Genomic DNA, 57,671 nt, shown 5'->3' with positions numbered 1-57,671 from the left:
GTTCCTCGGCAACGGCGACAGCATCGGTCTGCGATTGAGCCTCGGTCGCGTCAGATGAATCATGCTTTGCAGCTGACAGCGCGGCGGTGAGCATGGCAAGTCCTTCACCTCCTGTAGCCGCTGTCTTCGGCGCCGTCGACGGCTGCTCCATCATGATGCGCCGCCGAAGTGCACGGGCGTCGTGCAGATTCACGCGCGCCTGCTGGGCGATGGCTTGATCCATGTGCAAGCCGCTCAGTTCAACTGTTCGCGCGAACACAAGGTTCTCGCCCTCGGCGATGAGCACATTGGTTCCGCCATAGCCCAGATCGACATACAGCGTTGTGCGCGACAAGTCCTCAGCCCGGCGATTGATCCCCCAGAATGCGCGAATCGCAGCCTGAAACGGGCTGTGTACGCCCACGGGTTCCAGATGCGAGACCTTGATCGCCTGCATCAGGCGTCCGACCAGTTCGCGGCTGGCCGCCATGCAGATGACCTCGGACTTGCCGCCGCGATTGCCCTCATTGACGGTGACATGTCGGCATACCAGCGACTCATAGTCGCATCCGACCTGCGTGGGCAGCGTCGCGCGAAGCAGCGATTCAACGTCTACACCTTCGCTCAGTTGAAACTGCATGTGCTTGCAGAAGATCTGCCCGGATGGAATCATGAACACAGCCCGCTTGGTCGTGAACTTGCTCTTCTTGACCAGTTTGGGCAATGAGTCGATCTGAAAACGAAGGCGGGCAGCAGGATCGGCCAGTAACTCGTCTGGGACTTCGATCTGCGCCGCTGCGACCAGTCGCGGAGGCTCACCTGCGGCGATCTGGAGCAGTCGCAGCGCGCTGGCTCCGAAGTCGATCGCGACTGGCAACGCATGACTGTGGACCGCTTGCAGGGAACTCAGACTCTTCTTGCGCATAGCAAACACCTCTCCAGGTCCAGACAGGGAAGATGCATACTTCCCGGCCTTCAACCCATCGACGCGTTAGCCCGCACGATTTACCGATTCACCCAATCCCCCCGATTCGCTGCGCTCGCTGAACTGCACGACCGCACCAGACAGAACTGGGCGTCAGGTCCGATCATGTGCGCACGGCAAGTCAAACACCAACTGGGCGACAGACCCCAAGCGATCAAGGGCTGCCTGCATCTGCCAGACTTGCCGATCGCGGTCCCCGGTCGTGTTGCTGACGACGCGCACTTCAACAAAGGGAACGCCGAGGCGGAACGCGGCCAATCCCACAGCCGCACCTTCCATGGCTTCTGCCCGTGCGCTGAATTGGCGAACGATCGCGTTCGCTCGCGCGTCAGTCCCAGAACAGGTGGAAACTGTCGCAACAACTCCGACGCTGCAACCGCGCTCTGCGAGGAACTCGACCCAGGTCCTATGCCCATCAGCAGTATCGCTTTCGCCGATCTGTGCAAAACCCATCGCTGCACAGGTCTGATAACCGGTCGGCGTGTCAATACCCTCATCTGCTAGGACACTTGCGCTGGCAGCGATGACGTCGCCGAGTGCCAACCCCGATGTTGGGAGCGAGCCTGCAATTCCGATAGAGATGAATCCGCAGTGGCGTGCTGGATCGAACGCGGCAACAGTGCCCGCGGCGGCATTGGCTTTGCCTATTCCGGTCAGAACGGCGTCGCAATACTTACCGATTTTTTGGGCCTTCCAGAGCACAAACGGCATCTCAGGCCAGAGGGCACGCCATTCGATGTCGCTTGGGACTGCAATAAGGAGGGTGTTTGGAGTGTTTGGCATAACAAGGAACGCCGTTCAGCAGGGCGTGCGCCTATCAATCAGGCGTGAAAATGAATCAACTTTATCGCAGCGGAACGGTAGGAATCATGTGTCGGGCCGGGTCGCACGGGAGACTGATATGAACTCGATCCTTGCGCAGCGCATGAGCGGACTTTCCAGAAGGGGCGGCACACTCACGATGGTGGTGGTGTCGATCGTTCTTCTTGGTCTTGTCGTGGGCACTTGGATGCTGCTTGCTGGTGACGATGAAGCCAAGGGTGCCAGAGCATCGACCACGGAACTTGTGGCGGCAGAACGCGGGACGTTCGAGATCACAACTCTGGCTACGGGCGAACTTGAGGCCAAGAACCGCATCGAAATGCGAAGCCAGTTGCTCAAAATGGGGACAATCGTCGAGATCGTGCCCGAGGGTTCGATCGCTCGGGCTGGCGATGTGCTGGTCCGTCTGAACAGCGACACAATTGAAGATGACATTGTGACCGAGGAACTCGCGCTGGCGGAGGCGCAGGCCGAGCTGATGGCAGCCCAGACGGCTTTGGAAATTCAGCGCAGTGAAAACGAGTCGCGCCTGCGCAAGGCCGAACTCGAGATTGTCCTTGCCGACCTTTCACTCAAGCAATGGCTCTCGGGCGAGGTTGAGCGCACACGCAAGGATCAGCAACTCGCGATCGAGCAGGCGGAACGGCAGGTCGAACGCCTTGAAGCCAAGTTCATGCGAAGCGAGGAACTGCTCGAGCGCAAGTTCATCAGTCAGGATGAGCGCGACCTCGATCTGATCGCTTTCATCAACGCCAAGGCTGACCAGGAAAAGGCAATTCTTGCACAGCGCGTCTACGAGGAGTATCAGTATCCTCGCGACGAAAAGCAGAAGCAGTCGGATCTGGATGAAGCCATTGCTGAACTTGATCGCGTACGACAGGAAAACGAGATCAACATCACCTCGCGCCAGGCGACGGTCGCCAATCGTGAGCGACAGGTCGGTCGTCGTGAGCAGCGCTTGGCCGACTTACGTCAGCAGTTTGCTGCGTGTACGGTCGTTGCGCCATCGACGGGGCTGGTTGTGTACGGCTCAACAGTGCAGTCTGACAACTTTCGCATGTCCAACGAGGGGCCCTTGCAAGTCGGGCGCAATGTCGCACCCAACGACCTGCTGATTGTGCTTCCGGATGTGTCGGAGATGGTCGCACGCGTTCGGGTTCACGAGAGCCTGGCGGGTCGAGTTCGCCCAGGACAGTCGGCCACGATCCAGATCGACGCCATTGCGCAGCAGGTTTTCTCGGGTGTCGTGGCGAGCATTGGGGTGATGGCAGAGGGCGGGGGATGGCGCGATCCGAACCGCCGTGAGTACACCGTGCGTGTCGTGCTCAACCCCGGGCAGGATACAGATCTCTTAAAGCCGAGCATGCGCTGCGAAGCGCGCATCCAGCTCGGGCGCGTCGATGATGTTGTCAATGTTCCGATTCAGGCAGTGTTCATCGATGGTGCGGTGACGTATGTCTATATGAGTCGCGGGGTGAAGTTTACTCGCGTGCCGGTGATGATCGGTCGGCGCTCGGACACTCGAGCGGAGATCCTTTCGGGGCTTGATGCCGGGGCGCGGGTCCTGCTGCGCAGCCCGACTCCGGGCGAGGTGCTGATGGAGCCCTGGAGCGAATCGTCACTTCTCGCTGCGGGTTACACGATGGACGAAACCGGTTCGCCCGTGGCGCCCGTTCCGGCCCGCATGGGGGCCAACGGAGGCACGCCCGGCATGCCGCCGATGCCGCGTCGTGCACCAACGGATGGATCGAGTGCGAAACCCGCAAGTCAGGATGCTGCCAGCAAGGCGAGTACCGACTCGGCAGACGGGGCCAAGCCTGTTTCAGAAAGCGCTCAGAACACAGCAACACCGACCGAGGGTCAGGATTCACGCTGACCGGCGGTTGGTCTTGGCGATCGGGATCGAGCTTTGCGGTTCGCCATACAGTCGCCACACATGAACGCCGCGCGCTCGTGCACGGGCCGACGCACTCCACAACGCATCCTCGTGCCAATCGCTCGAGAGAAGCACATGCGAGCCGGGCTTGAGCGTATCCTGGTGGTCGATGGGCCGCCCGAATCGCTTCGAACCGTGCAGCGCGTCATCAACTATCCCGATGATCGAAATGCCGAGATCGGCCTGATGGTCGAGCAGCCATGCAGTGTGCGTGCCAGCACCCCAAAGGGAGATGGCATCAACGCCGCTGGCCTGCATAGACCGCGCCACTTCACGGACGCGAGAGCCTCGCGCGATGTCGAATGCCCGCGCGCTCGACGCTGGTGTGGTCCAGGCGGTCCAGAGCCACGCAAGCAAATCTGAACTCGTAGGCCCCTGCTCGCGCAAGCGCATTTCGAGTGCTCCTCGGGCTTCGGTGGCCTGACTCCGCCGGGCGATCTGCGCGATGATGGACTCCAGTGCCATCGCGTCGCCTTGTGCCAGTCCATTCCATGCCTGGGTCATGACTTTGGCTGCGAATTCGGCCTGCATCGGCGTCGCCCCGAAGGCGCCTTGTGCCTCCGATCGTGTCAGGGTGTACAACACCTCCGAGGTGGCGCACACACCGCTACGCGCGCCGCGGCCGCTGAGTCGCACCCACAACTCGTAGTCCTGGGCTCGCTCGAAGCGTTCGTCGTATCCGCCCAGTGCCAGCACGGCGTCACGCCGCAACATCATCGAACCGTGGGCAAATGGATTTGAAATCAGAAGCCTCCAGCGTGCTTCGGCCGGATCGGTCGGTGGCGTCATCACTCCATAGCGTTGGCCATCTGGACCGACAATCTCGTATGCCGTCCCGAGCGCAGCAAGCGACGGATTATCGATCATGCGTTCATATTGCTGTTCGATCCGCTGCGGGTGGCTCCAGTCATCGGCGTCCATGCGCGCAACCAACGTGTGTGAAGCCTGCCTCAGTCCGAGATTGATCGCCGCGGCAAGGCTGGCGTGTTCAAGTTCGAGGACTCGCGTGCGGCGATCACCAGCAGCAAGCTCGTGTGCTGCCTGGCGTGTTGCACGGTCAGAGCCATTGAGTACGAGAAGAACCTCAAGATTCTCGTGCGACTGTTCGCACATGCTCTCGAGCGCGCTCTGCAAGACCTCCGGCTCGACCTCTGAAACGGGCAGAACGACCGAAACGCCGTTGTCCTTGTCGCGAATCATCGAAAGACTCCTCATGCAGCGGACTTCAGGCTGATATCCAGGCAGGCGGGTTTGCGTGCCACGATCAGCAGCATGTGCCCGCACGCGCGACGCACAATCGAGGGCGGGTGATCTACAAGTCGGCCCATGTGTCGGCTGCCCGATCGCATTCGATCAAGCAAGCCCTTGCCGCCGATCGTGTCCTTGATTCCCTTGTACGCGTCATATCCGTCGCTGGCAACGATTTCGAGCCCGACCGCGCGCACCTCGGCCTCGATCTCTCTGCGCGAGAAAAAGTACTGATATAGAGCAAGATCAGTGGGGATTGTGCCTCGACCCAGCAGGCCGAAGCGCGCTCGACGGAGCATGTTGTAGTGGGGGACAGTGATCAGCGCAGTCGCACCCGGCATCAGGCATCGAGCAGCTTCGCGCAGGATCTGCCTTCGCGTTACGTCGTCAAAGTGTTCGACTACGCCCAGCGAGATATATCCCGCGAGCACCCCCGATGAATATGGCATCTCGCGCACATCTCCAACGCGATAGCGACCGGCAGGATCAATGGCCAGATTAGCCGCGATGACTTTGGGGGCGAAATCAAGACACTCAATGTCATACCCGGCAGCACGAATCGTGCGCGCTGTGTTTCCGTTGCCACATCCGGCTTCGACGATCAGCCCTTCGCGCGGCATGTACCGCTCGATCGCCCAGCGAAACCCGACATAGACACCCATGCCGGTCATCATCTGAGGCGGGTGCTGCTTCCAATGATCTTCCCAGTATTCCGGCGTGTCCGCGCCGCGGCAGTACATCTCGAGCCTGCCCCGGCGATGAATCATGACCGCACTGCTCATCGCGAATTCTCCGGCCAGGTGACGGCGGCGTACAGCGATGCGGGATGATTGCCCATGAGTTGATCGAGTTTCAGCGCGATTGATCGCAGGCCCATGTACAGATTGGGCCTCCGGTCACGACCATCGCGTCCGCGATGCATTGATCGTGTAATCATGGTGTGGTGCAGCATGGCTGAGGCCCATCCTCCAATGCGGTAGATTTCCGCTGCCGGGCAGAGACTCGCGACACACCCGGCGCTGTACTGCCTCCATCCGTGCGCCTCCCACAGGCGCAGCCCGTCTTCGGCAGGCACGACATGCAACTCGGCAGCTCCGGGCCCGGCTGCGAGACGAATGCGCTCGAGCGCCCCGGCGTCGTTCTCGAAGTGCTCCAGAGAGGTCATCGACAGCACAAGATCAAAAGGCTCTATATCAGTCAGGTCGATGCGATGCACATCCCCGACGATCAGTTCACGCGCAAATGCTGCGCATTGCATCCCCCCGAAACGCGGATGCTCGGCGTGATCCAGTCCGACATATCGCCCTCGCAGCCCCACGCGCTCAAGCAGCAACGCCGAGTAACCTGACCCACATCCGATATCGAGCACACGAATGGTCCGCTCGCCCCACGTGCGATGCATCCGCGTTGCAGCCCATTCAACAAAGCGATCCAGCGCGGCACGTGAAGGCGAGGCAAGGTCCGAGAAGCCATGCTTGAAGGCAGGTTGGGCACGGGTGCGGATTCGGGCTCTTTTTGATAGTGCCCGATTGAGGGTGTTGCGCTGCCTGTGATAGTGCAGATAGGCCTGTCTCTCGTCCGAAGACAGAGGCTGGTCCCCATTGAGGCGGGATGCGGAGATGGGGCTTGGTACGCCAAGCGTGGGTTGGGCAAGTTGGTGGGCCATGAACGCGATATCGAACCACTGCAATGACGGGCTTGACGATTTGTACACGAGACTTCAAATGACCGAAACCATCGCACATACTTTGTTGTTCACGATGTCTCGGGATATGTCCCTTTTCGAGTGGCAGCGGCAAGGCTTGCTCGAACGCGAGTGGGCACTCTACGACCGTCTTGCGCCCTACTACGAACGCATCGTCGTCGTGTCACATGGTGATAATCGCGATCAGAGCATCGCTCAGGCCCTGGGGCCAAAGGTTTCATGCATCGTCAATCGCGATGGACTCGACAGTTTGCGTTACGCGGCGAGCCTTCCCGAAAGGTTTGCACAACTTGGGCCCTTTGCAGATGTTGTCATCAAGACGAATCAGATGGACGATGCCGGGGCGGCCTGTGTGCTTGCGTCGTCCTTGCGACGCCAGCGCAAGCCTGTGACGCTGATTGCTCGCTGTGGCTATCTTCGGTCACAGTTTCTCGCTCATGAGTTCGGCCCGGGGTCATACCGAACTGTGAATGCCGGACTCATCGAACAGACGGTGATCGGAGCGGCCAATCTTGTCGTGGGCACAACGCAAACGATCGTTGATGACCTGTGCTGGCGCGATGGGCTGGACACTGATCATGTGCGTGTGATTCCCAACTTTGTGTTGGCGGACTATCCGATCATCGATGCTGAAGACCGCGACCCGAACCTGCTGCTGTATGTGGGGCAGCTGGTGGCGCGCAAGCGCGTCGACGCGTTGATCCGTGCGGTGGCTGATCTGCCGCCCGATCCGCCTCTGACTCTCGAAATCATCGGCGAAGGGCCGGAAGAGCAGGCCTTGCGCTCGCTCGCCATGGAACTGAACGCTCGCGTGATCTTCAAGCCTCGACTTGCGCATCGCGAGGTCCTGGCGCGCATGAGCAAGGCCTCTATGTATCTTCAGGCCAGTGCTCTTGAAGGTCATCCCAAGAGTGTGCTCGAAGCGATGAGCACCGGATGCGTGTGCATTGTCGCCGATGCGCCGGGGCTGGGGTGTGTGATCGAAAATGGTGTAACCGGTGTGCGTGTGCCTGGAGCGCCCGAGACATTTGCCTACGCGCTGGCCGGATTGCTCGAAGACACCAGCTGGCGACAACAGATCGGGGCGTGCGCTGCCGAGCAGGTTCGATCTCGATACGGTCTTGATCGCATCGCGGAACTCGAAATTGAAGCACATAAGGCCGCTTGCCGTCTTGCGTCGAACAGGTGCGATCTTGACCGTGGCGTTGTACGCTGGAACCCGCTTTTGCTGCATCAGGACCCGGAGCACATCGCCACCGCATGGCGGTCATCACTCAAAGAGATGCTCAGCCGCATTCCCGATCATCAGCGTCAATCTGTTGAAGACGCGATTGTCCGCTCAGTGTCCTCGCTGACATCCGCTGCCTGAAATGCCATGACTACGACTTCGAACACTCATCTTGCCGACCCGACGCGCTTCTGTCTGCCCAGGCAGTACGTTCAGCAGGCAGCCAATCTCACGGACGATGTCAACCGCGATGGCCAGGAGTACTGGGCGCCATGGCGCGTTGCGGCGAGCGGGAAGTTTCAGTATCACGTCTACCGTTGGGCAGCCAGCATCGTTCGTCGTGCCCGCCTCGACCGTGTACTTGATGTTGGCTGTGGAGTTGCAACTAAGCTTGCCGAGCTTCTGGCTCCAACGGGGGCTCACATCGTCGGGCTCGATCAAACTTCAGCCGTGCGCATGTGTCACGATCTGGAGCGTCCTGGCGAGTTTGTCGTCGTCGATCTCGAAAATCCGATCTACATGCCCGAACTGCCGTTCGACCTGGTCGTGTGTGCCGATGTGATCGAGCATCTCATGGATCCCGACCCGATGCTGGACCTGATTCAGCAATGTCTCGCGCCGGGGGGGCTGGTGATCTTCTCGACGCCCGATCGTTCGCGCGAACGAGGCCGCGACTGTTGCCGAAGTGAGAAGCCCGAGCACGTTCGCGAATGGGCAAGACGAGAGTTCATCGATTTCCTGCGCTCGCGCGGGTTCAGCGTGCACGCTTCGAGACTCTACCCGAAGGATGACGCTCCAATGCACACCGGTGCGATGTCCGAACTCGCCTACCGCCTGCGTCTCGCGCCGCGATCGGCGTTCGGGTGCCATGCAGTCCTGGCCAGTGTCGCCTAGGTCCGCAGCCTCGCGCCGATCACTCACTTGTTCGGCTGTGGCGTGGTGCGCAAGTACGGCTTGATCTCCTTGAACCCCTTGGGGAACAGCCGCTGTGCTTCATCATTGCTAACCGCCGGAACAATGATGCAATCTTCACCCTGCTTCCAGTTGGCCGGCGTCGCGACCTTGTAATTGGCGGTCAGTTGCAGCGAATCAATCACGCGCAGGATCTCGTCGAAGTTCCGCCCCGTGCTCGCCGGGTAGGTCAGCATCAGTTTGATCTTGCGGTCGGGCCCGATGATGAACACCGAGCGCACAGTCATGTTGTCGGCTGCTGCGGGCGGGATCATCGAGTACAGATTCGAGACTTCGCGTGTTTTATCCGCAATCAGCGGAAAGTTGAGAGCCGCGCCTTGCGTCTCCTGTATGTCACGACTCCACGCTTCATGATCCTTGAGCGCATCGACACTCAGCCCGAGCACTTTGACATTGCGACGATCAAACTCTGGCTTGAGCTTGGCCACAGCACCCAGCTCGGTCGTGCACACGGGCGTGAAGTCTGCCGGATGGCTGAACAGGATGCCCCAGGAATTGCCCAGATAGTCGTACAGCGTGAGCGGACCCTGCGTAGTTTCGACCGTGAAATTTGGCGCGACGCTTCCGATGTGCAAACTCATGGCTGCCTCCTTGTCTCTTGCCCGGATCTCGGGTGAGCAAGGGATTATTGGCGATCAAGCGGATCTCTGATCGTTTCAGTCGCGCCCGCAGGAATCAGGAGGCAACGCGTGTGCGGTTCTGCCAAGGCATGTCGTCGCGAGGCTGCGCTACGCCGAGAAATGGGCACAATTTCTCCCACCCTTCGCCCGCGCAGATGTCAATTTCAAGCAGGTCACTGTCGCGCCCCGCAAAGTATGATCGCACATTCTGCACATGCCGCCCGTATGCAACGATGTACGTCGCGCGATCGAATGCGCGTGAGCCATAGACAATCTCTCGAAGTTTTGCCTTGGGGCAGTCGGGCAGGGCCAGTTCGTGCTCGCGACGGCGGAGATGATCCTCGATACTTCGCACCCATGCGCCGATCGCGCGCGTCGTCAGGATGAATCGACTGCCCGGAAACACATGGTCCAGTTCGCGGAAGTACGCCGAAACGCTGATATCCGTCGCTGCGTCATACCCCGTCAGCACCTTCTCGAACTGCCGCGCATTCATGATCGCTGGATCAGGGTAATGCACACTGCGATAGCCAAGGGCCTCAAGGCACTCGTTGAGTGTGTGGGTGCCTGTCTTGCTCAGCCCGATTCCGAAGACCATCGGCTTGGTCATGAAGAGCCCTCCCGAATGTGTGCATCGGCATCTCGCATGCTTGTGCCACATCGTGCCGGCGGTCGCAGTGGCATGCGCAAAATCTGCGCTACGCGCACTTCAACTCGACTTGGAGACTCAGGCCACCAAATGCCGATCCATGATCCACATGCGACTTGCGGTTGTCAGCCAGATTCAGCCCGGATCCTTGCGTGCTCACGCTATCAACGTCATCAAGACAGCTGGCGGCTTCGCGCGACTGGGACACGATGTGCGCCTCTACACACTCGCTCCTGCGGCCGATGCTCACGGTGCCGATCCTGCCCGAACCTATCACGAGTCGCACGTGCACTGGGTGACCTGCCCAGGCGAGCCCGACGATGAATCATTCGGGCGATGGGCTGCCCGCACCATTCTCGCCGATCAATGCGACGCGGTCTATGGGCGCAACTTCTGGGCTCCGTTGCTCACGTCGGCCTGCGGGCTTCCGTCCATCGTCGAGACGCACGCGCATATTGGCGTCGAAAACGGCTTGCTCGATCAGACGCTCGCTGCCACGCGCGCGACTCCTGCCATGCGTGCCATCATCACCATCGCTCCGATCCTGCGCGACCATTTCATCGAGCGCGGCGCAGAGCCTGGCCGAGTCCATGTCGTGCCCGATGGCGTTGATCTCGAACTCTTCACACGCCACGCGCCCTCGCCATTTGAGAGTCCCGGCCCGAACATCGTCTACAGCGGTCACCTCTACGACTACAAGGGAATTCCGACAGTCATCGAAGCAGCCGCCCTGCTCCCGCGGGCGTCGTTTCACCTCGTCGGAGGCCTGCCCGAAGACATCGCCCGCCATCAGCGCACGATCACGTCGCGCGGACTGACAAACGTGCATTTGCATGGCCTGCTCGCGCACGCCCAGGTGCCGCCATTCGTCCAGCATGCCGATGTTCTGCTTCTGCCACCCTCGGCGCGCGAAGTCTCGAAAGACTGGACCAGCCCGGTCAAACTTGGTGAGTATCTCGCTTCGGGGCCGCCAATCGTGGCGTCGAGCATTCCTGCGCTGGTGCGTGCCGTGCCCGAAAGCATGTTCATCTGGTTCGAGCCCGATGACGCAACTTCGCTTGCCCGTGCGATTTCGCTGGCGCTCGAGTCTGCCTGCGACGCAACAGGTCGCGCCTCGCGACTCGCTCTGGCTCGCCGCCTGAGTTACACAGCCCGCGCATCGCGCATACTCGATGCGGGCCGACTGAGTCTTCGAGGTATGGCAGCATGAATCCCGTGTTGATCATTCTTCCGCAGGGCGCATCGATTGGCGGCGTAACCACATGGGCCATCACGCTTGCCAATGCTCTCGCAGCCGAGCGCCGTCCGGTTACGCTCCTCATTCATGGAGCCATCGATCACCACGCCAGCGTGCCGCTGAAACTGCACCCCGGCGTCAACGCAATTCATCGCCCCGATCTTCCTTCGCCTCAATCACTCGCTGGACAACTCAAGAGCGTGACCAATGCCTATCGCGACGCCATCAATGCAATCTCGCTCAAAGGGCTAGGCCCCGTTCTCTTGATCCCTACACGCGATGCCGACTGCTTTGGCGTCTGCGCTGCACTCGCGCAAGACGATCCTGCTCGGGTTCGTCTCGTCGGTTGGCGACACTCGCCCATGCCCTACGAGCGTGAGATCTTCCGCGTCTTCGGGCCGAGCATGTCGCGCATCATCGGCGTCAGTCAATGGCTCTGCGATCACATGCGCCGCTCGCTTCCAACCTGCGCCGATCGTGTCGCCTGCGTACCCAATGCGGTTGATGTTCCGCTCTCTCGGCCACGGCGGCGACCTGTCAATGGCCGCCCCATCGAACTCGTCTATACCGGGCGCCTCGATGATGCCATCAAACGCACCGGCGCACTCCCGCTTCTGTCTGACGCGCTGACGCAGATGGCAATTGCGCACCGACTCACCATCATCGGCGATGGCCCTGCACTCAGCACGCTTCAAGCAGCCGCGGCTTCACGCGCTTCACTCCGGCTGCTGGGGGTGCACTCGCCGCATGACGTCGCAGCCGCGCTTGCCGCGAGCGATGTTTTCGTCCTCCCTTCACGCATCGAAGGCTTGAGTCTGTCGGCACTCGAAGCCATGGCGCAAGGCTGCGCGCTCGCAATCACCAGGACACCATCGGGCGCGAGCGACCTGATCGGCGACGGTTCGTGCGGCTGCTTGGCAGATGCTTCTCCCGAGGATGACGATGCGACCACAGCCCAAGCGTTGACATGCGCAGTGCAATCGCTGCTGGCACGCGATCTCGATGCGGCTGGGCGAGCCGCTCACGCTCGCGCACTCGCGCACTTCTCAATCAAAACCATGGTTCGCCATGCCATCGAAGAACTCGGCCGCGCTGCAACTGACCCCCCAATAACCGCCCAGGCAGCAATGCCCATCATCTTTCACGACCGAACTCGCCCGGCCTCCGTTCCTGCCGACGCCGAAAATCGCCTTGCTCGCATCCTGCATTCGCTGGCGGGTCGAGCAATCCTCATCCATGGCTGCGGAGCGCACACGCGAGCACTCATGAGCACCATTCTCTCCTCTCCGGCTCGCATTGTCGGCTTTGCTGACGACGACTCGGCTGCGCGCTCTCCCGATCCGCTTCGCTTTCCTGTCGTGCTTCCTGCGCAGGCACAGGCTACCGGCGCGACCGATGTGGTGCTCAGTTCGTATCTGCACGAAGAGGTACTCTGGGCACGTCGCGATGTGTACGAGCGCCAGGGAATCAGCGTCCACCGCCTCTATGCTGCGGATCATCCAATCAAGCAGCCAGCATGACTCGAGGCGTATCGGCCCGCTCGGCTTCACCGCGCAACGCATCGAGCAGGCCCGATCGCCAGCACCAGCGCTTCAGTGGCAGGTGCTGGCTGTAGCACACATCGAGCAGTTCTCGCGAGAATGGCCCATCGACAAATGCGCCTGGCATGCTCGCGGTCTGCAGGAACGAACCTAGCGCTCGCTGGGCACCGGACTGTTCGCGCTCGACGAACGCTTCCGTATACGCACGCTCAGCCGGCGAAAGCAGATCGCGCTTGAACAACGCCCTCGCACACTCGGGAGCCATCGCTGCGAATCCAAGGGCTGCGTACCCGAGCCGATATTCGCGTGTCAGATACTCCATTGGCTCGTAGCGATGGTCGTGCCACGCCACCGCATCCGGGCGGTAGCGCACCTCAGACCCGAATCGCTGGGCAAGCCGCCACGCCAGTTCATCATCTTCAAATCCATACGTGCTGGGAAACTCTGTCAAGCCTCCGACCGCTTCAACCGCCCGCCTTGGAATCGAAAGGTTGAGCATCCACGCGTGCCGAAAGCCCCAGTCTCGATCGAGCGCATCGGGCGCATCGCGCATCTGGTCATAGAAAAACACCATCGAGGTATCACGCACCAACCGATCGAACAGCCGATCAGGGTCACTCTCGATCCAGGGCGAATCTCCAATCACGATCGTGGGTTGACTTGGTGTCGAAAGGCTTGCCTGCGCGCGCACATGAGCAGCAACAAGCATCGGCTCGGGTCTCATGTCGTCGTTGAGGAAGATCAGCGTTTCGCCCTGCGCCTGCCGGAGTAACTGATTCCGGACCCACGCCTGACCCCGCTTGGGCCCCTGGGTGAAGTGCAGGTGCTCAGCCGGGCCGGTCCACGCGCTGCGGCAGCGCTCCTCCAGCCCGCTCACCTGCCCGTCCACGCCGATGAGCACCTCGAACGAACTCGAAGGAATGCTCTGCCTCCCCAGCAGCCTGATGCACTCTCTCAACTTCTCGACTCGCCCGCACGTCGGAATCACAATGCTTGCACAGATGGTCATACTCCCGCCCATATCGGGACCCACCTGCCCGAAACTTGACGATCAGACCCCTTGCGCAAAATCACCCCGGCAGTTCTTGCCGATCGCGCCAGACCTGCGCCTATTCATGCCTTCGAGGCCCCCTGGACCGATAGACCGTTCAGTCCATGGAGGGACCGTCTCATGACCGCACCCGCTGAACGTCGCAAGCATCCGAGGCACTGCGCTGAAATTCAATGCAAGGTGCGCTGTCCCCGAACAGGACGCTATCTGTCAGCGGTCACAACCGATCAGTCGCCAGGCGGGCTCCTGTTGACGGTCCAGACTCCTCATGCGCTGGCTGAAGGTCAGGAGATCGCCGTCGCCCTTCCACACGAGAGCGACGTGGTGATTCGCGCCAGCGATTTGATTGCTGCTCGGGTGGTGCGGTCGAGCGCGGTGCTCGATCGTCATCAGGTCGTGGCTGTCCAGTTTGAGAATGCGGAAGCCGCCTCAGCCTCCGAGCCGCAAACCGCAGCCGCCTGACCACCTGAATTCCACAGCCTTTCATTCACTCCGAACCTACCCTTTCTTCGAGCGGAAAGGTGGATTTCATGCTGTGGCAACCGTCGCTCCCCGAGCGATACACATCAATGTCAGACAGCGCGCTGAAGGACGCGATCGACGATCGTCGCGCCCGCCTCGGCGAGCATCTTGTCATTCTCGGCCACCACTACCAGACCGATCGTGTCATTCGCCACGCCGACCTGACCGGAGACTCGCTCAAACTCAGCCAGCTCGCCGCCCGCGTCGCACGCCAGCGCGATGTCCGCTACGTCGTGTTCTGTGGCGTGCACTTCATGGCTGAGACCGCAGACATCCTGACCCCGGAATCGGTGCAGGTCATCCTGCCCGATCTCTCAGCCGGCTGCTCCATGGCCGACATGGCCAACCACGACCAAACCGTCCACGCATGGGACGCCATCACTGCTTCTCTTGCCAGGCAAGGGTGGTCCGGCACGCTTGTTCCCATCACGTACGTCAACTCCACCGCAGCGATCAAAGCCTTTGTCGGTGAACATGGCGGCTCCTGCTGCACCAGTTCCAACGCCGACCGCGTGTTCGGATGGGCAATGTCGCAAGGTGATGACGTCAAGATCCTCTTCCTGCCAGATCAGCACCTCGGACGCAACACCGCAGTTCGCTTCGGGCTCGATGCACGCACGCAGACCTGCCTCTACGATCCGAAACTGACGCAGGCGGGCGAGCCCTTCGGCGGCGCGAGCGAGGAAGAACTGCTCCAATCGCGTGTCATTCTCTGGGCCGGGCATTGTTCGGTCCACAAACTCTTCAGACCCGAACACTGTGCTGCAATCCATCAGGAAAACGCAGCCCTCCCCAGCGGTGCCGAGCCGACACGCATCCTCGTCCATCCCGAGTGCTGCAAAGAAGTCGTCGATCTGGCAGACCTCGCGGGATCAACCGAGTTCATCATCGACACGATCCGCTCAGCCCCCCAAGGCTCGAAGTGGGCAATCGGGACCGAGCACAACCTTGTTCTGCGCATCGCGCGCGAGGCGGCTGGGCGAGGGGTCGGAGTCCGCATCCTCTCCGACTGCCAATGCCTCTGTACCACCATGTTCAGGATCGATGAGCCTCACCTGTTGTGGGTACTCGATGGACTGTGCGGCATCGGTACCGGAGCGGATCATTCCGATGGCCCGTCCATCGCACGCAATGTCATCCGGGTGCACCCGCATGTGCGTTCGCTGGCGAACATCGCGCTCGAGCGCATGCTGAGCCTCTCGGGCGCCTCGCCCGCGCTGCACATTGATTGATGCACCAACGAATACCGACGCCCACGCTTGGGGCGACTACAGACCCACTCATGCGACTCAAACCTGCGGATCAGTTCAATGAGTTGTTGGTGTGGTTCACGCTATTGAGCGATTGAGTCCGGACTTCGATCACGGGCACGCCATTGCTCGACGACCCGGCATCGAGTGCTTCGCGCATCTTGCGCCCGACCTTGAACTTGATGGTGCGCTTTGCGGGAACCTTCACGCGTTCAAGCGTCTTGGGGTTCTGGGCGGTTCGCGGCGCGCGTTCGCGGATCTCGAAGACGCCGAAGTCACGAAACTCGAGCCTGTGCCCTTTGCCGAGATCCTCGACAATCTGGTCGAGGAACTCCTGAACAGCCTTCTTGACGACAGTGCGCTTGATCCTCGTGGTCAGGGCGACGCGGTCAATCAAGTCTTTTTTTGTGATAGTTCCCATTCGTTCCCCACTGCATTCTTGCTAAAGGTCTTCTCAACAACACCCTTCGCACCGGCCTATTCGGGGCGACGAGCAATCCCCACGCCATCACGCTCAAACAATTCATTGCTTGAGGCGGACGACGCCCGCGCGGGTCCGGAAACTCCCCAGCAACCGAACCCGAGAATCAGTATCGCACAATCGTAGGTTCCCGTCAACACGGAACTTGCGAGATATCGAGAGAATCTCGTCCATTTGGTCTAGAAACGTACGGAGACCCCCGCAAAAAGCCCTGCTATCGAGCCATTCCACTCAAACTGGGATGGATCCTTCCCATCTTCCATGCGATGAATCAGCATGCGATATCCGATTTCGATCCCCAGGTTATCAACAGGATACCACCCAAAGGTGGGCTCGATGCTAAAACTGGCCGAGGATGAGTCCCCGGTCGAGAAGTACCCCGCTGTCCCTTCCACGCGAAGGTCGAACCGTTCATAGACCTGCAACCCCATCGAAGCCGCGATGATCGGCTCGGCAAATGTATGGGTATAAGAAAGCGATGTAATTTCGTTCCCGATACGGGCGGGGTCGGTGGGTATGACTGCTAAATCGAGGTCGATGTGTGTGATCCGCAGGCCACCCCCAGCGTGGATTGTGAACTGGACGATGTCGCGTCCATCAGCAGTTGAACCATCGACGTACTGATAAAATCGATACAAAGCCCGAGCTTCGAACGAGGCGTGAGCAAAGTCGAGTCTGGCTCGCTCTCCCGCGAACACCGCGACACTGCCGAGTGTCTGCGTCGTCGCGATGGTGCTGCTGTTGTCAGCGTCAAAGGCAGATCCCGCGATCTCGATACGCCATCGTCCGCGTTGAAAGCGAAGTTCGCCATAGGGTGTGACTCGGGGGTCATCGCTGTTCAGGTCGGCCAGGTCGATCTTGTCGTCGCTCGCGGTCCCGCCGGGGAAGCGGATGTCGCCGCTCGGTCCGGCGTACCAGATGCGAGGTTCAAACGACAGTGTCCATGAGTTGCGAGGCTGGTTTTGCCAGGGGCTCGGCGGCGCATCATCCTGTGAAGCAAGCGCGATTGAACCAGTAAGGGCGACCAGAGCAAGAGGCACGAGGTGCAAGATGAACCTTCCTTCCTGAGCGGGTGGACCGCTGAATGCGACAAGCGTAACGATAACGAGGTGAACACGCCGGGCACAACTCCCGATGATGGACTTCTCGAACTCGCACCCGGGGTGCGCGTCGATCCGGCCATGGTGCGGGTGGATTATGTCGCCAGTTCCGGCCCCGGGGGGCAGAATGTCAACAAACGCGCGACCAAGGCTCAGGTGCGCCTTCGGGTTACGGACCTGCCGATCGCTGAGGACGCACGGAGGCGGTTGATCGAGCAGGCGGGCAGTCGAATGACACAGGCCGGCGAGTTGGTGATCGCGTCCGACGAGTTTCGATCGCAGCGGCGCAACCGCGAATCATGCTTGTCACGGTTGCGGATTCTGCTCGTGACAGCCATGAATCCGCCTCGCACCCGCAGGGCCACGCGCACCCCGCGCTGGGCGATCGAACGTCGCATTGATGAAAAAAAGCGGCAATCCGATGTCAAGCGGAGCCGTCGCAAGCCGGATCACTCGTAGCACCATCCCAGAGGTCAGGCTCTACACTGCACCGTGCTCATCCTCGGCATCGAGACCAGCAATCCATCATCAGGCACCGACCGCCCGGCAGCCGGGGTCGCGCTTGTGCGCACAGAAGAATCCCTGGTCGAAGTCCTCGGCGTCGAGTGGCTTCGAGCGACGGGCAGGCACGATGATGACCTCATGCCCGCGATCGACCGACTTTGTGCGGCCGCCAGCGTCGCACCGGCAGAACTTGGCCGCATCGGCGTGTCGATTGGGCCCGGCGGGTACACCGGGCTGCGTGTGGCGTGTACGACAGCGATGATGATCGCTGAGGCTTGCGGTGGTGAGTGCGTCGGCATCCCGACAGCACTTGTGCAGTTCGCTACGCGCGCGCAGCAGAAGCAGGAACTTTCCGCACGGGTCGCGGTCGTCCTGGCGGTCAAGGGCGTGCGCATGTATGTGCACTTCGCGGGCGAGCCGACCGGCGTGGTCATGTCGTCCGAGGAGCTGCTGGCGTGCAAGCCGACCGAAGTGATTGCGGATCAGTTCCTGCCCCCGATGGTCCGAGAATGGGCTTCCGCAGCCGGCGTTCCGATCAGTCCACCGACTTGTGATCCCGTTGCGGTAGCAGTCCTGGCAGCAAATGGCGCACCTGCCGATGTGGTCTTGCCGCTCTACGCGCGGGAGCCAGAAGCGGTCACTCGGTGGCGAGAAACCCGCTCCAAATAACCAAACGTGGTGGTATCGGGGTGAACATACTCCCAAAAGTCGGGGATCACTTGGAACCGTTTGGGCGGTTTGTGTGGATCTTGTGTGGAGGGTAACTCGGACATTCCGGTGAAGTTGGGCAGTCTGGGTGTCGATGAGAACCAGTGAATCTGGAGAAGATGGGAGGCGGGGTTTGGCAGAGAGGTTGACCGGAGAGGCTTGAAGCAATTAACGCAGGGGAATCTCATGACAACCGAGAGCGCCAAACCGCCACGCTGGTCAGACAAGAAGATCTTCACCACCGGAGAAGCAGCCCAAGTCTGCAAAGTCAGTCAACAGACGATCATTCGTTGCTTTGACAGCGGGCGCCTGACGGGGTTTCGGGTGCCTGGGTCCAAGTTTCGCCGCATACCGCGCGATGAACTGATCCGCTTCATGCGGGCCAATGGCATTCCGCTTGATCCGATCGAAGGCGACCGCAAGCGGGTGCTGGTGGTTGATGACGATTCGAATGTCAACGAGTTATTTGTCGATCTGCTGACGCGGACGGGGCGCTACGAGGTCGCGACCGCCGAGTCGGGGTATGAAGCAGGGCTCTTGACCGAGTCGTTCAAGCCTCACCTGATCATTCTCGATTACATGCTTCCGGACATCAATGGCAATGTGGTGTGCCAGCGCCTTCGCGAGCGAGAATCCACGCGCGAGACGAAGATTATCTTCATCAGTGGCGTGATTGAGCAGACGGAAGTCGAGGCGCTGATGCGGGCGGGTGCGGATGATTTTCTGAAAAAGCCGTTCGATGTTGACGTGCTTTTGCGGCGCATCGATCAGCTGGTGACGGCTGAGTGAGGAGCGCGAGCGATGTCGGCCCTCCCCTCGCAGCGCGATAAGCATGTCGAACGGATTCTGCGAGAAGTCGATCGGCTTCCGACGCTCAGCCCGATTGCTACGAGGCTGATTCATGCCGGTGCGGGCGGCGAAGTTGATCTCGATGAAATCGTGATGCTGATCGAGTCTGACCCGGCGCTCTCGGCGACGATGCTCAAGCTGTGCCGCTCAGCGGAAAAGGGGCTTGCAGATCGCATCACGAGTGTGCGCCGGGCGGTGGTGATGCTCGGGCAGGAAACGGTGCGATCGGTCGCGCTGGGTGTTGAGGTCATCGGCGTCTTGAGCCGCCAGTCGCCGCACCACGATATCGAAACGGGAACGCGGCATGGGTTTGACGCGCACGGCTTCTGGACGCACTCGATCGCTGTTGCCTGTGCAGCCGAGATGCTTGCGCGCCTGCACGAACGCGAAGGCGCCAAGGGCGAGTCGATCAAGCCCGATCAGGCGTTCCTAGGCGGGCTGTTGCACGGGCTGGGCAGGCTTGTGCTGCACCTGATTGTGCCCGAAGCCTATGAAAAGATCATTGATGCTTCGCAGCGCAAGCGCCTGCCCAGCGCATCGGTCGAACGCACGATCCTCGGGCTCGATCATCACACCGCAGGTCGAAGGTTGTCGCAGAGTTGGGGATTGCCCGAGTTTGTGCGCGACACGATCTGGTTCTGCGATCAGCCGATTGCGGGAGTGCCAATGTCGAGTGATCGCTCGCTGATTGCTCTGGTGACGCTGGCCAGGTCGCTGTGTCGTGCGCAACACCTTGGGTGGTCTGGCGATTTTCATCCTGCGGGCTCATCGCAGACAGAGCTCGAACTGCTGGGACTCAGTTGCGAGCGCGTCGAATCGGTTGTGCCTGAACTGGTGGAAGAAGTGGCAAGGCGGAGTTCGATTCTGGGTCTGGGAGAACAAACGACGCCTGAACTGCTGCTCAAGGCGCTCTCGGACGCGAACCGGACGCTTGCCGGGCTGAACCGGGCCATGAGTGAACAGTCGAAACGTGCGCAGCGGGCGGGTGAGATTGCGCAGATTGCGGGTGAGCTACTCGACGCGACGAGCGGGCCTTGTTGCTTTGCGGTTGCGCTGGGCGCGACGATCGGGGCGCTGGGCAAAGTTCTCGACATCAGGAACTGTGCTGCGACGTTTCGGATCGGCGAGTACGGCGTGTGGCGCACTGCGCAGCACGACGCGGACGGTTCGATCACCGAGATCCGCGAGGTGAGCCAGGCGCCTGTTGGGCGCGATGTGTTCTGGCTCGTTGATCGCGAGGATCTTCTGGTTTGTGTGCATGGAGCGGGCGATTGGATGGACATGGCTGCACGGGTTGATCTTTCGCCATTGCGCGAGGCGTGCGTGCATGTGCTGCTGGCGGCGGTGCGGCTCGACGCATCGCAGGACCTGGAAGATGCACTCGCACAGGCGAACCGTTCGCTGGCCGAGATGCAGGCGGAATTGACCGAAAAGGCGTCGATGGCGCGCCTGGGTGAACTGGCATCGGGGGCGGCGCACGAGATGAACAACCCGCTGGCGGTGATTCGAGGCCGGGCGCAGTTGCTGCGCAGCAGTCTTGATCCAACGGGGCTTGTGTCGGATGTCGAAGCCATCGAGAACGCAGCAGTATCGCTCAGCGCGTTGATCACGGAGCTCCACGAACTGGCCATGCCCGAACCGTCTGGCAGCGAAGTATCGGACGTTGCGGGGGTGGTTGAGCATGCGATCGAACATGTTCGAGCGAGAGTCCCGGGAGAGCACCGGATCTTGATTGAGGGGGTCGAACACGCCGTTGGCGTGGTGCAAGACCGAGAACTTGCAGCGATGGCGCTCGCGGAACTGCTTGTCAACGCGGTGCAGGCCGGACCGGACAAAGAGGTGCGTATTGAGGCTCATTTCGATGCAGCGGATAGCCGAATCTATTTGCGTGTCCGCGATTGCGGGCGTGGAATGAGTGAGCGGGCGATGGACCATGCGTTTGATCCATTTTTCAGTGAGCACCCGGCAGGGAGGCAGAGAGGCATGGGGTTGGCTCGTGCCAGACGCTGGATCGAGCACCTCGGTGGTCGGATTCGGCTGGAACACAACGCGGGCGGAGGAACGCTCGCCACGATCGAACTACCTGCGGCGCATCAATCTGCAGCGTGACGTGAGGACGGGAGACAGAGCATCATGACTCAGTGGCTTGATCCATCTCAACAAGCGGGGCAGCCGCAATCCGGCGAGCAGACTCGGCCGGTGCCGGAGGGCGAGAACCGGGCGCAAGTTCTGGTGGTGTCGCCAAAGCGCCATCTGCGCGAGCGGATGTGTGCGCATCTGGATTCGAGCGGTTGCCTGGTGCGAAGCGTTGCCAACATCTCTGATGCGCGATCGATGGTGCGCGAATGTACGATCGATGTGGCCTTGATTGACTGCTCGCTGCGCGATGGACAGGCGTTTGATCTGTGTTCAGAGTGTTCGACGCACGAACCCGGAATCGTGACGATCCTGCTCGATGAGGATCCTTCGCTCGAAGACGCGCTGCGGGCGATGCGGAGCGGCGCGATCGACCTGCTGCCGACGAGTATCGGGGCGGCGGATCTGCACAAGCACGTCAGTGCGGGGCTCGACAGGGCGCAGCACCTGCGGCAGCGCGAGCGGCGGGCGCTGAAACTGCGCGGGCTTTGCCTCCGGCTCAATGTCGCTCGCCAGGAGGTATCGAGGCAGGTCGGCGAGTTGTGTTCCGATCTTGTGGGGGCGTATCAGGATCTCTCTTCGCAGATCGAACACATCAGTGTGTCGAGCGAACTCAACAGCCTGCTGCGGCAGGAACTTGATCTTGAGTCGCTGCTGCGGACCACGCTGGAGTATCTGCTTTCGAAAATCGGCTCGACCAACGCTGCGATTTTTCTGCCCTCGAGTTCGGGCGAGTTCACACTCGGGGCCTATGTCAACTACGACCGGAACAAGGAAGATGCTGAGGTGATGCTCGATCATCTGGCGTCGGCGTTCGCACCACGATTCGAGGGGCACCACGCGACGGTGTGGTTGCGCGATGCAGCGGGGTTCGAGGCCTGGCTTGATGATGAGTCGCACTGGCTCGAATCGTGCGAGGCGATGGTGGTGCCGTGCCACGAGGCTGAAGAGTGTCTGGCGGTGCTGGTTGCGTTCCGGCATGAGCGTTCGCCGTTCACAGAGCGTGACCACGAGATTATCGGGGTGCTGGGGCGTCTGTTCGGGCGTCAGTTGGCGCGAGTGATCAGCATTCACCATCGTCATCTGCCCAAGGACAAGTGGGGCCAGAACGACGACGGTCTCTGATCGGGGCCGGGCAAGGCGAGAATGGCGATAGAGGGGCTCGTGCGTGTCGTGTGACCGGGAAACACGAAGGCGGCGGCTCTACGATCGCCTTCGATGCACGCAGCACAAAGTCAGCCTCCGGTGGCGATCGTCGTCAGCCGCTACAACGAGCGGGTGACCGGCGTGATGTGCGCGGGCGCGGTCGAGGCATATCGCAATGCGGGTGGCGATCCGGCGATGCTGGGGATTATCGACGCGGCCGGTTCGTTCGAACTGACGGGAATCTGCCTGCACGCGGCCAGGAGCGGGCTCTATGCGGGCGTGGTCGCGCTGGGGTGCATCATTCAAGGCCAGACAAGGCATGACGAACATCTGGCAGCTGCGGTGGCACAGGGCTTGACGGGCGTGACACTCGCGACGGGGGTTCCAGTGGCGTTCGGAGTCTTGACGGTGCGCGATACTGGACAGGCCGAAGCTCGCGCTGGGGGTGACAAGGGTAACAAAGGGGCCGAGGCGATGACCGCTCTGCTTGAATCTGTCGGCGCGGTCAGAGCGATCGAGATGGCGTCGCGCATCGGGCGGCCTGGTCTTGTGCATGCGTTGAGCAGCGTGCGAACTGACAAGACCGCGAGTTCTAGCTCATGAGTGCAACGCATCGCGACATACGACGCCTTGCGCTAATGGCGCTCTACCAGTTTGACGCCCGAGGCGTGAATGACGCTGAATCAATCCGCGCATCACTCGATGATGCGCAGGGGTGGCGCGATGAGGGGCTTGAGATTGGCAAGCCCGATCAGGTTCTCAAGCAGGCAGACTTTGATCGCGCGTACGCGATGGCACACGAGGTGTACGCCTTTCGCAGTGACGCGGATCGGATGCTGCTCGAACTCGCCCCGGACTGGCCCCCGCATCGGCAGGCGGCGATTGATCGGGCGATTCTGCGGCTTGGCATCTGGGAGATAGTTTCGGGCAAGACGCCACCCAAAGCCGCGATCAACGAGGCGGTTGAACTCGCGCGCTTGTTCAGCACCGAAAAATCGCCACAGTTCATCAATGGCGTGCTGGCGGCCGTCATGAAGCGAGCTGCCGTCACGCCACAAACGAACGAGGATGAAGCGTGATCCGCTCGGTGCTGTCCAAACTCAAGGCCGGCCTCGAGCGCACGCGCGAGACATTCATTGGGCAGATTCGCTCGCTGCTGGTCGGGCGCAAGGTCGATGACGCGCTCATCAGCGAACTCGAGTCGCGCTTGCTCGCTTCGGATGTCGGCGTTGTCACGACGCGCACCTTGATCGAGGGCATTCGCGAGGATGCAAAGAAGGGCACCATCGCGCGCGGCGAAGATGTACTCGAGTATCTCAAGCGTGAACTCAAGGCACTGTGGCCGGCTGAAGATCGCGTGTTGCACTTTGCCGTCGCACCCCCGACCGTCATTCTCGTCACCGGCGTCAACGGCGCGGGTAAGACGACGAGCATCGCCAAACTCTGTCATGTGCTGCGCAGTGAAGGACGCACTGTGCTGCTCGGTGCGTGCGATACGTTTCGCGCCGGGGCGGTTCGCCAACTCGAAATCTGGGCCGAGCGGCTCGGGGTCGATGTGGTCAAGGGGCAGCAGGGTGGCGACCCCGCAGCGGTTGCCTTTGATGCCTGTACCGCGGCCAAGGCGCGCGGCGTTGATGTGCTCATTCTCGATACGGCCGGCCGTCTGCATACGCAGGACCCGCTCATGCGGCAGTTGAGCAAGATCCGTTCGGTCGTCGCGCGGCAGATCGAAGGCGGGCCTCATGAAGTCCTTCTTGTTCTTGATGCCACCAGCGGGCAGAACGCGCTGCGACAGGCCGAAGAGTTCTCGGCTGCTGCGGGCGTGACCGGGATCTTCCTGACCAAACTCGATGGCACTGCCAAGGGCGGCATCGTCATCGCGGTGCGCGAGACGACATCCATCCCGGTCAAGTTCATTGGCGTTGGCGAAACGCCACAGGATGTACAGCCTTTCGACCCGGATCAGTTCGTGGATGCGTTGTTCGCGGAGTGAGCACCGCGTGCGGGTTTTTCGCGCCCGAGTCGTGCGACGCCAAGAGTGGCGGCGAAGCCGACGCCGACGAGCCCGAGAGCGCCGCCGAGGTGCATCGCGCCTGGTGCGAAGCGTTCGACGCGCCAATCTTTGGGTTTGAAGGATTCGCGGTTGTCTTCGGTCACGATCTGGCCCTTGATCGTGTCGCCGACTTGCGGCTCGACCGAATCAACGAACGGGTACAACCCGGCAGGCGCCGCGAGCAGCAGGCCGAGCAAAAATCCGATCGTCGCACGCTCGAAACGGTGGAGCACAATCTTGAGCACGTTTGAGACGCCGACAACACCAACAACGACTCCGATCCCGATCGGGATCAGTACGGGCAACTGCGCGATGGCGGTCGTCACGTCGAACGAAAGCGCCGCCCGAAAGAAGTTCTTGATGGCATCGATGACGGTTTCATAGGCCCCCAGGAGCAGCAGTAGGTATGCCCCGCTCACTCCCGGCAGGATCATGGCCGATGCAGCAGCCGCCCCAGCCAGTGTCAACAGCACTGGTCCCGATGCCGATGCCGATGAGCCGTCTCGCGTTGTCTGCAACCACACAACGCCGAGCATGATGGCGATGCCCACGAGGGTCATGACAATCGGCACGAGCGTCATAGGCCGCAACATCCGGATCAGAAGCGGCGCCCCCCCGAGCGTCAGCCCGATGAAGAGCGAATACATGATCCATCGGGCCTCGATCAGTGCGACCGAGATCAGGTTCGAAAACCCGCCGATGGCCAGCCCGGCACCGATCAGAACACTGCCAAGAATCCACAGACTCTCGGGGCGAAAGCGAAGTCTGGAAATATCGGCCACGGCTTCGATGAATCGCGTATACATGCCCGTCGCGACGAGCATCGTTCCGCCACTGATCCCTGGAACGAGGTTTGCCAAGCCCATCAGAACGCCCGCCATGAGGCTTCGGGTAAGTAGGGCGATTCCGGGACGAACCCGCACGGGTGTTTCAGCCGAATGAGTCTTCATGGAGGCGTTGTCCAGCGAGTCGTGCGAACCCCATACGATGTGGTGTATGTTGCGAGACAGTAGCCGACATTTCGTCCGCGCGGCATTGATTGCATTACTCGCCAGTATCACCGGCAGCGGGTGCATGCGCATTCAGTCCGCTCAGCCTCTGGTCGCATCGCAGGCCGAGGTGCGCCAGGTTCCGACGCAGGAGTCAGCGACTACAGGTCTGTGGCCTGCTCGATGGGCCGGTGAAGGCTCGATGGGTGTCATTGTCCCGGTCGAAGGCCCGTTGAGTTCGTGGCGCGGCATGCGCCTGGGGCCTGAGCATTACCTTCGCGGCGGGCCTGATGAGCAGGAGGATGCAGCGTTGCTCGCAGCGTCAACTCGAGCCGAGTCCGGATATCGCTACATTCTCGAAGGCCCGGGAAGTTTCATCTTTCAACGCCAGCGCGAGGGGCGAGCGCGCGTGACCGACTCAAATCCGGCAGCGATGTTCAAGTTCGTCTCTGCGCGGCTGGCGGTCGAGTTTCAAGGTATGCCCGTCGTGATGCTCGAGCGCTCGTGGTTGGCGTATTACGACTCGGCTGCCGAGCAGCCGCGAGGTCTCATCGCACTCGCGCCTGGCCTGTTCGGTGTCCCCGAGCCAGTCATCGATCGCTTCGTCGAACTGTGCCGGGCTGATGGCTGGGCGGTGCTGCGACTCCTTGCGCCGCCTTCGCGATTCACCGAACGCATCACGTTCTCGATCGATCGCAACAACCTCGACGCATCGGCCCGGACCATCGCAGCCGAACTTGGGCAGCGGGCAGCCGAGACCGCCTATGCCATCGAAGCCGGCGTACGCCATGTGCACACGCTTCGGCCCGACCTGGCTGACGGCACCCATGTGCTCATCGGGATGAGTGGCGGAGCGATGGCATCCTCAACGATTCTCGCCCGCAATGCTCCTCGCTTCGACGCGGCTGTATTCATCGCTGGCGGCGCAAACTTCCTCATGATCAATGAAGAGAGCAACTACGCGCCGTGGGTTGAAGCCATGACGTTCGAATACGGCGAGCCCGCACTGACCAGCCGCGAGAAGCGAGCGATGTTTGACGAAGTGGCCACGCGATATCTGGAGAACGCTCCGCTTGACGGCCATCATTTGGCCGAGTCGATTCGAGGCATTCCGATCCTGATGCTGCACGGCACGAATGATCGGGCGGTGCCGTCCCGCTATGGCGACCAGCTGTGGGAGAAGCTCGGCAAGCCCGAACGCTGGGTCTATCAGGTTGGGCATGAACTGATGTTCATGACGCTCAACGCTCAGACTCCGCGCGTGCTGCGATGGCTGAGGCAGCAGGAGTTTGATCGGGGCGAGGAACAATAGTGGACGCCGTCATCAGCCCCTATCACCTCACGACACGAGAAGCACCGGCCCTCGTGGCGCTCTTGTTGTGCGATCGGGCTGTAACGCTCATGCCCCTTCCGCGCAGTGGTCTGCGGGGTGATGCCGAGTCGCTGGCCCTTTCGGCCCCGCGCTATGCTCGCGTGGTCGACAGTTGGCGATGGACAATTCCGCTATGGAACGAAGGTGTGCTCCAGTCTGGCAACAACGGGCACGAGCCGGGCGATGATGTGCGGGCAGTGCATCACGAAATCTTCGAAAATCCCGCGTGGGCGGCATTGCGCCCGGTGATCGAATCCGCCTTGGCCGATGAACCCGCCGACTCGATCGAGGCTTTGGCTCACGATCTGCTGCGGGGTGGGCCCAACCCCGCGTTGTGCATTCCTGTCGCGGCCGGTCTTGATCGGTTTGCCTCCAGACACGGGCTGTTCGTGGCGCGCTCGACCGCGGCGAGCCTCTCGCAGAAGTTCGAGGAAGATTCTGGTCGTGTGCTCGGGGGCATCACCATTCCCGTGATCCTACAGGGTCGTGGCGAGCGCCTCGTTGATGCACGCCGCGTACTTGAGCCGGAACTCGCAGACCTTCGCAGTGCCTTTGCCTCGCTGGCAGCGGACGATGGACGCGAGCGACTGCGCGAAGCGGGAGCAGCGTATCGAAGCGCATTCGAGCGCCGCCGCGATGAGTTCGAAGAGCCCGAAGAAGACGAGATTCGCGTGATTGTCGGCGAGGCGTCGGTGCGACTGATCGAGATGTCCTGCGATGCAGCACTGTGCGCCAGTGAACGGGCCTCACGCCTGCTGTTGCGAAATGTGAAGGTCGAGCCCCAGGGCGGGCTTGTAGCAGTCGCGGGGCGCACGGTGTCGCTCGTAGTGCGCGTGATCGGACGATCGTGACGCGAGACGGCCAGGACTTGTTCAGATGATCAGATCGATCAGCGAACCAGTTGCAACGGTGCGCACTTTGCGATATTCGCGCACAATCTGTTGAGCAATGTCTGGCGGGCGCGTGGGTGGCACATCGCTGAGGCGAGGCCCTTCTGGTGCTGCGGGCATATGCAGCGCGTCACGTTCGGGGCGGAGCGACCCGAGCAGCGGTCGATCGGCTTCGGCTTCGCGTGCGAGTCGGTTGCGGGCAGCCAGGAAATCTGCAAACGGCATTGGTGCCCGGCAATCCGGCGCGCACCCCTCATCCTTGGGGCAAGGAGCTACCGCTCCGGGTGTGTACCCGTGAAATGGATGATGGGCTGTGGCACCTTCGATCCGCACGATCGAAGGTGTGCACAATGTGCGCCGTACCGCTCATGTTCAAAACAGCCCGATAAGAAATGCACTCCTGGGCTCTGGCTCGATGGTTCGACAAGCGACTCGAATTCGGCCGCCCGAAGTGGTGTGGTGCCTGAGCAACGCACGTTGACGGATACCATCGCTCATGTTGCTCACGAAGGCACTTGACTACGACCTGCCCGAGCACCTGATCGCGACCACCCCAGCCGAGCCTCGCGAGCGAGCACGGCTCATGGTCGTGTGGCCTGATCGCGTCGAACATCTCCGTGTTGCCGATCTGCCCGACCTCGTGGAGCCCGGCGACGCCCTGATCCTCAACCAAACACAGGTGCTCCCAGCCCGGTTCAGGGGGAGGGCGATCGAGACCGGCGGGTTTGCGGAAGGGCTGTGGCTCGGCGACGTCACGCAAGGGGATGCACTCACCTGGCACCTCTTTCTCAAAGCCCGACGCCTGCGAGCGGGGAAGCGATTTGAACTGCTCGATCGGGGTGATCGGCCATCGGGGTACGTTCTTGAACTGATCAGACGAGTGAGCGATGACGGGGTCTGGGAAGCGGCGGTCGAGGGCGGGCACACAACGCCCGAGGTGCTCAATGGCATCGGTCTGACACCATTGCCGCCGTACATCCGTGGTGCGCGCGCACGGGCGGGGGAGATTGTGGCAGAGGACGCCGATCGAAGGGCGTACCAGACGGTGGTGGCAATAGAGGCCAGGAACGCACCTGTTCTGGGTTCGGTGGCGGCACCAACTGCGGGTCTTCACTTCACGCGCGAGCTTCTCCATGCAATCGAATCTCGTGGCGTGCGTCGGGGCGAGGTGGTGCTTCAGGTGGGTGCGGGGACGTTCAAGCCGATCGAATCCGAGTTTGTCGAGCAGCATGTGATGCACCGGGAGTGGTGTTCGCTGGGGGGCGCAAGGTGGGCGATGGATCATCCGGGGCGCGTGGTTGCGGTTGGTTCCACAAGTGCGCGCACGCTGGAGAGCTATGGGCGGGCTTTGCGAGGGGGCGAGCAGCCGGGCGCGTGGATGGAGACGGATTTGCTGATCGCGCCGGGGTACGCATGGGAGCGTGTGGATGTGTTGCTGACGAACTTTCACCTGCCTCGTTCGACGCTTTTGGCGATGGTGGCGGCGATTGTGCCTGGCGGGGTGGAGCGGCTGCGGGCGTTGTACGCCGAGGCGGTGATGACGGGGTATCGCTTCTACAGTTACGGCGACGCCATGCTGATTGTGCCGAAAATTGGTTCAAGCGTGTGTGCGCCTGAGCGGCGGTGAACCGATGTGTGATTGGGCGCCTGGCGGAACCATTGAATCATGATGCTCGATCGGTTGATTGCGGGGTTGGATGTGCGCGTTGTGCAGGGGGACGCGGCGCGCGTGCGCATCTGCGACCTGACAGAAGACAGTCGGACGGTGATGCCGGGGTCGTTGTTCATTGCGCGAGCGGGGCTTTCGAGCGATGGCAGGCGTTTTGCGCGCGATGCCGTCGAGGCCGGTGCGTCGACGGTGCTGACGGATGACGAACAGATCGAGTGTCCGCGTGGGGTCGCGGTGTGCGTGACGCCACAAGTGGCGCTGGCGAGCGCGGTCTTGGCCGAGCGGTTCTATGGCGAGCCGGGGTCGAAACTCGCGATCGTGGGCGTGACCGGGACCAATGGAAAATCGACCATCGCGCATCTGGTTCATCGGATCCTGAATCGCTGCGGCGTGCGGTGCGGGCTGATCGGGACGATCGAGGTTGATGACGGGCGGGAGATCGCCCGGGCGAGCATGACAACTCCTCCGGCGATAGAACTGAGTCGCACGCTGGCGACCATGGTTGAGTCGGGGTGCCGGGCTGTGGTGATGGAGGTTTCGAGCCATGCGTTGGACCAGTTCCGGACCGATGGCCTGCGGTTCGACGTGGCGATCTTCACGAATCTGACGCATGACCACGGCGACTATCACGGGTCGCGGGAGCGTTATCTTGCAGCCAAGCGGCGGCTCTTCGGGTTGCTGCGCGAAGATGGTGTGGCCATCGCCAATTTTGATGACCCGGCGGCGCCAGAGATTGTCGCGCCTGCGCGACATGTGCGTCGGTGCTCAATGGGGGACCAAGCCGACCGCACGGGCAGAATCGTGTCGCACGAACTTTCGGGTCTGGAGGTCGTGATCGAAGGCGGGGTTCGAACGCGGCGAGCCCGGCTCGCGACGTTTGGCTCGTACAACGCGATGAACGCGATGCAGGCTGTGCTGGCGTGCGAGTCTGTGCTGGAGAAGGTCGAGCCTGAGGCTGCGGGTGAGCGACTCGATGGGGCGATTCAGGATCTGAACCCGCCGGAGGGCCGCCTGGAACTGATCAGTACACCGGCGGATGATGTCGCGGTGTTTGTGGACTATGCCCACTCGCCTGATGCCCTGGCGCATGTGCTGCAGGCAGTGCGCGAAGCGGGCGGCAAGCGGCTGTGTGCTGTGATCGGGTGTGGCGGAGATCGCGACCGCGAGAAGAGGCCCATGATGGGACGAATTGCAGCAGAGCATGCCGATCGGGTGATCGTGACGAGCGACAACCCGAGGCGCGAGTCGCCGGGCGCGATTGTGGCGCAGATTGTCGAAGGGATTGACGTGCGCGATCGCGGGCGCGTGGATGTGCATGTTGATCGGTCGCGGGCCATCGCAACAGCGATTCTCGGGGCGGTAGCTGGAGAAGTGATCGTGATCGCGGGCAAGGGACACGAGAAGGAGCAGATTTTGCCCGACCCAGCCGACCCGCAACGGGTGATCGCGCGCGTGTTCGATGACTCGAAAGAAGCGGCCAAGTTCCTGAGTGTGCGGCGTGCGCAATCGCGGGAGGCAAGTCTCGCATGAGTTTCTGGACTCTTGAATCCTTGCGGGCGGCGGCGGGGGGCGTGTGGCTCGCGCGTGGTGCTGGAGATGCGCCGCCAGCGATGCAGGGCGTGAGCATTGACTCGCGCACCGTTCGCCCGGGCCAGGTGTTTATCGCAATTGCCGGCCCGAACCATGATGGGCACGCGTTTGTCGAGCAGGCTGTCAAGGGTGGAAGCCCGCTCGTGATCGTGGAGCGGCCGACCGCTCGATTGCCTGACAGCGTTGCGGTGCTCAAGGTCGAGAGTGCGCGGCAGGCGCTGGTTCGGCTCGCTTCGGCGTATCGAAGGAGCATGCCAAGGCTCAAGGTCGTGGGGGTCACTGGCAGTTGCGGCAAGACGACGACGGTGCGCCTCATTCACGCGGTGTTGAGTCAGAAACTGCGCGGTTCGGCACCGCTCAAGTCGTTCAACAACGACATCGGGCTTCCGTTGACGCTTCTGGGGGCCCAGCCGAGCGATCAGTATGTGGTGTGCGAACTCGGGACCAACGCTCCGGGTGAGATTGAATATCTGGCGAGAATCTGCCAGCCGGATGTGGGCGTCATCACGATGATCGGGCATTCGCATCTGGAGAAACTTGGTTCGATCGAGGGTGTCGCAGCCGAGAAGGCGTCGATGCTGTCGCATCTGGCAGCTTCGGGTCTGGCGCTGCTGCCGTCGAGTGCGCCGATGCTCAGTCGATATGTGCCACAGGATGTGCTTGCGCGGAGCGTGTGGTTCGGGGCTGAAGAAGAGGCGGAACTGCGCGCGTCGGACGTGGTGAGCACGGAGCGCGGCGTCGAGTTTACGATCAATGAGCGCGTGCGATTCGGCGTGCCTTTGATCGGCGAGCACAACGCGGTGAACGCGACGGCAGCGATCGGTGTCGGGCGACGACTTGGGCTGGATGACGAGGCGATCCGGCAGGGGTTGCTTGGCGTTGTGCCGGCCGAGATGCGACTGGGCGTGCAACGCCTCGGGGCGGTGACGGTGCTCAATGACGTATACAACGCCAACACGGAATCCATGCAGGCAGCCTTGCGGGCGCTCAAGGCGTGGCACGAGCGCGGCAGACGGGTTGCGATTCTCGGCGACATGCTCGAATTGGGCGCTCAGACAACTGAACAGCACAGCGCCCTCGGGCAGTGGATCGCGCACGAGCGCCCGGCCGATCTGGTCATTCTCGTCGGCGACCATGTGCAACACACGCGCGACCAGGCGGCTGCAAGCGGCTCGATCGAGGTGCTGCTGCTGTCGGATGAGGAGGGCGTGTGGGATGCGATTGCGGGCCATCTGAGGCCTGGCGATGTGGTTCTGGTCAAGGCATCGCGTTCGAGCCGGCTGGAGCGGGCGATTGCAGCGATCGAGCAACGTTTCGGCGCGAATGTCGTCGTGGCGCCCCTGCGACAACCTACAGGCACTGCGGGTGATTGATGTTTTATCTGTTGCACCAGACATTGCGTGATTGGCTGGTTTCGACGGGTTTGTACCCTTTGTTCAGCCTGTTCGATGAGATCCAGTTTCGCGCGCTGGCTGCGATCGGGTTGTCGTTTCTGATCGTCATCGCGCTGGGCAAGCCGACGATTCGGAAACTGGTGCGCATGAAGATCGGGGATTCGGGGCTGACCGATGCGGCGGCGCTTCGCCAGACGGCGGTGACCAAAGCCAACACGCCGACGATGGGTGGTGTGCTCATTGTTGCAGCGATCGGGCTCTCGACACTTTTGCTGGCTGACCTTGCGAACTTTTATGTGCTGCTGTCGCTCGTGGTGCTGGTATGGCTGGCGGTGCTGGGGGGGTTTGACGACTGGCTGAAGCTCACGGCTGCGCGGCGCGGGACTGGAAGGCAGGGTCTCTATGCGTGGGAAAAACTGGTGTTTCAGTTGGGCATCGGGCTGCTGGTGGGGTACTTCGTGTTTCGCGAGGGGAACACGGAAGCGGCGCGCGACATTGCACACGTGCTGAACCTGCCGTTTCAGAAGACCTATACATCGCAGATCGGCGGCATGTCGGCGGGGCTGATTTTTCTTTCGCTTGGGCCTTTCATGCTGCTTTCGATGCTGATGGTGGGGGGGCTGAGCAACGCGGTGAACATCACAGACGGGATGGACGGGCTGGCGAGCGGGATCTGCGGGGTTGCGTCGCTGGCGATGTTGGCCCTGGCGCTGATTGGGGGCACGGAGACTTGGGCGCATTACCTGCTGGTGCCTCATGTGGTGGGGGCGGAGGAGCTTTCGGTCGTGGCCGGTGCGATGGCTGGGGCGTGCGTCGGATTCCTGTTCTGGAATTGCTCCCCGGCGATGGTGTTTATGGGAGACACGGGTTCATTGGCGCTGGGGGGGCTGATCGCATATATCGCGGTGGTGGTGCGGCAGGAAGCGGTGGCGCTGGTGCTGATGGGCGTGTGCCTGGTCGAGATCGGGTCGGTGGTGCTTCAGGTCGGGTACTTCCGCGCAACCGGGGGTAAACGTATTTTTCGGTGTGCTCCGTACCACCATCACCTGCACCTGGGTGGGTGGGGGGAGCAGCAGGTGGTTGTCCGGCTCTGGATTGTGACGATCCTGCTGGCGGTGGTTGCCTTGGCCAGCATCAAGGTGCGATGAGACACTCGGCGTCCGGGTTCGTATAGTGGTAGACTCGTTCGGGTCGGCACTGAGCCGCCGTCGGGAGGTATCGCGTCGGGGAGCACTGTGGCCCATCGGATCGAACTGGCAATTGTCGAACCAGCGGACAAGGTCCAAACGTTCTCGATCAACCTCGGGAACCTGGGCGATGAGTGTGTCGTGGGACGTAGTCGCGATTGTGGCGTGACGCTCGACGACGATATGACCGCGCCGAGGCATTGCCGCCTTTTCGTCGCGGACAAGGGACTGATGGTCGAGAATCTCGACGACGAGATCGGGACATGCCTCAACGGCGAGTTTCTGGCAGAGCCTGGTGCATTGCCCGCGCGGTGCGAGTTGCTCGTGGGAGCGACGCTGATTCGGGTGCGCGTGACACGGGATGATGCTTCGGGCGAAACGACACAGAGCGAAGTGCCCGAGGTCGTGCGAAATGTCGTGACTCCTGCGGCGGACGCACCGGCGGGGCGTTCGGCACCAGTCGCGCCGCCTCCGACGGCCGGAGTAGAGACGACGCCTTCGGGCTGGGCGGCTCCAACGCGCGGCATCGATGACAGCGCGACGCGTGATGAATCGCTCTGGCCTCGCAAGGAAGAACTGGTCGAACCGGCCATCGGTCAGGCAGCCTCAGAGGCGGTGTTTGAACAAGCGACGCCAGCGCCCGAACCGGTGGCAAGGCGCGAGTCCCCAGCGTCTTTCCAGCCGCCCTCACCGAGCCAGCAGGCATCAGACGTGACGCCACCATCGGCTTCGAGTTCGCAGGGTGAATCGGGCACGAGCAAGTCATGGGCGCGGGCGATGACCTACAGCCCCGATGCGAGTCTGGTTGACCGCATCGAACGCGACTTGCGTGAAGAGTTCTCGTCGTACCCGAGTGTGCGCGATGCTTCGGCTTTGCGCTTGCTGATCCAGCGCGGGGTGGAGCGTGCTAAGGGGTATGGCCTTGAGGAAGAGGAACACGTCTATCAGTTCCTGCGGTGCATGGTGATGCTCGATGATGAGATTGATGGCAGAAACCCAGACACGGAAGATGTGTGGCTGACGATCAGCCACGCCAAGCGGCCCGCGGCCCAGCGCATCGAGCGGGCTGTGAAGATTGCGTCGCGGCTCGCATCGGAGCGCAGCGGCTCGCGCTCTCGAGCGGCCCGGGCACCGTCGCGACCATCACCCAGCGCTCCAGCGGCGCCGATCCCGGCGGCTGCACCCGCAGCCTTTGACGTTTCGCCTTCACAAGGCTACTCGCGAGCGGGGCGCACAAACTCGCTTACGGATGCGGATGTAACGGCGGACCCGGAGCGATCATCCGCGACGCACGCAACGCGCGGCACGCCTCCGCCTCCGCCCGATGCAGCAGCGGCTGAGGACTCGCTGCCCGAGATTCCAGGGTTTGCGATCAAGGAAGAAATCGGGTCGGGCGGCATGGGGCGCGTGTTTCTTGCGTATGACACGCAACTGGACAAGGATGTCGCGATCAAGGTGCTGCGCTCGGTGGATCCGGAATCTCAGGAGCAGTTGCAGCACGAGGCAAGGGCTGCAGCCAAGCTCGAGCATCCGAACATCGTGCAAGTCGCCCGGTTCGAAAAGCTCGGCCGAGGCGGATACTACATCATGCAGTTCGTGCGCGGGCTTGACGGATCCAAACTGGTCAAGCGGTTTGAGTCCAAGGCTGCGCATCAGCTCACAGGGGATGCGGTGCTCGCGACGGCCGGGGTCGATCCGAAGCGTTCGCCCGCCGAACTGCGCGAACTGCTCCTCCCCGACAAGAACGCGTACTACCGGCTGGTTGCGTACTGGGTTGCGGGCGTTGCGGACGGCCTTGAGCGCGCCCATTCGGAGGGTGTGCTGCATCGCGACATCAAGCCGAGCAATCTTCTTCTGTCTTCCGACGGGCGCATGATGATTACGGACTTTGGTCTTGCGGCCAGGCCTGCGGATCGGCAGGGCATCGGGCGTGCGCGGGTCGGGACACCTCGGTACTTGTCGCCCGAGCGTGTGGCAGACTGGGCAAGTTTCTCGGATGAGGTGCAGTTGAATGACGCGCGGGCGGATGTGTGGAGCCTTGGTGCGGTGTTGTATGAGTTTCTGGTGTATCGCCCAGCATTTCGCGGGACGGTGGCCGAGGTTCTGCGCGATATCGTGACCGAAGCACCGGGCAAGCCAAGCACGCTGGTGTGGTCTGTGCCTGAGATTCTCGAGCGGATCTGCCTCCAGGCCATGGCCCGCCGACCGGATGATCGGTTTATGAAGGCTGGGGACATGGGCGAAGCCCTGCGGGGTTGGCTGCGGGTCGAGATGGGTGTCGAGCGCAAGGGGCGCATTCCGTTCCTGACCTGACATCGACCGGCTACGCCGATCCGGAAAATCTCATGGATCTGCCCGGATTGAACCGATATGATCGAGCGCTCGTATCCAATGATGCGGCAAGACTTTGCGCGTCTCAGGCAAGTGTAAACCCCTTATGCCCATTCAGCGTTACATCGTCGAAGTCGAAAACCAGCCCGACCGATCGGGAGCAACTGGCATGGTGACGGTGCAGTTTGACCAGGGTGGCATCAGTGCTAAGGGCGATGAGTTCACACAGTTGCGTCGCGTGACCAAGGGCGAGTGGGTGAGCATCGGGAGCGTGCGGGTGCGCGTCAGGCCTGCCTCCGAACTGCTCGATGAGGGCGAAATCAACAGTGCCAACTGGACTCGCCCCGAACTACTGGTTTCGACGCCCGAAGCCGACCGCATCCGTCGGCTGCGCTCGGTGCTGCCGATGGAGGAAGGGACGGACATCCTGATCGGCCGCAGCAGCAAGAAGAACGACATTGTGCTCGAAGACGAGCATGTTTCTCGTCGGCACCTCCGCATTGTGGTTCGCGGCGGGCGGCACTTCGTCGAGGATCTGGGCAGTCGATGGGGAACGATCGTCAATGGCACGCGCATCGATCTGTCGGTCGCGCTCAATCACGGCGATGAAGTGCGGCTTGGGCGATCTGTGCTGCGCTTCGTGAAGTTCTCTGACGGGTTCGAGTTCGTGCCCGACGATTCGGTCGCTGCGAGCATGGCTGAAGGACGTGGCCCGTCATGGAGGCCGGACCCGGAAGTCGGCGAAGATGGCATGACGCTGACCGCAACGACGCTGCTGGCCATCCCGGCGCCGGAGCCCACCAAGCCTGCAACCCCGGCACCGGTGGTTGTTCGCCAGGAGTCGGCAGACGACGGTGCAGGCGCGAGCATCTCGCAGAAACTGTCGAACTGGATGAGACCCAAGAAGTCGCGTTGAGTTTCATCGTGTTCGATCAGATCGCGGGCTTGAATTGAAAATCGAGTTCGGCCTCGGCTGCGCGAGCAATCGCGAGCAGTGTCTGTTCGTCGAACGGGCGAGCGACAAGTTGCACTCCGATCGGAAGCGAGGGCGTGGCGGAGGTCGTAGCGACGGGAATCGTGATGGCTGGCAGCCCGGCGAGGTTGATGCCGACCGTGTAGATATCTTCGAGATAGAGCGCGAGTGGATCGGCGAGTTTCTCGCCACGGCGGAATGCGGGCCCGGGCGATGCAGGCATCAGCAATGCGTGGACGCGGTGCTCGGAAAAAGCGCGGTCGTAGTCCTGTTTGATGAGTCGGCGAGTCTTGAGCGCACGCAAGTAGTATGCGTCGTAGTACCCGGCTGAGAGCACGTGCGCTCCGAGCATGATGCGCCGCTGCACCTCGCGCCCGAAGCCTTGCGAACGCGAGCGTGTGTACAAGTCATCCAGCGAGTCGCTCGGCGCGAGCGCAGCCCGCACGCCATAGCGCACGCCGTCGTAGCGAGCAAGGTTGGAACTCGCTTCTGCCGTCGCAACAATGTAATACGCATCGATGGCAAGCGGCGCGGTCGGAAGATCGACATCGACGATGGTCGCGCCACGCAGCCGAAGTGCGCCAGCGGTGCGCTCGACCGCAGCGTTCACGTCCTGGTGATTGTGCTCGGTGAGCATCGAGCGCACGAGACCGATGCGCAGGTCAGGGATCGGTTCATCTATCGTCGCCAGGTAGTTCGGCACGGGCTGGCGCGAGGAGGTCGAATCGTGCGGATCCTCTCCGGCGATGGTCTGAAGAATCGCAGCTGCGAGGCGAACATTGGCGGTGATCGGGCCGATGCAATCGAGGCTCGAGGCGTAGGCGACGAGCCCGAACCGACTCACGCGGCCATAGGTGGGCTTGAGCCCGACGACCCCGCAGTGTGAAGCCGGTTGACGGATGGAGCCTCCGGTGTCGGAGCCGAGCGCCGCGGGGACGATGCGTGCCGCAACAGCAGCCGCGGAGCCGCCGGAGCTTCCACCGGGAACGTGATCGAGGCTCCAGGGGTTCGAGGTTGGGCCAAAGGGCGAGTGCTCGGTCGAAGAGCCCATGCCGAACTCATCCATGTTGGTCTTGGCGATGATGGCAACGCCAGCAGCTTCGAGGCGAGCGACGGCGGTGGCGGCGAACGGTGAGCGGTAGTTGGCGAGAATCCGACTGCCCGCAGTGGTGAGGCCTTGGGTCGTGCAGATGTTGTCCTTGATGGCGATGGGGGTGCTGCTGAGCGTGTCATTGATGGCTGGACGCTTGTCGCGCAGATCGACGTCCGCCGGATCAAAGATCTGCGTGAAGGCGTTGAGCGACGGCTGATGGGCGTGGGCAGCAGCGATGGCGTGAGAGGCGAGGCTGGTCATGATTCGTGCTCGTCAATGAGGATCTGAACGGAGAATCCGCCGACGATGTCGTTGTTGTGAATGTAGAGCCAATCCTCGAGTTGGTCGATCGGGCGTGTGACTTGGTCGCCCAGTGCGAAGCCTTTGACCTCGTGAGGCTCATTGCCGAGCGTGCCTGAGATCGTGGTATCAGTGATGGCGTGGACGTCGATCCACATATGTTCGACCGCCTGGCCATCGTCGAAGGGAAACTTAGCCGAGTGGTTGATGCCTTTCTTGAGCGCAAAGGCTTCGGCAAACTCGGGAAATCGCGAGTGGGCTTCGCGTGCAGCATCGGCAAGGGCAGCATCATCTTGCGGGCGGTGGATAACGGAGGGCTGCGCAACATTGCTCATCAGGTCGAGCCACGGCCCCGTGCGCATGGCTTCGAGAATTTCGGGCGTGGGAATCGCAGCAAGATTGAGACCCGGCAGGAAGAGGAGCGTGGCAGTGGAAGGCGCGATCTCGGCAGCGATTTGTCCGATGACAGCAAAGGCCTGATCGGTGTCGCCCCCGAGATGGTCGATGGCGATCCATGCCTTGTGCGCGCGGTAGGCAGCATCAAAGTCAGGCCGGGAGGTCGGGGTGGTGTTGGACTCGGGGTCGGGGTCGTACGCAAAGCGAGCGATCAGGATGCCGTACACACAGCGATTCACAGCCACGGGAATCATGCGTCCGGGATCTTCGAGGTTCGGAGCGAAGTCTGGAGCCGGGAGGGCAGACGCTTCGAGCAGAGTCGGAGCACTCGTCGGAAGCGCGCGGCGCACCGCACTGACAATTTCAGCATCTGTCAGATTGGGGAGTTCCTTCATCAGGATGACGACAGAAAAGTTGAGATCGCTGCGCCGGGCGCGCGGGCGAAAGAGCCGCGTCAGTGTGCGCAGGATCGAGCCGATCATGCTCCGCCGCCTTCGCCGAGAACCTTGGGAACTTTGAAATAGTCGGTGTATCGGTCCGGAGCCAAGCCGAGCGAGGCGTCGTGGTCGAGGTGCGGGCCGAGTTCGTCGGACGCGAGGCGGTTGACGTCGCCCTCGACATGAGACATCGGTTCGACACCTTCCAGATCGAGGGTCGCGAGGTTCTCGGCGTGGTGGAGGACTGCTTCGAGCCGAGCCTGCAGGTCCGCGACTTGATCGGAAGCGATCGAAAGTTTGGCGAGTCGCGCGAGGCGATGGATGTCGTCGGCTGAAAGGGGAGGCATCGGAAAGTGTAGAGGCAGGAAAGTCAGAAGCGTTTGTGCGTGGCGCGTGTGTCCGGGCCTCGCAGCCCGAGGATCGAGCGGATGATGTGCACGTCTTCGGGGCGTGTGATTTTGATGTTGCGGCGTTCGCCCGCGACGATGAGGACACGCTGACCGAGTTTCTCGACAAGCGAGGCATCGTCGGTGCTTGACAGATCATTCTGGGCGTAAGCGCGGCGAAGGAGAGCAAGTTCGAAAACCTGAGGCGTCTGAACAGCCACAAGACCTGTGCGGTCGCAGGTTTCGAGAACGGGGCGAAGGTGTTGATTTCCGGTGGATGCGCCGAGGATGGCGGCAATCGGGTCGGCGTCAGGTGACTCCGTGATCGGATCGCCCGCTCGTTTGAGGGTGTCGTCGAGGGGAATGCCTGGGATCACGGCCGGGTGACGGGCTGCAGCATCAAAAACGCGGTCGATCAGAGTCTCTGAAGCAGCAGGGCGCGCAGCGTCATGGATGGCCACGTGAGTGTGGTCGTCGCTGACCAGAGCAAGTGCCTTTGCGACTGATTCGTATCGGTGCTTGGCTCCTCCACGGCAGATCTGTACGCCAAAAAGTGACAGTTTGTCGCTGTGTCGCAGCGAGAAGGCAGCGAAGGCATCGTCGGAGGCCGGGGCGGCGACGATAATGGTGCCGACGTCGTCGCGGGTGTTGAAGAGTTCGACTGTGCGCTGAAGAACAGGTTTTCCGCCTAGATCTTCGTCTAGTTTGGATCGGGTAGGGTCATCGGTGCGAAATCGGGCCGAAGCACCTGCTGCGGGAATGATGACTGCTACACGCATCGGTTTAGGTCCTTTGGGGTTTGGGTTGACAATAGATGGTTCAAAGTAGGGTAGATGATGACAATGGGGGATTGCCGGTGCTACACTGTGACCCCGTAACTGTCTGTTCTGCGGGCTGTTCTGTGGGATGTTTGCGAATCGGACCAGGTTTGCAATTTGATAGGCCGCTCGGTTCTCTTGAGCGGTAGTGAACCCGTAACTTGGAGTATGTCATGCAAGTGAAATCGTTGAAACTGGCAGGCGCGGTGCTTTTTGCAGCATCGCTGTTGCTGGGCACCGGATGCCGGTCCCATGAACAGCGGGCGACAAGCGAGACGGTCAAAGTCGAGCACGTCGCTGTGGAGTTGGAGGGGCAGCCCGATCCGTGGTGGGATCCGAGGCCACCCAAGCGTCGGACAGACGGCGTTCCGGCCCAAGCACCCGCACAGGAGACACGCGCTCCGGCAGTGACGGCAGGACGTGGCTCGGTCTCGGCGGCGTATCCGACGGGCGATCCACGCACGAGCGCGATCCTGATCGAGAAGTTCTTCCCGACCACGGTCAACGCAGGTGCGCCGTTCGATTACGAAATTCGGGTGACCAACCTGACGAGCCTCGATCTGGACAATGTTCAGATCTGGGACTCAGTCCCGAACAACTTCCGTCTGATCTCCGCCGATCCGTCGGTCACGAGTTCGGACGCTGGCACATTGCACTGGCTTCTCGGCTCGATGGGACCGCGCGAAGTTCGCACAATCAAGGTCCGCGGGTCCGCCCCGGCTGAGGGCAGTATTCAGGCCTGCGCCAAGGTGTCGTATGACACGAGCCTCTGCAATGAGATCCTTGTCGTCAAGCCGGCCCTGACGCTCGCGGTCACGACCATTCCGGAAGCCTTGATCTGCGACAACATCCCGATCAAGTACACCGTGTGCAACACCGGCACCGGCCCGGCGACCAACGTCGTTGTCACCGAAACGCTGCCCGAAGGTCTCACCGTCAACGGTGCGCGTGAAGTTCGCTTCACCGCCCCGGCTCTCGCAGCCGGACAGTGCCAGGACTTCACCGTCATGGCCAAGGCTGCCAAGACAGGCGCGTTCTCGTTCGCGGGCAATGCCGCAGCCGAAGGCGATCTGAAGGCCACCGCCGAGGCAGCTCGCACCACCGTGCGTCAGGCTGTGCTCGCAGTTGATATCGAGTGCCCCGGCCGCACCTTCCTCGGCCGCAACACGACCTTCAAGGTCACGGCTGAGAACAAGGGTGACGGCGTGGCCGCTGGTGCTTCGCTGGTCGTTCCCGTTCCGGCAGGTTCCGAGTTCGTCTCCGCCACTGGCGGTGGCACACTCCAGGGCGGAAACGTCGTCTGGAATCTCGGCAACTTCGCACCCGGTGCACGCGTGAGCGGCGAGATCGTCGTCCGCGCATCGTCGGCTCAGAGCCTGACCGCCCGCGCAACTCTCACGGGAACCTGCGCCACAGCGGTCAACGATCAGTGCCAGACCAACATCGAAGGTATTCCCGCGATGCTGCTCGACGGCTATGACGATCCGGACCCGATCGAACTCCGCCAGACCGTGACGTACACGCTCACCGTCACCAACCAGGGTTCGGCAGACCTGACCAATGTTCGCTTCCGCTCCTTCATGGACGAAGGCAACACGATGGAGTTCGTCTCCGCCACCGGCGCGACACCCGATGGCCCGGCCACTGGCCAGGCCCGCGGACTCGAGATCACCTTCCCGGCTGTCACTCGGATCGCTCCGGGGGCAACCGCGACCTATCGGATTACGGTCCGTGCGGTCAAGGCCGGTCAGGTGTCCTTCCGTGCCGAGTCGGTCTCGAACGAGATCACCAGGCCTCTGATCAAGGTCGAGACGACCAACTTCTACGAGTAATCTTCGAGGCAACTCAACGAATACTCACCAACGCCCGGGCTTCGGCTCGGGCGTTTTTCTTTTTGTCGTACCAGGCATTGCATGTGTCCGGGGCTGCACACAAGTCGATCAGACTTTGCGAATTCGTTAAACCCACGAGCCAGCACAATCGCTGTAGCCCCGATGTTGACATTGGCGTGACCATCTGAGGACTTGACACGGGGGGGGGCAGTGGTACACTGAAAATTGATAGAGGTGCATATTCATGCTCAAGTTCTCACGCGATGTGCAAGTGAAGTCACCGAGGCAAGAGTCGTTGCCCCGGCTGAGCTGGGCAATGTGCACGCGGAAGACTCGGCTCATCCGGGGTTTCTCGCTGATCGAACTGGTGGTTGTGATCGGGATCGTGATGATCTTGATAGGGCTGATGGCTCCATCGCTCGGCCGGGCGATGTCGCAGGCGAAACTGACGCGCGATGTGGCGCTGGTGCGACAGCATGCCGCGACGATTGCGATGTATGCCGGAGATTACAAGGAGGCCCACCCGTATCCATACGATCTGACAGGGCACTTGTACAGGGTTGCAGGTGACTGGGCTTTGCCGATGATCGAGAGCGGGCACTTCGAGAATGTGGCGGAGGTCGATCCGTATACGCTCGACGGTCGTTTGTTCTCTTACATGATGTCGATTGCGATGGTGTATAACGCGGATGAAATGAGACCGGGCTATGTGCCTCTCGCGATTCATCAGAAGTCTAACACGACTCGTGCCTTTCAGGTGCTCTTTCCGAGTTCAAAGGGCCTGCTGGTGCGAGAAAGCAACGGACTTGCGCCTTCTGAAGGAGGAACGGGGTTTTGCTGTGCTTGGCCTTGGATCGCGCCGATCGCATTCAGCGATGGCTCGGCGGGTAGCGGAACGTATGTGGATTTCAACGAAGAAATGCCGCTGCTCCTTGATGAGGGCATCGGCATGCCAGTGATCTCGACATGGTTCGGGGTGCGTGGTCGAGATCGATAATTCAGTGATTTTGGAAGAGAATGTGGAAAGGATGAGAAAATGAAGGGTCGTAGAACTGTCGGGATCTTGGCGTGTGGGATTCTGGTGGCAAGTGCAATCGCGCAAGCCGCGCCGGTGTGTTGCAAGTATCTTTATCAGTGGCCTGCGGAAGAGAATCCGCCTTCTGAATTGGGTGGCCCGTGTTCCGGGTCATATGCCGTCGTGTGTGAACAGGACGCCGTGTCCGGGTTCAATAATGATCAGCACGTGAAAGCGCGGGCTGGATGGCGATGGGCAAACTGCTACTCTTACGAGCTCAATGAGGGTGCGTACTTTGCGCGTGGAGAGTGCGCAGGCGGCCCACCTCCAGGCGGAAAGCTCATCGGGATTCTGCCAGACGGACGCTGTTGCTGGCTGGTGGGGACTCGAACGCTGACCGTTTTTCCCCAACTGTATCAGATTTGGAACTGCGAGAACAGTTGTCTGTCTGGCCCACCGGTGTAAAGATTTTGAATCCGAGGGGATACGGCGATGTTGAGCAAATCTTGCGTATTGCTGGCGTGTCTAAATGTAGCGGTTGCCACTGGGTTCTCGAAGTCGGAATCACAAAACTCGTCATTTTATGATTCATCGTGGCATGAGTTGAAAGAAGCCTCGACAACTTGGGGAAAGTCATCAGGGACTATCGTCGCGACTTTCGAATTTTCAGGAGAAACTAAGAATGGCATGCAGGGATACGGTCGGATGATTATCGCATATGATGCGGTGACCGGCGCGTGGTTCCAAGCAAGCCAACAGGATGTCATGGGACGTGATCGAATGGGGCGATCATTTAGGGGAGAGGCACGGCGGGGCTCTATCGTCATCGATGAGCAGCCTGTCGACGATAGTGGGCTCTCTTTGAGTTATTATATTCCGAGCATATATACACAGTGGCTGTTGCAAGAATCGTCACGAGCATCGCGAATTGAACGCGCGATTGACCAGACGTGGCGGGTTTCATTTCAACGGCCCTTCTATGGGACATCAAGGACGCGGGCCGCGTCGATTATACTGAGCGCTGATGGTAGCCCACAACGGCTTGAAGTGGCTGCCGACCCTGAAATGGGACATCCGGTGGGAGACACGATCTCTTACACGATTGATCAGCGTTCACCGCCGGGTTTCGCGGTTGTCGAAAAGACAGGCGGTGCAAACCCATTTCGCCTTGTCCAGATTGATTATTTTCCCGATGGGAAGACAGAACTCTTCGAGGTGGAGAACATCGAATCAATGGCAGTTGATAACCGGATCTTAGGGGAGATGAGAGTTACTGCAATTTCCGGTGAAGCGATGCGTGGCCGTGAACCCGCAAGCATTGTATATGAGCAGCAGCGAGTCTCGAGAATGAGTTGGCCCCTGATCGTGACAGGTATTGTCGTTGTGGTGATCGGGCTGTTTGTATTGATTCGCGCGAGGGTTGCGCGGTGATGACAGCCGCGCCCGGGGTGATCACGTTTGCGGGACCTAAGCCTTGTGCACGATTGGCAGCTGCCGCCCTTCTGCTTGTCGCGCTCGGCGTATCACTTCTGCTGCTGTACTCGGGAATCGAGAAAATTGCTGATCTGGAGACATTCAAGCGTGTGGTTGTCTCGCATGGCTTGTTGAGCAGTTCGGTTGCTGGTCTTGCTTCAACCGCACTTGTGATTGTTGAACTTCTGGTTGGCGGGCTGGGGCTCGTGTTGATCTTGACACGCGGCCAGAGAGCGGTGGGCTTGGTGTTACTTGCTGGTGCTGTGGTGTTTTTGGTGTTTGCCGGTTATGCCGCTGCACTCACGATCAGGCCTCCCCCAGAGCCCACTTCGTGCGGGTGTGGCCTGCTTGCATCGGGAGAGGCCAACTGGGGCGTGATCCTGACGCGCAGTGTGATCGCGGCCTCGCTGCTTGCTGCTGGGGCGTTGTTCAGCGCGACGCGACCAGTACAAGTAGCCACATCGCACAGCGTGTCGGCCCAACCGGCGCTAGAATAACCCATTGACAAGTTGGGGCCGATGTGGTTTCGACCGTGCAGGGAAGGCTTGATGATGCGTGTCGAGGGGCGTGCTGGCCTCGTAAAAAGCACGCAAACACTATGACTGCCGAACCGCAGTACGCAATGGCAGCCTAAAGGGCTTCCGATCCGTCGCTCGACGTCCGATACGGCGGCGGGTCAAGACATCGGGCTGGCAGAGTCGGGGTGCAACCGGCCGATTCTGCGAGGAGGTTCACCGGTCGCTGGGCCGAAGTGCAGGCTGTTGCTGGCCGGCACCACGCCGAGATTCAAAACAGCAACTACACACGTAGACGCATCCTGCTGACTGCATTGGGACGGGGGTTCGATTCCCCCCGGCTCCATTTCCTTGTAGGACAAGGACTTGCGGAAATATCTCGCAAGTTCCCGCAACGGGCGGACTTACGCCCGTTGGTCGTTTTTGGCGTGGCGGCCTGCTTCGGGCCATTTCGAGGCGTTTCCGACGCCTTCTGCTGCGCCTGGCGCTGCGCGCAGTTCGGGTGGGTCGCACCGGTGCTCGCCGCTCTCTCAAACAGCTCGTCTGGCACGGCGTTGGCGTAGTGCTTGCCACTGACAGTGATGCTGTGGCCGATCCACTTGCTCACCGCGAACTGCGGGAAGGTCATCGCCATCTCCTTTTCGCACGACGAGCGGAGCGTCTGCCAGAGGCGGTCCCAAGGCTCGACGCCGGCTGCGGCGCAGATGCGTCGGACCTGTCGGATGATAGCGCCCTTGCCGCCGATCGCGACGATCGGCATGTCGCCGTCCGGCATCGCCTCGAAGCGGTCTTGGAGCAACGTCATCAGTTTTGGCATGATGGGAACGACCCGCTGGGCATGGCCCTCGTATCGCTCCGTCTTCGGGCTGTGAACGGTAAGGCGGGCGCCGAGAAAGTCCACATCGGCCCAGGTGAGCCGGTGCGATTCGCTCGGGATGCGCAGTCCGGCGTAGCGGGCAAGGCCGAAAAGCAGCCGCCACTCGGAATCCGGGCAGGCGTCGATGACGGCCTCGATTTCTTCGGGCGTGACGTATCGCGTGTACTTACTTGGGGTCGGACCGCTCTTGAGAGTGTCGAAGGGGTTAGCGTCGATGACCTTGCGGCGAACCGCCTCGGCCAGCATCGTCTTCGCATTGCCGCAGTGTGTGCGGACGGCTGCCTCCGACAGACCCAGATCTTTGAGCGACCGTCGCCATGCCGTTGCCTCCTCGGGCTCGATCTTCCGCAGCGACTGGTCCTTGTCGAAGAACGCGAGCAGCTTGGTCTGCGTCTGGCGGAGTTTACGGATGCTCTCGGGCTTGAGGTCATCGGCTCGCTCAGTGATGTAGCCGTTGATGAGTGTGCCGAGAGTGGCGCTGTGGCGGGCGGGGACGAGGTCAACCGCGGCGAGCTTGGCGTGCATGCGGTCGTCAAGGTTGGCAAGCCAGCGGGCGGTGTCGTCCCCGGGGGCGTGGCCATGCATGGCCGCGCTGGCAAGGTCCTCAACGCGGACCTTGAAGGCTTCGGCGTAGCGCTTGGCGACCTTGCCGAGCGTGATGTGCCGTGGCGTGCCGTCGGTGGTGCGGAAGCTGATGAATCGACTTCCATTGCTGCGGGTGGTGATGCTTGCCATCAGGCGGACCTCCGTATTCGTGAGTGATGCACGGCTGGGGGAAAGGGTCAAGCGGGACGGGCTGATTCCGTCAAAATGTGTACGGATTTAGTCGATGGGCGCGCGGACCTCACCGCCTGACACTGACGAAACTGACGAAACCCCGCCCTGCGGCCCATCCGGGGCGTGTGCTGCCGGCGTGGGCGGGGATGTGTCGGACGCAATGGCATGGCCGTTGAGTGTGAACCGACGCGAAGGCCGACCACCGCGGGCCCCAGGCGCGTGCCATGACCACATACCATGACCAGCATTCACCATGGCGTCGAGTTCCGCCTCGGCGTCGGTTGCCCGGCGTAGCGAGCGGAGGCGTTGCCACTCGCGAATGCTCACAGACCCGCCGTGGCGAGAGATCAGTGCGAGGTGACGCTTCATGACACGCCCCTCGGGGGGCTCGATGATGCTGAGCCGCGCGTGAAGCTCAGAGGCGGCGAGGTAGTCGGCCCACGCGATGGCAGATGCCATCGTTTCGACATCGATGTGAGTGGCGTCCGCGGGCGTGTTCGTTCGACCCCAAGTCGCCAGCGCGTGCAGCGTCAGCGCGAACCGCAGTGAAAGGCCGCAGAGCTTGCCGCCCCACGCGCGGCGCTCGGCCAGATCACCGAGCCCCAGAGCGGCTTCGTTCCGCAGTTGGAAGGCGTGGTACACCGCGTCGGCCTCGGGTGAGAGCGCGATGGCAACGGGGTCGACATTGGGATCGTCGCTCGGCTCGAAGGAGAGCAGTCTGGTGATGGCGGAATGCCACGCCTCCCGCGCAGACACCGCCACCTGCTCGGGGCGTACGTCGCGCGTGCCAACGAGGTCCGGGGGGGCGATGACGGCAAAGCGGGCAAGAAGTCCACGTCCCTCCGCCTGCGGATCGCACCACACCGCCTCGACCGCCGCCCGTTGGACGCACAGTGCCACTGCAAGCGCTGGGCGGTCGATCACGTCGGAAGGGCGACCGATTCGATGAGCACGATACGGATCGCCCGCGTGACCCTTCAGGAGCGCGCCGTAGTTTCGCACGCCGGAGTAACGTCCCTGCACGATATCGAGCGCGTCACCCTCGGCGCTCGCGAGCAGTGCCCGCCCGTGATTGTCCTTCATCTGTCGCACAAGCGCTTCCGGCGTCGGCTCACATGCCAAGAGCGCTGGCGAGGTTGGTACGGGGGTCGCTTCCTTCTCTTGGGCGAGCAGGATCGCGTCACCCTCGATCGCAGCGCGTTGGAGCGGGTTGTCATTCCTAGATGCTTGATCCTCGAGTGCGCGAATACGCCGTTCAGCGATGCGATGCCGCTGGGCCGCCGCGGCGATGAGAGGGCGCATTTCGCGACCCTTGTCGGCCTCCCACTTCAGAATCGGCCGCAGCAGTTCGGTTAACACTGCCGACTTGCGCGTGCCAGGCTCAGAGAGTACAAGGGCCCACAAGGGGGCCGGCTCGATGTGATCTCCATGCCCTCGTATGCACGCGACGTTGCAGATGCATGCCGACCCCACGGCCAAGCCAAGCAGCGCGGCCATCTCGGGTGGCGTCTGGGTCGAGCGAGCCAGGTCGGCGAAGAAGTCGCAGATGTCACCGGTCGCGTCGGGGAAGAGTGCAGCGGGATTGAACGTAGGCGGACTCTCCGGACAGTCCGGTACGGGCTCATCCTCGATGACGGGTGCGTTCGCCAATGCCAACGCATCCAACTTCGCTTTTAATGCCTCGACATCGTCCCCATCCATCGCGACGACGTCGACAAGGTCGCCGCCTGGTGCAAGCCCGGGCCAGTGGTCGGCCAGCCGGACAACGTGGACTTCCTGAGCGCCGGCCGCCCGGCATTGCCGCGCTACATCTTCGGCGTACGCCACGCCCGCCGGGTCGTTGTCGGGGAAGATCACGACGACCTTGCCCTTCATCGCAGACCAGTCGGACTTGCCCGCAGCCTTGCTGCCGCCTGCACTGGTCGTGGCAACAAGACGGAGGGCCCGAGCGGCATCCACGCACGTTTCGCCCTCCACGACATAGATCAGTGCACCGTCGGGTAGATGCGACAACTCAGGCAAGTGCAGCAGTGGTCGTGGCTCAGGCATCGCCGCCATGGCCCAGCCATCGCCGCGCCGACAGATCGGCCGCACGACCTTTCCACCCGTTGGCGGATTCCATCGGAGCACTTCGCCGACCGGTTCGCCTGTCGTGTCGGTGTAGGTCCATCGTGCAGCACATGGCCCGTGTGTGCGCTCATAGGCCGCGATCGCTTCGTCGGCGGTGGGAAAAGTCGAGCCGCTCTTTGGTTCGCGAGAAAGGGCGGGCAAGCTCCTCGCTTCGACGATCGGTGCTGGCATGAGCTCTCTTAGCGTCAGCCCTAGCGCGCCGAGGATCGCTTCCACCGCGCACCCGGCGTGGCAGTGCAAGAGGACGCGAGCATCCGCGCCGACTCCGATCGACAGCGAAGGATTACGGTCGTCGTGCGCGGGGCAGCACGCCGACCACGCCTCACCCTGTCGCGTTGGCCTGCAGCCCTCTCGGGTGAGCGCATCGAGCACGGCATCGATCCGGTCACCCATGGTCCACCACCTGGGGCGCTCCCTTTGCTCGCTCGATGAACAACCGGAGATCAGCAGGATCAATGCGGACACTGCGCCCAAACCGAACGGCGGGCAGCTTGCCCTCATCGACAAGAGTCCAAACCGCGCGGTCACTGACACCCAGCACTGCTGCGACCTCCCTGTAGGTCAAGAGGCGATCCATCATGGGAGATGCAGGGTCGTGGCGACTCATGCGTCACCCCGCATCCCGCCCGTGTCGCGGTCCACGTCGATGCGCCCGAGCTCGACGCCGACCCGGTCGACGTCTACTGGCGCAAAGACACGGGCGATCCCGGCGGTCGCGATCGGGTTGATCCTCCGGGTATCAATGATGTATTCAACGCGGTGGCGCGGTACTCTGAGGTGCTCGGCGATTCGCGCGACGGTCCAAAGCCTGTCCTGCGGTGCTTTCGTGGGTCTGGCCATGTCGGGCTCCGAACCGGTCTCGACCCATGTGCCCGGTCTTCGGTACCGGGAATCGAATAGGCCTGCAACCAAACCCGCCGTGGTCACTGACCGCATGCTCAGATCGCTGCAAATGGCGTCAAGACGCGGCGAAACCGCGTCCATCGACTGTGATCGCAGCACCCTCTCCGGAAAAGAAATTTGACTTTGTTGTGACCGTCACACCGGTGGTCAGTGACGGCACACTCGCGGATCGAGGGTTCTGGAACTGTCAGTCGTCATGCCGATCCTCTTGTGGCTGGGCGCGCCTATTCAGATCATAGATGCCGCCAGCCGGCGCTGCATGCTTCCGCGCCCTGGCGTTCTTCTGCGCGCTGCGGTGCTGACGCCAGACCTTTGACTCGGAGATGTGGGCCGCGGCGATGCCGGTCATTTCGCGGATCTTCTGTCGCGTCGCCGTGGGCTCCTTGCTCAGCGCCTCGGCGATCTTGAACTCGTCCATGTCGATGTCCGAGGCGGTGCGCCGGGAGCGGCGCTTCGGAGCACCGGCGACACCCACCGCCATCGGACGCTCGGCGCCCACCCCCGCCAGCGGCGGCTGCTTCAACCTTCGATCCGTTGCCTCGACGAGTCCGAGCGCTCCGCGCACGGCGTCTATCGCTTCCAATGACCAATCGCCATCGGGCGACAACGACCGCCGAATTTCGTCGATCCGCCCTTCGATGCGAGACGCCAAGCCTGAGTAGCCCAGAATCTCCAGATGCACGAGGTAGTCTGAGCCGATTTCAACAAGCAGGCGATCGAAACCACGGTGCGGCCCCGCACTTGCATCTTCGATGGCTGCCGAGAGCAACACCGCCAACGGGCTACGCATCGTCGTAGCCCTGCCAGACCTCAGCGGGGATCTCATCGGCCAGATCTTCGAGCCGCCCGGCCGCCTGGTTCATCGCCTGCTGGAGTTGATCGATCGGCTCAATCGGACCCGCCCGCTCGTCGTCCCGAAGCCAGGCACGCAGTTCCCCTTGGTCGTACGCCCGGGCGACCTCAATCAGGGACGCGATCGCGTCATCGATCTCGTTCGCGTCATCCGGTCGGCCCCTCATTTCCAGCCAGACGATCAGGTCCGCGGCGGCAGCACGGAAGCGCTCAGTTAACTCAACCGCGCCACCGGGAGCGTCGACCTGGCGCGTGGGCTCGAACAACTGGTCCCCAAAGCGGCCGAGTTCATCATCGGCATCGGAAATAGCGAGCAGTAGATGGATGATCGGAGATCGGTCCCGCATATGTGAACTCACATGGTTTCCAGCCGAGAGCCTTCAGCCTTCCCGAGCAAGGCGACACTTCGGTTCAAGGTTCACCCCCCCCATCTGGAGGGCTGGCCGCATAGGCTTGATTGGGATGTTTGGGCATTTCGGGAATCGTGTAGTGTAACCGGCCATCTTCGATCAGCGGGCTGAGGTGATCGCGAATCAGGGGCTTGTGGTCTCGCCGCCCAAGGAGAGCCGCCAAGTTCCTTGCGGACAGCGGTTGGGCGGCGCAGAGGTCAATGATCAGTGCCCGCAGGACGTCCTGACTCGGTCGCTGGCCCGCTTTCGGAAGACGGTGGGCAATCTGGGGAGGGAGATACTCGGGTGTCACTCGATTGGGCTCCACCTGGCGACTTTTGGCCTCAGGCTGGTGACTTTGCGCCGCCGCCTGGTGACTTTGCGCCGCCGCCTGGTGACTTTCGGCTCCTGCGCTTGCCGAACCAGTACGCGGACCGGGCACGAACATCTCTCCCGGCTCGTAGTAGGTCCGGCTGCCCGACCCTTTTTTCTCCAGCAGCTTCAGATCCCGCAGGCGGCGAAGATGGGTTGAGGCCTTAAGGGTGTCCGTCTGGTTGATCTCCCGATAGGCGGCGTTGTCGATCGCCCCCATCTCCCGGACGAACACCAGGGCCCGCGATTCCTCATCCGACAGCTTCTCGGCGGTCAGCCCCCCGAGCCACGCCAAGTCATCCGGCCCAAGGAAATGATGAAACAGGAAAGTGGCCACGAACTGGTCGGGCTGGCGACTCGAGTCCAGCGTCGGGGGAAGCAGGTTGTTCCGCTGCATCAACTCCCGCATCACGCGGATGCCCGATCCCTTCGTCTCGGCAATGTTCACCTCGTGCAGTACCGCCGCAATCTTGGGATTTCGCGTCTCCGAGCCCGGCTGGCCAAGATGATCCTCTGCCTTGAGCGAGTGGCCGGGGTTGCGGATCTCCAGTCGGTTCGCGTAACGAATAATCTGAGTCGGAGCGCCCTGAATGCGGTAACTTCGGTGCATCACCGCGTTCACCACCGCCTCCCGGATCACCCGCAGTGGCAAGATCGGCTCGTCCGTGCTCTGGATTTCGCCGGAAGGCAGCGAGAACGACTTCGGAAGATCGTCGAGGATAGCGTTTGTCGCCCGCCGGATGGTCGAGATGAGCGGAGCACGGATTTCCACCGTGTCGAACCTCCGGTCCGGGTCCTTAACCCACTCCCGCCCCGCCACCCGAATGTAGTCCACCCGCACCATGGGAAAGCAACGGCGCAGTGCCATCGGCGTGCCGAACAGCAGCACGCCCGCCACCGTCGGTCGCACCACGCCCCCCTCTTCACGAGCGCACCCAAACGCCCGCAGCAGATCACCGTCTGACCACGTCAGCTCCTCCGCGTTCACATTCACATTCGCTCGCAGCGCCCGATACTCGCTGATTGCGCTTGCGTCGATGTCCGCGAGCGTTCCATCGGTGATGATCGTCGTGTCGTACGTCTCAGCCCGGTGCCCCTCATAAAGCACGATCAAGTCGTCCTCGGTGCAGGCCTGATCGGCCGGGCCGATGCGCCGGAACGCACCCCTCGGAAGGCCCTTGCTCATGATGTAGACCGGCTTGTCGGTGGAGGCCGCTTCGGGGATATGGGCCACCACGACCGACGCGTTACCAACCCTCTCGACGCGGATCTCGGGACGCACCGGTTTGCTGAGCATCGAGGCGCACTGCGATGCGAGGTCCGCCTGCACTTTCTCCGGTACGGTCAATCCCGTTGCCTCGTACCCGACATCAAAGAGCTGCTCCTGCTGACGGATCCGTTCAACGCCGAGCACCAGGTAACCCCCGCCCAGCCCAGGCTCGTTCGCGAAGGCGCACACAGTCTCAATGATCGACTTTCCGATTTCCGAGCCAGCCTTGGCCTCGATCGACGTCGACTCGTCCACTGCGTTAAGTTCTTCAATAAGTTCGGATGCAGACCTCATGCGGGGGCCCCCGCCGCTCGAACCCGTGGCCTGTGGAAGCTTTGGGCGGAGCCTGTCATGCGTGGAAGCTCGCAGCTAGGCGCGTGGGAGCAGTGGAGCGGAACGTCGGTCCGGGAGATCCGAGGACGTCTATCCCAATAGATCACGGGGTTCGGGCATTTAGTTTCCCCGACGGGGAAGTTAAGCCGGCCGTAGGTGATTCGCTCAGAATGCGCGGTTGTGAAGGGCATACCTTGCCGAAGCATATGGCCGAGGGGAACGTCACTGCCCCCGACCGTTTCCCGGCGTCCCCGCGGATCGTCCGTCCATGAAGGATGCCTCCGGGCCCCAGCGGGCTGCTTACCAGCGGACATGCGTCTTCTGCACTGCACGAGGTGCCAAACCGTCGTGGAAGTCTTTGCAATCCACCAGCAATGCCCAGCTTCGAGAGCATCCAAGTCACGCCGACCACTTCCGTAGTCGGCTTGATGATTGAAGGGTCAGGTCAGCCGACGACTCGTGGGACAGCACGACGACGTGCTCCTCCCCAAGCGCTGCGGCCGTCCCATCGATCGCGAGGTCGGTGTCCATCTTCAAAGTGCGGACGCCCGACTGCTCGAGGATGTCGATCACGCTCATGACTGGGGCGTCGTCTTCCAAGCCAAGCGCCTTGCGGAGGCGGGCGGCCGTCTCGCGTGGCGACTCCTCCGGGCCGACCTCGACGCGGGCGATTCGAGATCCCTCCGCGTTCTGCTCTCGGTCCAACGGCATGTCCAGGTGCCGCTGGATCGCGGGATACGCGTCGAGCCACCGCTGCACCTCGCCCTCGAATTGGGAACGCCCCAGGCTGCAGGACCGAAACGCGTAAGCCACGCCATACACGAGGTTTCCGGATTGCAAGCGATGCGGGTCTTGCGTCAGATCGGGCCGGTTTGCGGGCGGAGCGCGGTGTGGGCGCGGTCTACACCGCGCGGGAACACCGCGCAGTCCCGGCGTTCAACCCTGTCGGTCCAGGTCATTCTCACGCTGCTCGAGCCGCCATGTGCTGAAAGAGTCGCGATCGATGCGGCGGTCGCGACCGGAAATGCCGTTGGTGCGGAAACGCTTCTCGGTCGCCGCCTTGGAAACCCGAGCCTTGGCTTTGTCGAGGTCGATCCCAGACACGTCGTTGATCAGGAGTTCTGCCGCCTCAGTGACTGAGAGCCACTCGCCACGCTCATATCGCGGCACGGATGTCTTGGGAACATCGGTGTTGAGCGCCCTTGCAACTCGGTCTCGACCGGCGGAGGTAACCCGAAACACCTTCGTCCAGCCCGAACCGCTTTCCATTCCGGGAACCCAAGCGTCGTGACGGCTTTGCTCCAGTAGCGACATCGTTGCCGAGGTAATCAGTGCGTATTCTGCAGTATCCTTCACTCGTTGTGGCTCGTCATCCGGGCGACAGGCATAAACAAACTGTGCCAAGGCCTGTGCCACATTCGCCTCTTTCACCCAGCTCGAGTGTTGTATGTGATATTTAGGTTCGGAGTAACTGAGGGGCATGGAAATTGGATTGAACCGCGCAATTTGGCCCAGCGCTTCGACCAAGGCGACACAAGAGAGCATTCGACCGTTTCCAGTGTCTTGGTTCATCAAAATCAGCGAACCACGCAGAAGTCGGATCGACTCTTGGTTCAGTTCGCTGGAATCGATGCCAAGCAACGATGCAAAGTAGCCTTTATCATCTGCGCCGACGGCTTCCATGACTCGCATGGATGAATTCCTCGATGTGCAAGCACTGGACAACATTGTATGGCCATGCTGCCATTTGCGGCAGACTGCGAGCCGCGTGGCCGGCTCGGCAGCCCTTCCGCCATACCCGCTGTTGGCAGCGGGTACTCACTACAGTTGACCTAGTCCAGATGAAACACTGCCAGTAGGGTAATGGTTACTGCACGCACTCGCCATCCCACGAGACCGTGCCCTTATAGCGCCTCAACGAGCATCCGGAGACAGAGGGACGGTCACTCCCCCTGTCTCCGGATGCTCGTTGAGGCGGAGAAGCCGGGAAGCGGTTTCCGTCGCAGGAATACGCCCTCGCTTCTTTACAAGTACCTAGCAGAGATGGGGGCCATGTTCCGGACTATGGCCGGCCTCCTGAAGCGGGGGGCACCGCTAGCGTTCGTGATCGGCCCCAACCGGTGCTCGCTTGGTGGATCAGCGTTCGCGATCGACACTCCCGATCTGCTTCGCGAAGTGGCTGAGGCTTCAGGATTTGTTGAGGACGAGTGCATTGAACTCGATGCCTATCAGCGGTACCACATGCACCTGCAGAACTCTGTTCGTCGCGAGGTTCTGCTAGTCCTTCGGACTCGGTAACACCAGCAAGTCGTTAGCGAGCCCGCACGCCCCAAGGCCCCCAATTGAATTGAACGGCCGTCAGACGGGTAATCAGTGTGGACCCAACCTCACCCGGCACCAACGGTTCCGCGCTGGAAATGGAGTCGATGCAGGCCATTCTGGACGGCACCCGAGCAGGCTGAGTGGGTCAGCTTGGACCCGTGTCGAACAAACGCTCGCGAAACTGCCACTCAACACCCCCCATTGTTCACGACTGCGTTAGCCGAGAGTATGAGAGCGAGACCTCTCGTGGCCTCCAAACTTGGGTTCCGATCGGCACCCGTGCATCGATCCCGAAACCGAGAGCGCCGGACCCCGGCCGGGTCGCCCAAGGGCACGGCAGCGTGGATCGTCTGGTCTTGAACAGCAACGCCAGCGCTTGGAGCGCCATGCAGATTGTCGACTCGTGCACTGAACGCCTGACGCTCACGCAACTCCATGAGCGCCGCATCGGGCTGCTCGCGCCACGCGACACAGTGCGGCGAAGAACCTCATCGGCTTGGACGTGATGCGGTTTACTCTTGGCCCCATGAATCAAGAACAGCGGACACTTCATGAAGATTTGCGTTCAGATTCACCTGAGCCTGGGTGACTGCGAGATCAGAGCGTGCTCGAAGCAGCGCGGTCTGATGCTTGCTTTCCAAGGTTTCTCCCCGTCGTGTGGCCCTGCGTTCAGCAACCAAGGCTTGTTTGAGGGTTGAGAGGAAGTCGCTTTCGCCTTCATACGCACTCAGTGCGATCGGCAATTGGGATTGGCCCGCGAGGAACGACGCTGATGCTGCATTGGGTCCGGGCCGCCCAGCCTCTGACCAGATGAATCTGCGCAGCTGCGATCGAGCTTGAACCAGTTGCTGTGACAATCCAGTGCGTGAGGCCTCCGCCGCCGCAAGCGCGACTTGCGCATCGTCATCGAGTGGATTGGATGCTAAGCGATTCGTCATCAAGGCAATCTGCTGAACGCTCTCGGAAAGGCTTCCATGCAGCGCGATCAAGCCCGAGCAAAGTGTGTCACAATCCTCGAACGCGGCAAGCATCGCGAGCGTTTCGGCAGAACTGATGCCTTCCGCAGCCAGGACATCGGGCAACATGCCCGCCTCGATGAACACCAGGGTTTGAGTGGAGGAAGACGACTGTGGCGGGTCCGGCTGATGATTCATGGTCAGGGATGCTGTGCCAGCGAGCAATAGACCAATTGTCATAACTTCAACAGTATAGTGCATTTGCGACCCTCACATCGTCAAGCGCCCACTCCTTGTTCATCGGCAGCATAGCCCGCCGGGATTCGGGAGTACTCCAAGCACTCCAAACGAAGCCGATTGTTGAAAAATTGTGCAGAAATCACCGCGACGCTCTGGGTGCGCGTTTGGTAGGCAGAGTCACAGTAGGCTGTGGCTCAGTCCATAGAGGATTTCTTCCATGAATCGTATCCGACTGATCTCCTTGGCCATACTGCTTTTCATTCTGCCCTGCGGCGGCTCGGTGTTCGCTCAGTCCTTTCCTATTGAAGAGACGATGCGACAGATCCAGGCTCGGTTTGAATGGATTGCGAATTACTACGACGAGCCCAACTCGATCGACTGGCCGAATCGACCGATCGGCAACGCGACAGCTCCTGCTTATCCGCCAGACGGGTGGTATTCAGCGGAAGGAGCGCTGAGCGACGAACAAAAGGCAGAGTTGGTGAATGATGTGATTGCGGCTTTTGAAAGTGATCCTCTATCTGGCAGTTCTTCCCTCTACATGCACTTCATCATACCAACTCTGCACCCATTTGGAAGACATTTTGAAGATCAAGTTATTATTAATGGCACTGCGAGGAATGTAGGTAGCAATTACTTGGACGGGGATCTGGCGGTCGGCCCGGCCGATGATGAAAATTACCTTGAAGTCATGGATGAGCTGTATGAAAATGTGCAACAACTAAGATTTGTTACCGGCCAGTATCAACTCTGCTTGTCAGATAGTGATAATTCCTCGCGAGGAGTTAGTGGCGTTGAGGGAGGACAGGCCGGCGAATCGTGTGGAGGGGCAAGGGGGTTGGAATCTGCGTATATTGAGAGTGAGTGG

At 61.5% G+C, this 57,671-nt stretch carries 52 protein-coding genes, 1 other RNA gene and 1 pseudogene (1 of these 54 running past the window's edge); 28 read left to right on the top strand and 26 right to left on the bottom strand.

Annotation, left to right across the window (positions count from 1 at the left end; genetic code table 11):
* Both pilM and mqnB read right to left on the bottom strand, forming a co-directional pair.
* Positions 1–904, bottom strand: partial view of a pilus assembly protein PilM gene (pilM, locus tag KF757_05890; GenBank protein ID MBX3322503.1) — the 5' portion only. 380 nt of this gene lie to the left of the window's left edge; 904 of the gene's 1,284 nt are visible here — the first part of the coding sequence; its start codon is at positions 902–904; the stop codon falls past the left edge of the window.
* A gap of 153 nt (positions 905–1,057) precedes the next feature.
* Positions 1,058–1,747 carry a futalosine hydrolase gene (gene mqnB, locus KF757_05885; protein MBX3322502.1) on the bottom strand — a complete coding sequence of 230 codons (690 nt, stop codon included), beginning with the start codon at positions 1,745–1,747 and terminating at the stop codon, positions 1,058–1,060.
* 118 nt (positions 1,748–1,865) lie between these two features.
* Between mqnB and KF757_05880 the strand changes: the two genes are divergently transcribed.
* Positions 1,866–3,662: an HlyD family efflux transporter periplasmic adaptor subunit gene (locus KF757_05880; protein MBX3322501.1), complete on the top strand. Its 1,797-nt coding sequence runs from the start codon at positions 1,866–1,868 to the stop codon at positions 3,660–3,662.
* Here KF757_05880 and KF757_05875 read toward each other — a convergent pair.
* From KF757_05875 to KF757_05865, 3 genes are read right to left on the bottom strand one after another with little or no spacing between them, the layout of a single operon-like run.
* Positions 3,654–4,922, bottom strand: a complete 1,269-nt coding sequence (locus tag KF757_05875; protein ID MBX3322500.1) for a glycosyltransferase — start codon at positions 4,920–4,922, stop codon at positions 3,654–3,656. The two genes, KF757_05880 and KF757_05875, sit on opposite strands and share 9 nt — an antisense overlap.
* 11 nt (positions 4,923–4,933) lie before the next feature.
* Complete coding sequence (locus KF757_05870) at positions 4,934–5,752, bottom strand: class I SAM-dependent methyltransferase (GenBank protein MBX3322499.1); 819 nt, start codon at positions 5,750–5,752, stop codon at positions 4,934–4,936.
* Positions 5,749–6,372, bottom strand: coding sequence for a class I SAM-dependent methyltransferase (locus KF757_05865; GenBank protein MBX3322498.1), 624 nt, complete (start codon positions 6,370–6,372; stop codon positions 5,749–5,751). Before KF757_05865 ends, KF757_05870 begins: the two co-directional genes overlap by 4 nt.
* Positions 6,373–6,742: 370 nt before the next feature.
* Between KF757_05865 and KF757_05860 the strand changes: the two genes are divergently transcribed.
* Positions 6,743–8,044, top strand: a complete 1,302-nt coding sequence (locus KF757_05860; GenBank protein ID MBX3322497.1) for a glycosyltransferase family 4 protein — start codon at positions 6,743–6,745, stop codon at positions 8,042–8,044.
* 6 nt (positions 8,045–8,050) lie between these two features.
* Entirely contained in the window at positions 8,051–8,797 is a 747-nt protein-coding gene (locus KF757_05855; protein ID MBX3322496.1) for a class I SAM-dependent methyltransferase, read from the top strand.
* Positions 8,798–8,820: 23 nt separating this feature from the next.
* On the opposite strand, the gene KF757_05850 is transcribed toward KF757_05855, so the two are convergent.
* Both KF757_05850 and KF757_05845 read right to left on the bottom strand, forming a co-directional pair.
* Entirely contained in the window at positions 8,821–9,456 is a 636-nt protein-coding gene (locus KF757_05850) for a peroxiredoxin (protein MBX3322495.1), read from the bottom strand.
* A 94-nt stretch (positions 9,457–9,550) separates the two neighbouring features.
* Entirely contained in the window at positions 9,551–10,105 is a 555-nt protein-coding gene (locus KF757_05845; protein ID MBX3322494.1) for a hypothetical protein, read from the bottom strand.
* Positions 10,106–10,253: 148 nt separating this feature from the next.
* Between KF757_05845 and KF757_05840 the strand changes: the two genes are divergently transcribed.
* Both KF757_05840 and KF757_05835 read left to right on the top strand, forming a co-directional pair.
* Positions 10,254–11,354: a glycosyltransferase gene (locus KF757_05840; protein ID MBX3322493.1), complete on the top strand. Its 1,101-nt coding sequence runs from the start codon at positions 10,254–10,256 to the stop codon at positions 11,352–11,354.
* A complete protein-coding gene (locus tag KF757_05835; protein ID MBX3322492.1) occupies positions 11,351–12,901 on the top strand; it encodes a glycosyltransferase in 1,551 nt (516 codons plus the stop codon). The genes KF757_05840 and KF757_05835 overlap by 4 nt, the downstream gene beginning before the upstream one ends.
* Here the strand turns inward: KF757_05835 and KF757_05830 are convergent.
* Entirely contained in the window at positions 12,885–13,931 is a 1,047-nt protein-coding gene (locus KF757_05830) for a glycosyltransferase family 2 protein (protein ID MBX3322491.1), read from the bottom strand. The two genes, KF757_05835 and KF757_05830, sit on opposite strands and share 17 nt — an antisense overlap.
* A gap of 162 nt (positions 13,932–14,093) precedes the next feature.
* Between KF757_05830 and KF757_05825 the strand changes: the two genes are divergently transcribed.
* Both KF757_05825 and nadA read left to right on the top strand, forming a co-directional pair.
* Positions 14,094–14,435: a PilZ domain-containing protein gene (locus KF757_05825; GenBank protein ID MBX3322490.1), complete on the top strand. Its 342-nt coding sequence runs from the start codon at positions 14,094–14,096 to the stop codon at positions 14,433–14,435.
* A gap of 68 nt (positions 14,436–14,503) precedes the next feature.
* A complete protein-coding gene (nadA, locus tag KF757_05820) occupies positions 14,504–15,727 on the top strand; it encodes a quinolinate synthase NadA (GenBank protein ID MBX3322489.1) in 1,224 nt (407 codons plus the stop codon).
* 70 nt (positions 15,728–15,797) lie between these two features.
* On the opposite strand, the gene KF757_05815 is transcribed toward nadA, so the two are convergent.
* The gene (locus tag KF757_05815; GenBank protein MBX3322488.1) at positions 15,798–16,166 is read right to left on the bottom strand and encodes an integration host factor subunit beta; all 369 of its coding nucleotides are present in this window, start codon (positions 16,164–16,166) and stop codon (positions 15,798–15,800) included.
* A gap of 239 nt (positions 16,167–16,405) precedes the next feature.
* Entirely contained in the window at positions 16,406–17,275 is an 870-nt protein-coding gene (locus tag KF757_05810) for a hypothetical protein (protein MBX3322487.1), read from the bottom strand.
* A gap of 60 nt (positions 17,276–17,335) precedes the next feature.
* On the opposite strand from KF757_05810, the gene arfB reads away from it, so the two are divergent.
* The 8 genes from arfB (at position 17,336) to ftsY (ending at position 24,662) form a co-directional block, all read left to right on the top strand.
* Positions 17,336–17,785, top strand: a complete 450-nt coding sequence (gene arfB, locus KF757_05805; GenBank protein ID MBX3322486.1) for an aminoacyl-tRNA hydrolase — start codon at positions 17,336–17,338, stop codon at positions 17,783–17,785.
* A gap of 33 nt (positions 17,786–17,818) precedes the next feature.
* Entirely contained in the window at positions 17,819–18,499 is a 681-nt protein-coding gene (gene tsaB / locus KF757_05800; protein ID MBX3322485.1) for a tRNA (adenosine(37)-N6)-threonylcarbamoyltransferase complex dimerization subunit type 1 TsaB, read from the top strand.
* 225 nt (positions 18,500–18,724) lie between these two features.
* The gene (locus tag KF757_05795) at positions 18,725–19,327 is read left to right on the top strand and encodes a response regulator (GenBank protein ID MBX3322484.1); all 603 of its coding nucleotides are present in this window, start codon (positions 18,725–18,727) and stop codon (positions 19,325–19,327) included.
* Between the two features lie 12 nt (positions 19,328–19,339).
* Positions 19,340–21,496 carry an HDOD domain-containing protein gene (locus KF757_05790; GenBank protein MBX3322483.1) on the top strand — a complete coding sequence of 719 codons (2,157 nt, stop codon included), beginning with the start codon at positions 19,340–19,342 and terminating at the stop codon, positions 21,494–21,496.
* 24 nt (positions 21,497–21,520) lie between these two features.
* On the top strand, positions 21,521–22,648 hold the full coding sequence (locus tag KF757_05785) for a response regulator (protein ID MBX3322482.1): 1,128 nt from the start codon (positions 21,521–21,523) through the stop codon (positions 22,646–22,648).
* A gap of 93 nt (positions 22,649–22,741) precedes the next feature.
* Positions 22,742–23,272 (top strand): 6,7-dimethyl-8-ribityllumazine synthase, encoded by a 531-nt coding sequence (gene ribH, locus KF757_05780; GenBank protein MBX3322481.1) that lies wholly within the window; start codon positions 22,742–22,744, stop codon positions 23,270–23,272.
* A complete protein-coding gene (gene nusB, locus KF757_05775) occupies positions 23,269–23,748 on the top strand; it encodes a transcription antitermination factor NusB (protein MBX3322480.1) in 480 nt (159 codons plus the stop codon). Before ribH ends, nusB begins: the two co-directional genes overlap by 4 nt.
* On the top strand, positions 23,745–24,662 hold the full coding sequence (gene ftsY, locus KF757_05770; protein MBX3322479.1) for a signal recognition particle-docking protein FtsY: 918 nt from the start codon (positions 23,745–23,747) through the stop codon (positions 24,660–24,662). The genes nusB and ftsY overlap by 4 nt, the downstream gene beginning before the upstream one ends.
* Here the strand turns inward: ftsY and KF757_05765 are convergent.
* On the bottom strand, positions 24,632–25,672 hold the full coding sequence (locus tag KF757_05765; GenBank protein MBX3322478.1) for a DUF368 domain-containing protein: 1,041 nt from the start codon (positions 25,670–25,672) through the stop codon (positions 24,632–24,634). The two genes, ftsY and KF757_05765, sit on opposite strands and share 31 nt — an antisense overlap.
* A 46-nt stretch (positions 25,673–25,718) precedes the next feature.
* Between KF757_05765 and KF757_05760 the strand changes: the two genes are divergently transcribed.
* Positions 25,719–27,023: an alpha/beta hydrolase gene (locus KF757_05760; GenBank protein MBX3322477.1), complete on the top strand. Its 1,305-nt coding sequence runs from the start codon at positions 25,719–25,721 to the stop codon at positions 27,021–27,023.
* The gene (locus KF757_05755; GenBank protein ID MBX3322476.1) at positions 27,023–27,934 is read left to right on the top strand and encodes a hypothetical protein; all 912 of its coding nucleotides are present in this window, start codon (positions 27,023–27,025) and stop codon (positions 27,932–27,934) included. Before KF757_05760 ends, KF757_05755 begins: the two co-directional genes overlap by 1 nt.
* A gap of 21 nt (positions 27,935–27,955) precedes the next feature.
* On the opposite strand, the gene KF757_05750 is transcribed toward KF757_05755, so the two are convergent.
* A complete protein-coding gene (locus KF757_05750; protein MBX3322475.1) occupies positions 27,956–28,198 on the bottom strand; it encodes a hypothetical protein in 243 nt (80 codons plus the stop codon).
* A gap of 271 nt (positions 28,199–28,469) precedes the next feature.
* On the opposite strand from KF757_05750, the gene KF757_05745 reads away from it, so the two are divergent.
* The 6 genes from KF757_05745 to KF757_05720 all read left to right on the top strand — a co-directional run bounded on the left by KF757_05745 (position 28,470) and on the right by KF757_05720 (position 37,060).
* Positions 28,470–29,600 (top strand): S-adenosylmethionine:tRNA ribosyltransferase-isomerase, encoded by a 1,131-nt coding sequence (locus KF757_05745; GenBank protein ID MBX3322474.1) that lies wholly within the window; start codon positions 28,470–28,472, stop codon positions 29,598–29,600.
* 39 nt (positions 29,601–29,639) lie between these two features.
* The gene (locus KF757_05740; protein ID MBX3322473.1) at positions 29,640–31,172 is read left to right on the top strand and encodes a UDP-N-acetylmuramoyl-L-alanyl-D-glutamate--2,6-diaminopimelate ligase; all 1,533 of its coding nucleotides are present in this window, start codon (positions 29,640–29,642) and stop codon (positions 31,170–31,172) included.
* A complete protein-coding gene (locus KF757_05735) occupies positions 31,169–32,605 on the top strand; it encodes a UDP-N-acetylmuramoyl-tripeptide--D-alanyl-D-alanine ligase (protein MBX3322472.1) in 1,437 nt (478 codons plus the stop codon). Before KF757_05740 ends, KF757_05735 begins: the two co-directional genes overlap by 4 nt.
* Positions 32,605–33,774 (top strand): phospho-N-acetylmuramoyl-pentapeptide-transferase, encoded by a 1,170-nt coding sequence (gene mraY / locus KF757_05730; protein MBX3322471.1) that lies wholly within the window; start codon positions 32,605–32,607, stop codon positions 33,772–33,774. Before KF757_05735 ends, mraY begins: the two co-directional genes overlap by 1 nt.
* A gap of 180 nt (positions 33,775–33,954) precedes the next feature.
* Positions 33,955–36,126, top strand: a complete 2,172-nt coding sequence (locus KF757_05725; protein ID MBX3322470.1) for a protein kinase — start codon at positions 33,955–33,957, stop codon at positions 36,124–36,126.
* A gap of 124 nt (positions 36,127–36,250) precedes the next feature.
* On the top strand, positions 36,251–37,060 hold the full coding sequence (locus tag KF757_05720; protein ID MBX3322469.1) for an FHA domain-containing protein: 810 nt from the start codon (positions 36,251–36,253) through the stop codon (positions 37,058–37,060).
* 16 nt (positions 37,061–37,076) lie between these two features.
* Here KF757_05720 and gatA read toward each other — a convergent pair whose 3' ends face one another.
* Genes gatA through KF757_05700 form a run of 4 tightly spaced genes read right to left on the bottom strand, consistent with a single transcriptional unit; the run spans position 37,077 to position 40,508 of the window.
* Complete coding sequence (gatA, locus tag KF757_05715; GenBank protein ID MBX3322468.1) at positions 37,077–38,471, bottom strand: Asp-tRNA(Asn)/Glu-tRNA(Gln) amidotransferase subunit GatA; 1,395 nt, start codon at positions 38,469–38,471, stop codon at positions 37,077–37,079.
* A complete protein-coding gene (locus KF757_05710; GenBank protein ID MBX3322467.1) occupies positions 38,468–39,388 on the bottom strand; it encodes a DUF2314 domain-containing protein in 921 nt (306 codons plus the stop codon). The genes gatA and KF757_05710 overlap by 4 nt, the downstream gene beginning before the upstream one ends.
* Positions 39,385–39,690 carry an Asp-tRNA(Asn)/Glu-tRNA(Gln) amidotransferase subunit GatC gene (gatC, locus tag KF757_05705; GenBank protein MBX3322466.1) on the bottom strand — a complete coding sequence of 102 codons (306 nt, stop codon included), beginning with the start codon at positions 39,688–39,690 and terminating at the stop codon, positions 39,385–39,387. The genes KF757_05710 and gatC overlap by 4 nt, the downstream gene beginning before the upstream one ends.
* Before the next feature lie 23 nt (positions 39,691–39,713).
* Entirely contained in the window at positions 39,714–40,508 is a 795-nt protein-coding gene (locus tag KF757_05700; GenBank protein MBX3322465.1) for a 2-C-methyl-D-erythritol 4-phosphate cytidylyltransferase, read from the bottom strand.
* Between the two features lie 212 nt (positions 40,509–40,720).
* Here KF757_05700 and KF757_05695 point away from each other — a divergent pair, with 212 nt between their 5' ends.
* The 5 genes from KF757_05695 to ssrA all read left to right on the top strand — a co-directional run bounded on the left by KF757_05695 (position 40,721) and on the right by ssrA (position 45,731).
* Complete coding sequence (locus tag KF757_05695) at positions 40,721–42,379, top strand: DUF11 domain-containing protein (protein MBX3322464.1); 1,659 nt, start codon at positions 40,721–40,723, stop codon at positions 42,377–42,379.
* A gap of 244 nt (positions 42,380–42,623) precedes the next feature.
* Positions 42,624–43,376, top strand: coding sequence for a type II secretion system protein (locus KF757_05690; protein ID MBX3322463.1), 753 nt, complete (start codon positions 42,624–42,626; stop codon positions 43,374–43,376).
* A gap of 510 nt (positions 43,377–43,886) precedes the next feature.
* The gene (locus tag KF757_05685) at positions 43,887–44,825 is read left to right on the top strand and encodes a hypothetical protein (protein MBX3322462.1); all 939 of its coding nucleotides are present in this window, start codon (positions 43,887–43,889) and stop codon (positions 44,823–44,825) included.
* Complete coding sequence (locus KF757_05680) at positions 44,825–45,364, top strand: hypothetical protein (GenBank protein ID MBX3322461.1); 540 nt, start codon at positions 44,825–44,827, stop codon at positions 45,362–45,364. Before KF757_05685 ends, KF757_05680 begins: the two co-directional genes overlap by 1 nt.
* Positions 45,365–45,378: 14 nt before the next feature.
* Positions 45,379–45,731: a transfer-messenger RNA gene (gene ssrA, locus KF757_05675) on the top strand.
* Positions 45,732–45,938: 207 nt separating this feature from the next.
* Here ssrA and KF757_05670 read toward each other — a convergent pair.
* From KF757_05670 to KF757_05625, 10 genes and pseudogenes are all read right to left on the bottom strand, one after another.
* Positions 45,939–46,505 (bottom strand): annotated as a pseudogene (locus KF757_05670) (tyrosine-type recombinase/integrase).
* A 576-nt stretch (positions 46,506–47,081) separates the two neighbouring features.
* Entirely contained in the window at positions 47,082–49,559 is a 2,478-nt protein-coding gene (locus tag KF757_05665; GenBank protein MBX3322460.1) for a DUF3987 domain-containing protein, read from the bottom strand.
* A complete protein-coding gene (locus KF757_05660) occupies positions 49,552–49,773 on the bottom strand; it encodes a helix-turn-helix domain-containing protein (protein MBX3322459.1) in 222 nt (73 codons plus the stop codon). The genes KF757_05665 and KF757_05660 overlap by 8 nt, the downstream gene beginning before the upstream one ends.
* Positions 49,770–50,006, bottom strand: coding sequence for a hypothetical protein (locus KF757_05655; GenBank protein MBX3322458.1), 237 nt, complete (start codon positions 50,004–50,006; stop codon positions 49,770–49,772). The genes KF757_05660 and KF757_05655 overlap by 4 nt, the downstream gene beginning before the upstream one ends.
* A gap of 250 nt (positions 50,007–50,256) precedes the next feature.
* On the bottom strand, positions 50,257–50,859 hold the full coding sequence (locus KF757_05650) for a hypothetical protein (protein MBX3322457.1): 603 nt from the start codon (positions 50,857–50,859) through the stop codon (positions 50,257–50,259).
* Positions 50,852–51,268 carry a hypothetical protein gene (locus tag KF757_05645; GenBank protein ID MBX3322456.1) on the bottom strand — a complete coding sequence of 139 codons (417 nt, stop codon included), beginning with the start codon at positions 51,266–51,268 and terminating at the stop codon, positions 50,852–50,854. Before KF757_05645 ends, KF757_05650 begins: the two co-directional genes overlap by 8 nt.
* 64 nt (positions 51,269–51,332) lie before the next feature.
* On the bottom strand, positions 51,333–53,246 hold the full coding sequence (locus tag KF757_05640; GenBank protein ID MBX3322455.1) for a putative DNA binding domain-containing protein: 1,914 nt from the start codon (positions 53,244–53,246) through the stop codon (positions 51,333–51,335).
* Between the two features lie 438 nt (positions 53,247–53,684).
* Positions 53,685–53,996, bottom strand: a complete 312-nt coding sequence (locus KF757_05635) for a hypothetical protein (protein ID MBX3322454.1) — start codon at positions 53,994–53,996, stop codon at positions 53,685–53,687.
* A gap of 225 nt (positions 53,997–54,221) precedes the next feature.
* On the bottom strand, positions 54,222–54,968 hold the full coding sequence (locus KF757_05630) for a hypothetical protein (protein ID MBX3322453.1): 747 nt from the start codon (positions 54,966–54,968) through the stop codon (positions 54,222–54,224).
* 1,151 nt (positions 54,969–56,119) lie between these two features.
* A complete protein-coding gene (locus KF757_05625) occupies positions 56,120–56,761 on the bottom strand; it encodes a hypothetical protein (protein ID MBX3322452.1) in 642 nt (213 codons plus the stop codon).
* Between the last annotated feature and the right edge of the window lie 910 nt (positions 56,762–57,671).

This window comes from Phycisphaeraceae bacterium (genome assembly GCA_019636795.1).
In the GTDB taxonomy this organism is placed as follows: Bacteria; Planctomycetota; Phycisphaerae; order Phycisphaerales; family UBA1924; genus JAHBWW01.
This window is presented reverse-complemented; position numbering and strand designations above follow the sequence as displayed.

Coding starts and splice junctions, on each gene's coding strand:
- mqnB (MBX3322502.1), bottom strand. CDS start 1,747: ATGCCAAACACTCCAAACACCCTCCTTATTGCAGTCCCAAGCGACATC.
- KF757_05880 (MBX3322501.1), top strand. CDS start 1,866: ATGAACTCGATCCTTGCGCAGCGCATGAGCGGACTTTCCAGAAGGGGC.
- KF757_05875 (MBX3322500.1), bottom strand. CDS start 4,922: ATGATTCGCGACAAGGACAACGGCGTTTCGGTCGTTCTGCCCGTTTCA.
- KF757_05870 (MBX3322499.1), bottom strand. CDS start 5,752: ATGAGCAGTGCGGTCATGATTCATCGCCGGGGCAGGCTCGAGATGTAC.
- KF757_05865 (MBX3322498.1), bottom strand. CDS start 6,372: ATGCATCGCACGTGGGGCGAGCGGACCATTCGTGTGCTCGATATCGGA.
- KF757_05860 (MBX3322497.1), top strand. CDS start 6,743: ATGTCCCTTTTCGAGTGGCAGCGGCAAGGCTTGCTCGAACGCGAGTGG.
- KF757_05855 (MBX3322496.1), top strand. CDS start 8,051: ATGACTACGACTTCGAACACTCATCTTGCCGACCCGACGCGCTTCTGT.
- KF757_05850 (MBX3322495.1), bottom strand. CDS start 9,456: ATGAGTTTGCACATCGGAAGCGTCGCGCCAAATTTCACGGTCGAAACT.
- KF757_05845 (MBX3322494.1), bottom strand. CDS start 10,105: ATGACCAAGCCGATGGTCTTCGGAATCGGGCTGAGCAAGACAGGCACC.
- KF757_05840 (MBX3322493.1), top strand. CDS start 10,254: ATGCGACTTGCGGTTGTCAGCCAGATTCAGCCCGGATCCTTGCGTGCT.
- KF757_05835 (MBX3322492.1), top strand. CDS start 11,351: ATGAATCCCGTGTTGATCATTCTTCCGCAGGGCGCATCGATTGGCGGC.
- KF757_05830 (MBX3322491.1), bottom strand. CDS start 13,931: ATGACCATCTGTGCAAGCATTGTGATTCCGACGTGCGGGCGAGTCGAG.
- KF757_05825 (MBX3322490.1), top strand. CDS start 14,094: ATGACCGCACCCGCTGAACGTCGCAAGCATCCGAGGCACTGCGCTGAA.
- nadA (MBX3322489.1), top strand. CDS start 14,504: ATGCTGTGGCAACCGTCGCTCCCCGAGCGATACACATCAATGTCAGAC.
- KF757_05815 (MBX3322488.1), bottom strand. CDS start 16,166: ATGGGAACTATCACAAAAAAAGACTTGATTGACCGCGTCGCCCTGACC.
- KF757_05795 (MBX3322484.1), top strand. CDS start 18,725: ATGACAACCGAGAGCGCCAAACCGCCACGCTGGTCAGACAAGAAGATC.
- KF757_05790 (MBX3322483.1), top strand. CDS start 19,340: ATGTCGGCCCTCCCCTCGCAGCGCGATAAGCATGTCGAACGGATTCTG.
- KF757_05785 (MBX3322482.1), top strand. CDS start 21,521: ATGACTCAGTGGCTTGATCCATCTCAACAAGCGGGGCAGCCGCAATCC.
- ribH (MBX3322481.1), top strand. CDS start 22,742: ATGCACGCAGCACAAAGTCAGCCTCCGGTGGCGATCGTCGTCAGCCGC.
- nusB (MBX3322480.1), top strand. CDS start 23,269: ATGAGTGCAACGCATCGCGACATACGACGCCTTGCGCTAATGGCGCTC.
- KF757_05765 (MBX3322478.1), bottom strand. CDS start 25,672: ATGAAGACTCATTCGGCTGAAACACCCGTGCGGGTTCGTCCCGGAATC.
- KF757_05760 (MBX3322477.1), top strand. CDS start 25,719: ATGTTGCGAGACAGTAGCCGACATTTCGTCCGCGCGGCATTGATTGCA.
- KF757_05750 (MBX3322475.1), bottom strand. CDS start 28,198: ATGCCGTTTGCAGATTTCCTGGCTGCCCGCAACCGACTCGCACGCGAA.
- KF757_05745 (MBX3322474.1), top strand. CDS start 28,470: ATGTTGCTCACGAAGGCACTTGACTACGACCTGCCCGAGCACCTGATC.
- KF757_05740 (MBX3322473.1), top strand. CDS start 29,640: ATGATGCTCGATCGGTTGATTGCGGGGTTGGATGTGCGCGTTGTGCAG.
- KF757_05735 (MBX3322472.1), top strand. CDS start 31,169: ATGAGTTTCTGGACTCTTGAATCCTTGCGGGCGGCGGCGGGGGGCGTG.
- mraY (MBX3322471.1), top strand. CDS start 32,605: ATGTTTTATCTGTTGCACCAGACATTGCGTGATTGGCTGGTTTCGACG.
- KF757_05720 (MBX3322469.1), top strand. CDS start 36,251: ATGCCCATTCAGCGTTACATCGTCGAAGTCGAAAACCAGCCCGACCGA.
- gatA (MBX3322468.1), bottom strand. CDS start 38,471: ATGACCAGCCTCGCCTCTCACGCCATCGCTGCTGCCCACGCCCATCAG.
- KF757_05710 (MBX3322467.1), bottom strand. CDS start 39,388: ATGATCGGCTCGATCCTGCGCACACTGACGCGGCTCTTTCGCCCGCGC.
- gatC (MBX3322466.1), bottom strand. CDS start 39,690: ATGCCTCCCCTTTCAGCCGACGACATCCATCGCCTCGCGCGACTCGCC.
- KF757_05700 (MBX3322465.1), bottom strand. CDS start 40,508: ATGCGTGTAGCAGTCATCATTCCCGCAGCAGGTGCTTCGGCCCGATTT.
- KF757_05695 (MBX3322464.1), top strand. CDS start 40,721: ATGCAAGTGAAATCGTTGAAACTGGCAGGCGCGGTGCTTTTTGCAGCA.
- KF757_05690 (MBX3322463.1), top strand. CDS start 42,624: ATGCTCAAGTTCTCACGCGATGTGCAAGTGAAGTCACCGAGGCAAGAG.
- KF757_05685 (MBX3322462.1), top strand. CDS start 43,887: ATGTTGAGCAAATCTTGCGTATTGCTGGCGTGTCTAAATGTAGCGGTT.
- KF757_05680 (MBX3322461.1), top strand. CDS start 44,825: ATGACAGCCGCGCCCGGGGTGATCACGTTTGCGGGACCTAAGCCTTGT.
- KF757_05665 (MBX3322460.1), bottom strand. CDS start 49,559: ATGGGTGACCGGATCGATGCCGTGCTCGATGCGCTCACCCGAGAGGGC.
- KF757_05660 (MBX3322459.1), bottom strand. CDS start 49,773: ATGAGTCGCCACGACCCTGCATCTCCCATGATGGATCGCCTCTTGACC.
- KF757_05655 (MBX3322458.1), bottom strand. CDS start 50,006: ATGGCCAGACCCACGAAAGCACCGCAGGACAGGCTTTGGACCGTCGCG.
- KF757_05650 (MBX3322457.1), bottom strand. CDS start 50,859: ATGCGTAGCCCGTTGGCGGTGTTGCTCTCGGCAGCCATCGAAGATGCA.
- KF757_05645 (MBX3322456.1), bottom strand. CDS start 51,268: ATGCGGGACCGATCTCCGATCATCCATCTACTGCTCGCTATTTCCGAT.
- KF757_05640 (MBX3322455.1), bottom strand. CDS start 53,246: ATGAGGTCTGCATCCGAACTTATTGAAGAACTTAACGCAGTGGACGAG.
- KF757_05635 (MBX3322454.1), bottom strand. CDS start 53,996: ATGCCGTTGGACCGAGAGCAGAACGCGGAGGGATCTCGAATCGCCCGC.
- KF757_05630 (MBX3322453.1), bottom strand. CDS start 54,968: ATGGAAGCCGTCGGCGCAGATGATAAAGGCTACTTTGCATCGTTGCTT.
- KF757_05625 (MBX3322452.1), bottom strand. CDS start 56,761: ATGAATCATCAGCCGGACCCGCCACAGTCGTCTTCCTCCACTCAAACC.